Here is a 55,804-nt window from a genome sequence, read left to right on the forward strand (position 1 = left end):
CAGGACTTGACCTCGGGGTCGAGCTTCTTCTCGCTGGCCAGGTCCACCGGCACGTGCAGCAGCGAGCACGATGGGGCGATCCACAGCCGCTCACCCAGGCGCTCTGCCAGCGGCTCCAGCCAGTCGAGGGTGGCGTTCAGGTCGGTCTTCCAGATATTGCGGCCATTGATAACGCCCAGCGACAGCACCTTGTGCGTGGGCAGCAGGTTGATCAGCGGCTGCACGCCCTCCCGGTCGTTGATGGCATCCACGTGCAGGCCTGCCACCGGTAGGTTGGCAGCCAGGTAAGCGTTTTCTTGCAGCTGCCCAAAGTAAGTCGCCAGCAGCAGCTTGACGCGGCACGCTTTGAGCTGGTGATACGCCGTGTTGAAGGCGTGCTGCCAATCGGCATCCAGCTCCGTCACCAGGATGGGTTCGTCGATCTGCACCCACTCCACGCCCTGCCCGGCCAGGGTGTCGAGCAGTTCGGCGTAGACCGGCAACAGGCGCTCCAGCAGCGCCAGCTTGTTCGAGCCGTCCTTGGCCTTGCCGATGGCGAGGTAGGTGACCGGGCCGATGATGACCGGCTTGGCCTTCACGCCCTGGGCCTGGGCCTCGGCCAGCTGCGCCAGCAAGCGTGCGGCGTCGAGCTTGAACGGGGTGGCGGCGTTGAACTCGGGGACGATGTAGTGGTAGTTGGTGTCGAACCACTTGGTCATCTCGCCCGCCGCCACGCCGCCGCAGCAGGCGCTGTGATCCTCGGTGCCCTGGGCCGAGCGGCCACGTGCCACGCGGAAGTAGTTGTCCAGCACGTCGCCGTGAAAGCCCTGGACACGCTCGGGCAGGTTGCCGAGCAAGAAGCTCATGTCCAGCACTTGGTCGTAGAACGAAAAATCGCCCACGGGCACGAGGTCCAGGCCCGCCTGGTCCTGCCAGTGCCGCTGGCGCAACTGGGCGCCCAGGGCCGTGAGTTCGTCGCGCGAGGAGGCGCCCTTCCAGTAGGACTCCAGCGCGAATTTCAGTTCGCGGCGGGCGCCGATGCGGGGAAAGCCGAGGTTATGGATTGTCGTCATGTCGGTGTTGAGCAAAGCAGTGAAGGGAGGGAAACGAAGGAATCGGGCGCATGGTAGGCACTGCTTTCGATGAAGTAAAATGGTCTTATTTCAACAATCAATTACTTTTGTTCATACGTCATGCTGGAACGCATCCATCTCGCCGTGCTGCAGGAGGTCGAGAAGCAAGGCTCGCTCACGGCGGCTGCCGACAAGCTGTGCGTGACCCAGTCGGCCCTGAGCCACAGCATGAAGAAGCTGGAGCAGCAGCTGGGCACGGCCATCTGGCTGCGCGAGGGCCGCAGCCTGCGCCTGACGCAGGCCGGCCAGTACCTTTTGGCGGTGGCCGGCCGCGTGCTGCCGCAGCTCGACCTGGCCGAGGAACGCCTGCGCCAGTTCGCCCAGGGTGAGCGTGGCACCCTGCGCATCGGCATGGAGTGCCACCCGTGCTACCAGTGGCTGCTCAAGGTGGTGTCGCCCTACCTCGCTGCTTGGCCCGACGTGGACGTGGACGTGAAACAGAAATTCCAGTTCGGCGGCATGGGCGCCTTGTACGGCTACGAGATCGACCTGCTGGTCACCCCCGACCCGGTATTCAAGCCGGGCCTGCACTTTGAACCGGTGTTTGATTACGAGCAGGTGCTGGTGGTGGCGCGCGGCCACGCGCTGGCGGGTACCCCGTGCGTCCATCCCCGTCAGTTGGCGCAAGAGGTGCTCATCACCTACCCGGTGGCCACGGACCGGCTGGATATCTACACCCAGTTTCTGCTGCCTGCCGGCGTGCTGCCCAAGCGCCACAAAACCATCGAAACCACGGACATCATGGTGCAGATGGTGGCCAGCGGCCGGGGCGTGGCCGCACTGCCGCGCTGGCTGGTGCAGGAGTACACCAGCAAGATGGATGTGGTGCCCGTGCGGCTGGGGCCGCGTGGTATTGCCAAGCACATCTACCTGGGCGTGCGCGAGGCGGACCGGGCCACTGACTACCTGCAGGCCTTTATCGCGCAGGCCCGCCAGCCCTTACCCGCCTGACGCAGCGCCGTTCAGCGCACGGGCTGGCACCGCGCCCTTTCCGCAGGGTTGGCAACGCCCATCAGGCGTAGCGTTTTTCCAAGGTATCCCACTCGCCCTTGCCCACCAGCCGCTGGCGCTCAGCAAACGGCGTGACCAGGCCGCTGTCTTCGCGCACCTCTTTGGCGTCGCGCAGCGTGGTCAGCGTTTTTTGCATGCCCATCACCGCGCCTTGCAGCGCGGCGTTGGCGTACAGCACGATGCCGTAGCCCAGCGCGCCGAGCTGGTCGGCGTTGAAGATCGGGGTCTTGCCGCCAATCACCATGTTCATTAGCTGGGGCGTGGGCAGGCGCTGGGGCAGCGCGCGCACCTGCTCGGCTTCGGTCACGGCTTCAACGAACAAAATGTCCGCACCCGCCTCGGCAAACCGCTGCGCGCGCTCCACGGCGGCCTCGAAACCGTGGGTGGCGGCGGCGTCGGTGCGCGCCATGATGAGCAAATCACCGTCGCGCCGCGCGTCCACGGCGGCTTTGATCTTGTCCACGGCTTCTTCGGTGCTGATGACCTCTTTGCCGTTGAAATGCCCGCAGCGCTTGGGCGCCACCTGGTCTTCGAGCTGGATGCAGTCGGCCCCGGCGCGCTCCAGCGTGCGCACGGTGTGGATGACGTTGAGCGCGTTGCCAAAGCCGGTGTCGGCATCAACGATCAGCGGCACTTCCACCGCGTCGCGGATGCGCGCGGTGTGCTCGGCGATTTCGTGCAGGCCCATAAAGCCTTGGTCGGGCATGCCAAACCACATGTTCGTCACGCCCGCGCCGGTGACGTAAATGGCCTGAAAGCCCAGGTCGGCCACCACTTTGGCCGAGAGCGCGTTGAAGGCGCCGGGCACGAGCAGGCCGTTGCGGGCCTCGACGAGTTGCTTGAGTTGTTGGCGAGTGGACATGTGAAAAGATGGGTCAAAAGTGCCTCTGGCCCTTGCCTGGCAAGCGCAAGAAGCTATGAAAAAAGGAGTTTTGATGGGGCAGGATGCCGTGCGCCTTAGCCTGGCACGCGCACCCAGCCTTCCATCAGGATGCGGGCGCTGCGGCTCATCACGGCCTTGGTCACCGTCCACTGGCCGTTGACCTGCCGGGCCTCGGCGCCCACGCGCAGCAGGCCCGAGGGGTGGCCAAAGCGCACCACCGGACGTGCGCCCCCGGCGGCCTGGCTGACCAGCGTGCCAGGAATGGCCGCCGCCGTGCCAATGGCCACGGCGCAGGTGCCCATCATGGCGTGGTGCAGCTTGCCCATGGACAGGGCGCGCACCAGCAAGTCCACCTCTGCCGCCGCGATGGCTTTGCCGCTGGACGCGGTGTAGTCCTTGGGCGGGCTGACGAAAGCGATTTTGGGCGTGTGCTGGCGCGTCGCCGCTTGCTCGGGCGTTTGGATCAGGCCCATGCGCAGCGCGCCGGCAACGCGGATTCGCTCAAAGCGCGCCAGCTGCGCCGCGTCGCCGTTGATGTCCTCGCGCAGCTCCGTGCCCTGGTAGCCAAGATCGGCCGCGTTGATGAACACGGTGGGAATGCCCGCGTTGATCAGCGTGGCCGGCAAGCTGCCCACGCCGGGCACCTCCAACGTATCGACCAGGTTGCCGGTCGGGAACATGGCACCGCCCTCCTCGCCATCGTCCGACGGGTCGATGAACTCCAGCACGATTTCCGCCGCCGGAAAAGTCACGCCATCCAGCGCGAAGTCGCCGGTTTCCTGTACCTGCCCGCCCGTCACCGGCACGTGGGCAATGATGGTCTTGCCGATGTTGGCCTGCCAGATGCGCACAGCACAGGTGCCGTTGGCGGGGATGCGGCTGGCATCCACCAAACCCGCGTGAATGGCAAAAGCCCCGGCGGCGGTGGAGAGGTTGCCGCAGTTGCCGCTCCAGTCGACAAAGTCCTGGTCGATGGACACCTGGCCGTAGAGGTAGTCCACATCGTGCCCGGGGCGCGTGCTTTTCGAGAGGATGACGCACTTGCTGGTGCTGGACGTGGCGCCGCCCATGCCGTCAATGTGCGCGCCGTAGGGGTCGGGGCTGCCGATGACGCGCTGCAGCAGCTTGTCGCGCGCCGGGCCGGGCTGCTGCGCGGCTTCGGGCAGGTCTTGCAGGCGAAAAAACACGCCCTTGCTGGTGCCGCCGCGCATATAGGTGGCGGCAATGCGCAGGGGCGGAAGGTGCTGGGTCATATCCATTTTGATAGCTGCTTGCGCTTGTCTGGTAAGGGTTTAAGCCCGATTCGATGCCAAAAAGTCCTGGGCAAAGCGCTGCAGCACGCCGCCCGCTTCGTACACCGAGACTTCCTCGGCCGTGTCCAGGCGGCAGGTCACGGGCACCTGCAGCGTTTCGCCACTGCGCCGGTGAATGCGCAGCGTCAGTTCGGCACGCGGCTGCAGCGCGCCTTGCACATCGTAGGTTTCGGTGCCATCGAGCCCGAGCGTGCGGCGGTTCACACCGGGCGCAAACTCCAGCGGCAGCACACCCATGCCAATCAGGTTGGTGCGGTGGATGCGCTCAAAGCCCTCGGCCACCACGGTTTCCACACCCGCCAGGCGCACGCCCTTGGCGGCCCAGTCGCGACTCGACCCTTGGCCGTAGTCGGCCCCGGCAATGATGATCAGCGGCTGGCGCCGGTTCAGGTAGGCCTCAATCGCTTCCCACATGCGCACCACCTGGCCCTCGGGCTCAATGCGCGCCAGCGAGCCCTTTTGCACCTGGCCATCGACCACGGCCATCTCGTTGACCAGCTGCGGGTTGGCAAAGGTGGCGCGCATGGCGGTGAGGTGGTCGCCGCGGTGCGTGGCGTAGGAGTTGAAGTCCTCCTCGGGCAGGCCCATCTTCGCTAGGTATTCGCCCGCCGCGCTGTCGGCCAAGATGGCGTTGGAGGGCGACAGGTGGTCGGTGGTGATGTTGTCGCCCAAGAGGGCCAGCGGGCGCATATTTTTCAGCGTGCGCGGGTGCGCGGCCAAAGCGCCCACGCCTTCGGTGTCCCAGTACGGCGGGCGGCGAATGTAGGTGGACTGGGCGCGCCAGTCGTACTGCGGCGGCGCCTTGGCACCATCGTCCTGGCGGATGGCGAACATGGGTTCGTACACGGCGCGGAACTGTTCGGGCTTGACGGCATGGGCCACGATGGCGTCAATTTCTTCGTCGCTGGGCCAGATGTCTTTCAGGCGGATTTCCTTGCCATCGACGACCGCGAACACATCCTGCTCGATGTCAAAGCGCACCGTTCCCGCGATGGCATAGGCCACCACCAGCGGCGGCGATGCCAGGAACGCCTGCTTGGCATACGGGTGGATGCGCCCGTCGAAGTTGCGGTTGCCCGAGAGCACGGCCGTGGCGTACAGGTCGCGGTCGATGATCTCCTGCTGGATCTTGGGGTCGAGCGCGCCGCTCATGCCGTTGCAGGTGGTGCAGGCAAAGGCGACGATGCCAAAGCCCAGTGCCTCCAGGTCTTGCAACAGGCCCGCTTCCTTCAAATACAGCTCCACGGCTTTGGAGCCGGGCGCGAGCGACGTTTTCACCCACGGCTTGCGCACCAGCCCCCGGCGGCGGGCGTTGCGCGCCAGCAGCGCGGCGGCAATCACGTTGCGCGGGTTGCTGGTGTTGGTGCAGCTGGTGATGGCAGCAATGATGACGGCGCCATCGGGCAGCCGGCCCTCGGCCTCGTCGTCGCGCGCCATTTGCAGCTTCACGGCGCCGGCAATGCCACGCGCCACCAGCGCACTGGTGGGCAGGCGCCGGTGCGGGTTCGATGGCCCGGCCATGTTGCGCACCACGCTAGCAAGGTCAAACGTCAACGTGCGCTCGTACTGCACCTCGCGCAGCGTGTCGGCCCACAGCCCGGCGGTCTGGGCGTAGGTTTGCACCAGGCGCACCTGTTCGGGGCTGCGGTCGGTCAGGCGCAGGTAGTCGATGGTTTGTTGGTCGATGTAAAACAGCGCCGCGGTGGCGCCGTATTCGGGGCACATGTTCGAGATGGTGGCGCGGTCGCCAATCGACAGGCTGCTGGCACCTTCGCCAAAAAACTCCACATACGCGCCCACCACTTTTTCCTGGCGCAAAAACTCCGTCAGCGCCAATGCAATGTCGGTGGCGGTGATGCCACTTTGGCGCTGGCCCGTGAGCTGCACGCCCACGATGGTGGGCAGGCGCATCCACGAGGCGCGGCCCAGCATCACGTTCTCAGCTTCAAGCCCGCCCACGCCCACGGCAATCACGCCCAGCGCGTCAACGTGGGGCGTGTGGCTGTCGGTGCCCACGCAAGTGTCGGGGAAAGCCACGCCATCTTGCACATAGACCACGGGCGACATTTTTTCCAGATTGATCTGGTGCATGATGCCGTTGCCCGCCGGGATCACATCCACATTGGCAAAGGCTTTTTTTGTCCACTCGATGAAGTGAAAGCGGTCTTCGTTGCGGCGCTCTTCAATGGCGCGGTTTTTGGCAAAGGCGTCAGGCTCAAAACCGCCGCACTCCACAGCCAGCGAATGATCCACGATGAGCTGCACCGGCACCACCGGGTTGACGGCGGCTGGATCGCCGCCTTCTTTGGCAATCGCGTCGCGCAGCCCGGCCAGATCTACCAGCGCGGTCTGGCCCAGGATGTCGTGGCAGACCACGCGCACCGGGTACCACGGAAAGTCAAGGTCGCTTTTGCGCTCGATGAGCTGGCGCAGGTACGCAGGCAGCTGCGCAGGCTCGGCGCGGCGCACCAGGTTTTCGGCGTGTACGCGCGCGGTGTAGGGCAAGGTGGCCCAGGCGCCGGGCTGCAGCGCCTCGACGGCGGCTTGGGCGTCAAAGTAATCCAGGGCGGTGCCGGGCAGGGGTTTGCGGTGGGCGGTGTTCATCATGGGGGCGGGCAGGTTTGCTCTTTTTTTATGAGCTGCTTGCGCTTTCTGGGCGGTACTTTCAGAATGAAAACAGGCTGAAAACCTTACCCATCAAGCGCAAGCAGCTATGGTTTTTTCTTCAACGGCGCTCTTCGATCGGCACAAACTGCTGGTCTTGCGGGCCGGTGTAGTTGGCGCTGGGGCGGATGATTTTGTTGTCCTGGCGCTGCTCGATCACGTGCGCGGCCCATCCGCTGGTGCGGGCGATGACGAACAGCGGCGTGAACATGGCGGTGGGCACCTGCATCATGTGGTAGCTCACGGCGCTGAACCAGTCGAGGTTGGGGAACATGTTTTTCACCTCCCACATCACCTGCTCCAGCCGCTCGGCAATGTCGTACATCTTGGTGCTGCCTGCCGCATCCGACAGGCGCTTGGCCACGCCCTTGATGATGACGTTGCGCGGGTCGCTCACGGTGTAGACCGGGTGGCCAAAGCCAATCACCACCTCCTTGGCCTCCACGCGGCGGCGTATGTCGGCCTCGGCTTCGGCTGGGGTGTCGTAGCGCTTTTGAATTTCAAAGGCCACCTCGTTGGCGCCGCCATGCTTGGGGCCGCGCAGCGCGCCAATCGCGCCCGAGATGCTCGAATACATGTCGCTGCCCGTGCCGGCGATGACGCGCGCGGTGAAGGTGCTGGCGTTGAATTCGTGCTCGGCGTACAGGTTGAGCGAGGTGTGCATGGCACGCACCCAGTGCGCGGGCGGCTTTTCGCCATGCAGCAGGTGCAAAAAGTGGCCGCCAATCGAGTCGTCCTCCGTCTCCACCTCGATGCGGCGGCCCGAATTGCTGAAGTGGTACCAGTACAGCAGCATGCTGCCCAGGCTGGCCATCAGGCGGTCGGCAATGTCGCGCGCGCCGGGCAGGTTGTGGTCGTCCTTCTCGGGCAGCGCGCAGCCCAGCGCCGAAACGCCGGTGCGCATCACATCCATCGGGTGGCTGGCGGCGGGCAGTTGCTCCAGCGCCGCTTTCACGCTGCCGGGCAGGCCGCGCAGGGCCTTGAGCTTGGCCTTGTAGGCCTTGAGTTCGGCGCGCGTGGGCAGCTTGCCGTGCACCAGCAGGTGGGCGATTTCCTCGAACTCGCACACCTCGGCAATGTCGAGGATGTCGTAGCCGCGGTAGTGCAGGTCATTGCCCGTGCGGCCCACGGTACACAGGGCGGTGTTGCCCGCCGTAACGCCCGAGAGGGCGACGGATTTCTTCACGGGCTTGGAGGCGGCGGGCTGGGCCGGTGCGGCCACGGCGTCAACGGTTGCGGTGCTCATGGGAGTGTCTCCTGGTTGCGGTAAGAACATGCGATGGCGACGGGACGGCCGGCGGCATCTACCGCCACCATCTCGAACACCCCTTTCAACACCTCCTCGGGCGGCACGCCCGGCTGGTCGGCCAGCCCCGTCACGCACACGGTCATGGAGCTGCGGCCCACGCGGCTGACCCAGCCGCGCAGGGTGAGCTGGCTGCCGACCGGCACGGGTGCGAGGAAATCCACGCCCGTCACACCGGCCATCACCACCTCACGCTGCACCAGGCCGCGCGCGGCCAGAAAAGCCGCTTGCGCCATCAGCTGCAGGCCCTGCCCGGCAAACAAGGTGCCGTGGTGGTTGGCCCGCACCGGCAGCACCAGTTCGCGCGTCTCTACGGTTCCTGGGGGTGTTGTCATGCTTCGCAATTTACGCAGAATAGAGCCCCAGGAACAGGGCTGAAAAGGCGAAATCTTGCGAAACAAAACCACGCGAATTGCGAATCTTGCGAATACCACCACCATCCCAACCCAAGGGAGCGCTGCATGAAAAAGACCTTCATGGGCGTCAAGCTGCGCAAGCTGCGCGCCGAGCGCGGCCTGTCGCAAATCGCGCTGGCGCAAGCCCTGGGCCTTTCGCCCAGTTACCTGAACCAGATCGAGCAAAACCAGCGCCCGCTCACCGTGCAGGTGCTGCTCAAGCTGCACCGCGCGCTGGGCGTGGATATCCAGCAGTTCTCCGAAGACGAAGAAGCGCGCCTGATCGCCGGCCTGCGCGAAGCCCTGGCCGATGCTGCAGAACCCGTGGCCGTGCCCGAGCTGCAGGAGGTGGCAGCGCAGATGCCGGCGCTGGGCCGCGCCGTCATTGCCCTGCACCGGCGCGCGCTGGAGGCGCAGGAGCGCCTGGAGACCCTGGCGCTGCACCTGGGCGACGGCCGCTCCGACCTCGTGGGCAGCATGGCCCCCGCGCGGGCGATGCCGTTCGAGGTGGTGCGCGATTTCTTCTTCGCGCACCAAAACCACTTTGACGCAGTAGACCGCGCCGCAGAAGCGCTGGCACAAGACGCCCCGCGCGTGCACGGCGGGCGCCTGGGCGAATGGCTGGCGCAGCGCCTGCAGCAGCGCCACGGCGTGCGCGTGGTGTTGACCAGCGACGGCCCGGGCACGGAAGCCGCCGAGGGCAGCAAGCGCCGCTTCGACCCCGGCCAGCGCACCCTGCAGCTGGCAGCCACGCTGGAGCCCGCGCAGCAGGCTTTTCAACTGGCCACGCAGCTGGCGCTGCTGGAGGTGGCCGACACCATCGACCAGCTCACCGACGCCCCGCCCTTCACGCACGACCCCGCTTCGCGCAAGCTCGCCCGCGTGGGCTTGGCCAACTACTTCGCCGGGGCGCTGCTGCTGCCCTACGGCGAGTTCCTGGAAGCGGCCGAGGCCCTGCGCTACGACATCGACCTGCTGGAGCAGCGCTTCGGCGTGGGCTTCGAGACCGTGTGCCACCGCCTGAGCACCCTGCAGCGCCTGGGGGCGCCCGGCGTGCCGTTCTTCTTCATCCGCGTAGACCGCGCGGGCAACATCAGCAAGCGCCAGTCGGCCACGCACTTCCATTTCAGCCGCACGGGCGGCACCTGCCCGCTGTGGAACGTGTACGAAGCCTTCGGCCAGCCCGAGCGGGTGCTACGCCAGCTCGCCAGCATGCCCGACGGGCGTAAATACCTGTGGATCGCGCGCACCGTGAGCGGCGGCCGGCGCGGCTACGGCGCACCGCGCAAGACCTTCTCAGTGGGCCTGGGCTGCGACATCCGCCACGCCCCGCGCCTGGTCTACGCCAAGGGCCTGGACCTGAACGACCCCGGAGCCGCCACCCCCATCGGCATGGGCTGCAAGGTGTGCGAACGCGACGCCTGCCCGCAGCGGGCGTTTCCGTACATCGGGAGGGGGTTGGAAGTGGATGAGAACCAGAGCCGTTTTGCGCCGTATGGGGCGGTGTAGAACGTATTCATGGTCTCTTTCCATCGTGCCCGCAATCCATGCGCGCACCGCAAGCCATGCGGGCGCCGTGGCAAGGTTTTGTGGCCGCCTCGCACATCCGAAGCAGCGTGCCCGGGGCCTTGGCAGGTGGCTCTTGGCGGTCGGGGCGAACCAGGGCGGCCGTCAGGCTTGCATCACGACCGGCCCACCTTTTTCTAGCGCACGCCGGTAAGCGGGGCGGGCCTGAATGCGTTGGCGGTAGGCAGCCAGGTGGGGCCAAGCGGCAGCATCAGCGCCACGCGCAAGCACGGCTTCGACCGCAAAGCTCATCTGGAAGTCGGCCATGGTCAGGTGCTCGCCCGCAAACCAGCGGTGCTGGGCCAGGTGCGTCTCCATAAACGCCAGGGCAGTCTGCACGTTGGGGGCAATGAGCTTGCGCTGCACCGTGGCGCACAGGGTACGGGCGATGGGGCGCACGAGGAAGGGCATGGGCTGGCGCGGGATGGTGTCGAACACCAGCTGCATCACCAGCCAGTTCATCAGCGAGCCCTCTGCGTAGTGCATCCAAAAACGGCACTGGCGGTGCGCCTCTGTGCCGCGCGCAGGCTCCAGTTGGGCCAGCTCCGCCGGGGCCTGGGCGCCGTAGCGCTCAACCAGGTACTCGATGATGGCGCCCGACTCGGCGACGACCACATCGCCGTCAGTGATGACCGGCGACTTACCCAGCGGGTGCACCTTCTTGAGCGCCGCTGGCGCCAGCCGCGTGGCAGGGTCACGCCGATAGAGGCAAATCTCGTAAGGCAAGCCCAGTTCTTCAAGCAGCCACAGGATGCGCTGGGAGCGCGAGGTTTCAAGGTGGTGAAGGGTCAGCATGAGATGGCATGGTAGTTGTTACGCCCGCTTCGCGCAGCCAGTGCATCAGCCCCCTATGACGGAGCGCCGTTCGCAGCGATGTACGTCCTGCTGACGGCTTACGACTACGGCCCATGGCGCGGTTTTGCTCTGCAGTGATGGATCGCTCAGCGCGGCGGAGCTATTCAAACATCGCAATGTACTGGACAAGAAGTTTTTTGTCCTAGACAATAAAGCCATACGCCCTATCGCGAATGAACACCCTCAAGCATCCCATTGCCCTGACGCTGCCTGTTTCTAGCAAGACCGGGCTGGCTCACGCTGCCATCAGCGTACGGGGGTGGGGTTACGATGTGCCCATCCCTCTGGACATCACCTTCACTGAGGGTCGTGATAGCGCAGAGCAAGTCCGGAATATTTTGTCCAGGACAATTTGCAAAAATGCTTGTACCAGCGCGGTGGCCAGCGATCTGCCACGCACCATGGGTTCGCGCGATCTGCGCGCCCCTCGGAGGGTTTTCATCTCTCTGATGCTGCGCGCGTATCTGGCTCACATCGCCGCGCACGGCATGGGCGATGCGGCCGCGACCTACACAGTGCAGGCAAACGCACGCCTGCGTGCAGGCCACTGCGGCCACCCGCCCTCCACTGCCCCTTGGCTTAGCGCCTCTGCGCCCATCTGGGTGACGCACGAGCGTCTGGCCTTGGCACCCTGAGCGGCCTATTGCCATGGACTACACCGTCGTATGGTTCAAGCGCGACCTGCGGGTACATGACCATGCGCCGCTGGCCCATGCGGCGGCCCATGGCCCGGTGCTGTGCCTTTACGTGCTGGAGCCCAGCCTGTGGGCGCAGCCGGACAGTGCGCTGCAGCACTACCAATTCCTGCGCGAGAGCCTGCGCGACTTGGCGCAACAGCTGCGCGACTGCGGTGCACGGTTGGAGCTGGCCGTGGGCGAAGTCCCGGAGGTTCTGGCCCGGCTGCACGCGCTGCAACCCTTTGCCCGCTTGGTGTCGCATGAGGAAACCGGCAACGGAGCCACCTATGCCCGCGACCGGGCCGTGGCCCGTTGGTGCCGCCAGCAGGGCGTGGTCTGGCAGGAATGGCCGCAGCATGGTGTGGTACGCCGGCTGCCCTCACGGGCGCACTGGCACCGCCTATGGCAGGCGCATATGCAGGCTCCCAGCCTGCCGGCGCCGGCCAGCCTGCAGCCGGTTTCTTTGCCGTGGCGTGACACATGGCCGACACCCGAGGCGGTGGGGCTGGGGGACGCTCACGACCCGCCCCTGCGCCAGCGCGGCGGGCGCACCCTGGGCCTGCAGGTGCTGCATGATTTTCTGCACGAGCGTGGGGCTTGGTACCGGGGTGGCATTTCGTCGCCGCTGACTGCGCCCACGGCCTGCTCGCGCCTTTCGCCCTATCTGGCGCTGGGCAGCCTGGGCATGCGCGAAGTGGTGCAGGCCACGCAGCGGCAGCAAGTGCTGCTCCAGTCGCAAAACACCCCCCAGGCAGCACGCCTGCGCCAGGGTTTGGCGGCCTTCATGAGTCGCATGCACTGGCACTGCCATTTCATCCAGAAGCTTGAGTCCGAGCCCGCGCTGGAGTGGCGCAACCTGCACCGGTGCTACGACGGCCTGCGCGAAGGCGCCTGGACCCCCGCCCACTTCAACGCACTGCAAACAGGCCAAACCGGCTGGCCCATGGTGGACGCATGCGTGGCCATGCTGCGCGAGACCGGCTGGGTCAACTTCCGCATGCGCGCCATGCTGGTTTCGGTGGCCGCTTACCCACTGTGGCTGCATTGGCGCCCGGTGGGGCTGTGGTTGGCACAGCAGTTTTTGGACTACGAACCCGGCATCCATTGGAGCCAGATGCAAATGCAGGCCGGCACCACGGGCATCAACACCACCCGCGTCTACAACCCCGTCAAGCAGGCGCAGGACCACGACCCCCGCGGCGTGTTTGTGCGCCGGTGGCTGCCTGCGCTGCGGCGCGTGCCGGATGCCTGGATGTTCGAGCCCTGGCGTATGCCACCGGACGTGCAAGCGCGCTGCGGCGTGCGCGTGGGGCAGGACATTGCGGTGCCACTGGTCGATCTGGCCAGCGCCACAAAAGCCGCCAAGGCGCGCGTGCATGCCCTACGTGCCCAGGAGCCCGTGCGTGCGGCCAAAGCGGCAATTGTGGAAAAGCACGGCTCGCGGCGCGGCACCAATCTGCGCAATCGCAACAGCCGCAAAGCACCAGCGCCATTGCAGCGCTGCCTTGATCTTTAGGCCGTAACCCCTCGGGTCTCACCAACTCCAGCGTGCGAAGGCTGCCATTGACGTCATGCAAGTCTGAACTCCATCCCCTCGCCCATTGCTTGATTTCACTATTTTTCGGAGAACGATCATGCTGCGTTGGTTCACGGGACTCTTGGGTGCTTTGCTGCTCGCCTTCACGGCCGGCTGCGGTGCCCGCACCTTGAGCGGGCCGGCAGTGCAAGGCCAACGCGTCGTGCACTGCGCCATATAGCGAGGCATTGCACCATGACTGCACGGCGAAAAGGCGACCTCCCAACAAAGCTCTGCGCTTGCTGCCAGCGCCCCATGGTCTGGCGAAAGAAGTGGGCCAAGGTGTGGCAGGAGGTCAAGTACTGCTCCGAGCGCTGCCGCCGCCACCGCCTCTCAGTGCCATCCCAAGGACAGCAGCCATGAGCAATGACCTGCGTGGCGAGCAGCGCCTTGATCCCGTTAAACGAGCCGTAACTCTCACCAGCGACGGCACCGACCCAAGGGCTACAGAGCACGGCATGAACGCAACCGCCACACCGGCTCCCGTCCACACCCTGCGCCTGGTGCTAGGCGACCAGTTGCACCGCGGCCACAGCTGGTTCACCCAGGTGGATCGGCAGGTGGTCTATGTGCTGATGGAAGTGCGCCAAGAGACGGACTACGTTCTGCACCACGCGCAGAAAATCCTCGTCATCTTTGCGGCCATGCGCGACTTTGCGCGCCAGCTGCGCGCAGCAGGGCACCGTGTGCGCTATGTGGCGCTCGACGATGCCAGCAACCGCCAATCCATAGGCAACAACCTGAGCGCGCTGGCAGCGCACTACGGCGCCCGGCGGGTCGAGTGGCAGCAACCCGACGAATGGCGCCTGGACGCCCAACTACAGGCTTGGGGCGCGGCCCAGGCACTTGAGTGGGCGGTGGTGGATAGCGAGCATTTTTTGACCGCGCGCGGTGAGCTGGCCGCGCTGATGGGCCAGCGCAAGCAATGGCTGATGGAGCACTTCTACCGGCACATGCGCCGCCGCTGGAGGCTGCTGCTAGACGCCAACGGCGCGCCCGCAGGCGGGCAGTGGAACTTTGACCACGACAACCGCAAACGCTGGCCCGGCACCCCACCCGAGCCCGCCGATTGGCGCCCGCAGCACGACCACAGCGCGCTGTGGCGCACGGTGCAGCGATCTGGCGTGCAGAGCTTCGGCAACCCGCAAGCGGCTGACCTGCGCTGGCCACTGAACCGCAGCGAAGCCTTGGCCTGCCTGGAGGCCTTCATCGCCACGGCGCTGCCGCACTTTGGCGACTACGAGGACGCGCTCGCTGCCCAGGCACCGCGCCTGTTCCATTCGCTGCTGTCGTTTGCACTGAATGTGAAGATGCTGCACCCGCTGGAGGTGGTGCAGCGCGCCGAAGCGGCCTGGCGCGCCGGTCAAGCGCCGCTGGCCGCCGTCGAGGGCTTTGTACGCCAGATCGTCGGCTGGCGCGAATATGTGCGCGGCATCTACTGGGCCCACATGCCGGGCTACGCGTCGCGCAACGCACTCCATCAGCACACCCCGCTGCCGCAATGGTTCTGGAGTGGCGACACGCACATGCGCTGCCTGCACCTGGCCATCACGCAATCGCTGCAAACAGCGCACGCCCACCATATCCAGCGGCTCATGGTGATCGGCAATTTCGCGCTGCTCTCCGGGCTGGAGCCGCAGGCGCTGCACCGCTGGTACTTGGGCATCTACATCGACGCCTTCGAGTGGGTGGAGCTCCCCAACACCCTGGGCATGAGCCAGCGAGCGGACGGCGGCCTGATTGCCACCAAGCCCTACGTCAGCAGCGCCGCCTACCTGCAGCGCATGGGCGACTACTGTCAGGGCTGCGCCTACGACCCCAAGCAAAAGACCGGCACGCGCGCTTGCCCCTTCAACGCCCTGTACTGGGACTTCTTTGAACGCCACGCCCCGGTCCTGCAAGGCAACCCGCGCCTGACGCTGGTGTACCGCCAACTACACAAGATGCCCGAGATGCAGCGCGAGGCCCTGCGCGCGCATGCCGACCAGCTGCGTGACAGGCTCGCCACCCTCTAGCCGATGCCTCCGAAAGGACCTTCCATGCAATCGCTCCCTCCCGGCTACCGTGCGCTGGTCCTGGGCGCCTCGGGTGCCCTTGGCAGCGCCCTGGCCGCCCAGCTGCGCGACGACCCACGCTGTGCCACGGTGCTCGCGCTGGGGCGCTCCAGCACGCCAGCGGTGGACTTCAACGCGCCGGCCACCCTTGACGAGGCGGCGCACTCACTGGCCACCCACGGCCCTTGGAATCTGGTTTTAGTTGCCACAGGCATGCTGCACGGTCCCACCGGCATGCCTGAAAAGCGCCTGGCCGGACTGCGTGCCGAGCACATGGCGGCCAGCTTCGCCGTCAACACGATCGGGCCCGCCCTGGCGTTGGCCCACTTCGCCCCCCAACTGGCGCAAGGTGAGCGCAGCGTGGTCGCGGTACTTTCGGCCAAGGTTGGGAGCATTGGCGACAACCACCTGGGCGGTTGGTACAGCTACCGCGCCTCCAAGGCAGCGCTGAACATGGTGGTAAAGACCGCGGCCATCGAACTGGCCCGCACCCACCCACAGGCGGTGGTCGCAGCACTGCACCCAGGCACGGTGGATTCGGCCCTGTCAGCCCCATTTCGCGGTACAAAGATCTGGCGACCTGCCCGCGACGCTGCGCACGATCTCTTGGCGGTCATCGATGGCCTGCAGCCTCAAGACAGCGGCGGCTTCTGGGCCTACGACGGCCAGCGCTTGCCTTGGTAGCCCACGTAGCAACCTCAGAAAGGAACACCCCATGCGCATTCTGCTTACCGGCGGCACCGGCCTGATCGGCCAGGCTCTGTGCCGGCACTGGCAAAGCCAGGGCCACGAACTGTGGGTCTGGAGCCGCGATCCCCAGAACGTACCCGCCCTCTGTAGCGGCGCCCAAGGCATTGCACAGCTGCAAGCGCTTGATGGAGGCGCGCCGCTGGACGCCGTGGTCAACCTTGCGGGCGCGCCAATTGCCGATCGCCCCTGGACCGAAGCGCGGCGGAGCCTGCTGTGGCGCAGCCGTGTCGATTTGACACGCACCCTCGTCGACTGGATGGGCCGGCAACCCACGCCACCGCGCGTGCTGCTGTCGGGCTCTGCGGTGGGATGGTACGGCGACGGAGGCGAGCAATGGCTGGCCGAAGACAGCGCGCCGGGCAACGCCGATTTCGGCAGCCGCCTGTGCGTGGCCTGGGAGCAAGAGGCCGAGCGCGCGCGCCAGTGGGGCGTGCGCGTAGCGCTGCTGCGCACCGCACCGGTGCTGGCTCCGAAAGGGGGCATGCTGGCGCGGCTGTTGCCGCCCTTCCGGATGGGCTTGGGCGGGCGCCTGGGTAGTGGCCAGCAGTGGATGCCCTGGATTCATCTGGACGACCAAGTGGCCCTCATCGACCACCTGCTGCAGCACGACGCATGCAGCGGGCCCTACAACGCCTGCGCACCTGAAGTGGTACGCAACGCCGACTTCACCCAAACCCTGGCCCGCACGCTGCATCGCCCCGCTGTGTTGCCCGCGCCGACCTGGATCCTGCGCTTGGCACTGGGTGAGATGTCGGTGCTGCTGCTCGGCGGACAGCGGCTGGTGCCGCGCCGCACGCAAGAAACGGGGTTCACCTGGCGCTACCCGCAGCTATCCGTGGCGCTGGCGCATTTGCTGCAAAAACCATAGCTGACGAAGCTATGACGGGTTGGCGGCCAGAAGATCGCCCTGCAAACGAAAACGCGCGCCCAACTGGCAGGTGTAAAGGCAGTCCGCCATTAGCAACGCAGGCCTCTTTCGCTCACTATTTGATAGCTATTTGCACTTTACAGCAAAGGGCCAGGAGCGTTATTTACCAAAACCCCTCTGCCACCCTCAAGGCTGTCGCTGCAGCAACTCCAGTTGCAGCGCCACGCGCGCTTTCACGGGGCTCAGGCCCCCGGCATCGGGAAATCGACTGTCCGAGCGCGGCAGCACCCGGCCCAGCGGGCAGCGCGAGGCCACACGCACGGACACGCCCGCCGCCTGTGCACGCGCGAGCGCGGCCTGCAGCGCACGGTGTAGCGTGCCATTGCCCGTGGCCGCGACCACAATGCCCTGGGTACCGCTTGCGACCAGAGCATCGACGATGGCGCCATCCGCACCGGCATGGCTGAACACAATGTCCACACGTGGCCAGTCGCGCTCCAACGCTACGTTTTCAATAGCTGCTAGCGCATTTTGGGAAAGGGCTGGAGGCATATTTCTTGCCCAGCGCACGGCACCCTCCTCGATCCAGCCCAACGGCCCCGCATCACCCGAGTCGAAAGCGTCCACGCGGTACGGATGCACCTTCTGGACCTCGCGCGCACCGTGTACCGTGCCGGCGGCCACCACCAGCACGCCCTGCAAGCCCGGCTCCGCCGCCACGACCACCGCATCGCGCAAGTTTTGCGGTCCGTCCGGCGCCAGTGCTGTCGCGGGGCGCATGGCGCAGGTCAGCACCACGGGTTTGCACGCGGCCAGCACGCTGTGCAGGAACCAGGCAGTTTCCTCCAGCGTATCCGTGCCGTGGGTGATGACGATGCCACGCACCTGCGCATCCGCCAACAGCACGGCGCAGCGCGCCGCCAGCGCGCGCCATATGCCAACGTCCATGTCCTTGCTGTCGATTTGCGCCACCTGTTCGGCCTGCAGCGGTCCACACGCCGCCTGCGCCAGGCCAGGCACGGCGTCGAGCAGTGCCTGCACGCTGAGCTGGGCCGCCTGGTAGCCCACGTTGTCGCCAGCCTGCGCGGCCGTCCCCGCGATGGTTCCGCCTGTACCCAGCACCACGATGTTGTTGGCCCGCACTTGCCACCCCTAAAAAACTGGTTAAAAATACAGTTACTGGATTTAAATCCATATCCCATTTCATCGTACAGCAAGGGAACCCGCCATGTTTGACCACCCCAAGCTCACCGCCCGCCAGCAACAGATTCTGGATCTGATCCAGACGGCCATCGCCCGCACCGGTGCCCCGCCGACACGGGCCGAGATCGCGGCCGAGCTGGGCTACAAGTCGGCCAACGCCGCCGAGGAACATCTGCAGGCGCTGGCCCGCAAGGGCGTTATTGAGCTGGTTAGCGGTACGTCGCGCGGCATCCGTCTGTGCAGTGACACCGTGCGCAACATCAACGCCGCGCGCGGCACCCAGTTCAGCCTGCCGATTCCGGGCATCACTCAGCTCGTGCTGCCCCTGGTAGGCCGCGTGGCTGCAGGCTCGCCCATCCTGGCGCAAGAGCATGTTGACCAAACCTACTGCGTGGAAGGCAGCCTGTTCCAGCACAAGCCCGACTACCTGCTCAAAGTGCGCGGCATGTCGATGCGCGACGCCGGCATCATGGACGGCGACCTGCTGGCCGTGCAAACCACACGCGAGGCGCGCAACGGCCAGATCATCGTCGCCCGCCTCGGCGACGACGTGACGGTCAAGCGCCTGCGCCGCACAACTGCAGGTATTGAGCTGCTGCCGGAGAACCCCGACTACCCCGTGATCACGGTGCAGCCCGGCGAGCCCTTCGAGATCGAGGGACTTGCCGTCGGCCTGATCCGCAACACCATGCTGATGTAGCCCCCACGCCGCGCGCTATCCAGGTGGCGGGCGTTTGGCGGGCATGGCTCCGCCAACCCTGGGTGGCACGCTCCCCTCGCAATCCTGCCTGTGTTCACCCCTTTTTCCTGATTGGAGTTTTCACATGTCGATTGCCTTGTCCTCGATTCGGGCGGCCGCTGCTCCCACCCTGCCGCCCTGGCGCGCCCCCACCCAGGGTGCACGCACCGTGCGCGTAGTGCGCGTACTCGACAGCAACATGCCAGGCTGCGCGGGGCGCCTCGTCATCTCCGGACGCATGGCCGATGTATGCGCCGAACTCGAACGCATGGTGCGCCGCGAGCAGCGTTGAACTGCGCACGGCCCACAACACGGAGGCCATTCCCGGCATGCCCCACTGACTTACCTGCTGTTGCAACGCCCACGGCGTAGCGCCGAGGCACAATGGCGGGATGAACATCGTGATTCTTGACGACTACCAAGATGCAGTACGGAAACTGCACTGTGCATCCCGGCTCGACGCCTACGCTGCCAAGGTCTACACGAACACGGTGAAGGGTCTCGGACAACTCGCGGTGCGCCTGCGCGATGCTGACATCATCGTACTGATCCGCGAACGCACCCATATCACACGGCAACTCGTCGAAAAGCTGCCACGACTCAAGCTAATCGCCCAAACAGGGCGCATTGGAGCGCACATCGACGTCGCCGCCTGCACTGAACGCGGTATCGCAGTGGCCGAGGGCGTCGGCTCGCCCGTTGCACCGGCGGAGTTGACCTGGGCGCTGATCATGGCTGCCATGCGCCGCCTGCCGCAGTACATCGCCAATCTCAAGCATGGCGCCTGGCAGCAGGCTGGCATGCGTGCGGCCTCCATGCCACCTAACTTCGGCTTGGGCAACGTGCTGCGCGGCAAAACCCTCGGTATCTGGGGCTATGGGCGCATCGGCCAGATCGTGGCCGGGTATGGGCGGGCCTTTGGCATGAATGTGCGCGTCTGGGGCCGAGAGGCTTCACGTGCCCAGGCCCTGACCGATGGCTACCAAGTGGCCAGCACGCGCGAGGACTTTTTTGCCCAGTGCGACGTGCTCTCGCTGCACGTGCGTCTCTCGGAAGAAACCCAGGGAATGGTCACGCTGCAGGATCTGTCGCTGATGAAACCCACAGCGCTCCTGGTCAACACCTCACGCGCCGAGCTGATTGAGCCCGACGCTCTGATCGCAGCCCTCAACCGGGGCCGCCCGGGCATGGCGGCGGTGGATGTGTTCGAAAGCGAGCCCATCCTGCAAGGCCACGCCCTGCTACGGCTGGAAAACTGCATCTGCACGCCGCACATTGGCTACGTGGAGCAGGACAGCTACGAGCTGTATTTCGGCTCGGCCTTCGACAACGTGGTCAACTACATTCGCGGCACACCAACGAACATCGTCAACCCCGGAGCGCTCCAGGTGCGCCGTTGACGCGCTAGGCCGCCGCTCAGCGCGGCGCCTCAAGCTCCTGCGCCACGGCTTCGTACACAGCGTGGCGCACGACAGACTCCACCTCCTCGCGCAGGCGCGGCACCATGGATCGTGTCTGCTCCTGCACCACCGTGGCGATAGCCTCACGCAGGCGCAGGTCGAGCTCCACGTCAACGCGCTGCATCACCCGGTGCACCAGGTGCTCCTCAAAGGCCTCGGGCAGTTGCAAGGCGGCCCCTTGCGCTGACGGACCCGCCTGCACCTTCGGTAAACCAGGCTCTACACCAGGCGCCATAGAGACGGAGGGCAGACAAACCGGCGCGGCAGACATGACCGAAGCGGCGACAGCTTGTACAGGAGCATCCATGCCGACGGCGGGTACCTGCGTACGCTCGAAGAATGCGGAACCCGCCGCACGATGTGCTGTCTCGGGCGACGCAGAAGGGACCACCGCCCCTTCCACCACCTCGGTCAGGGTGGGAACGAAACGCGGTGGAGTCCGAGGTGGCTGTGCCATGGTGTTCAGGAATCTTTGAGAACAAGGTCGTGGCGCACGATAGCGTGTCCCTGGGCCTGGTACTGCCGCCAGCGCTGACGCGCCATCCCCCTGTCGGCTTCGTCGTGCGCGCTGACCACTTCCACGACCCGTGCAAAGCCCTCGAAACCCTCGGGCACCTGGGCACCTAGATTGAGCAGCACGTCCTGGTGTGGCGCACCTTGCGTGCCCTGCGCCAGCACGACCGGCGAGGCGCTCCATAGCTCGGCATCACAGCCCTGCAGTGCATGAGCCACGAAGTCATGGGGGGCCATGTTCCACAGCATCGCGTCCAGCGGCTGGAGCACTTCAGGCGGCCCGACAATCACCAGCCGCGCATCGCTGCGCAGCGCCTTGCGCGCAAAGCGGCAGGCATAGGCCAACTTGTCGGGCGCGTTGAAGTGAAAGGCGACTTCAGGCATTGGTGGGTGTACTAGCTGGCTGCCGGCTTGCGCTGCCTGCTTTTTGCAGGTGTCGCAGTGGCCACTTTGCCCTCACGCTCCAGCAGGTAATGCACCAGCAGGGACACCGGGCGGCCCGTGCCCCCCTTGGCCGCACCACTCTTCCATGCAGTACCAGCGATATCCAGGTGCGCCCATGGCACGTCACCCACGAAACGCTGCAGAAACTTCGCCGCGGTCACCGCACCAGCTGCGCGGCCAGCGACATTGGCTACATCGGCGAAGCTGCTCTTGAGGCCTTCGGCATAGTCATCGTCCAGTGGCATGCGCCAGCATGGGTCAAGCGCCGCTTCGCCCGCTGCATACAAAGCGGCGCCAAGGGCTTCATCATTGGCGAACAAGCCGCTGCGCACGCCGCCCAACGCTATCACGCATGCACCGGTCAGGGTGGCGATGTCAATCAGCGCAGCCGGCTTGAAGCGCGCTGCATAGGCCAGCGCGTCGCACAGCACCAAGCGTCCCTCGGCGTCGGTATTGAGAATTTCAATGGTCTGTCCATGCAGGCTGGTCACCACGTCGCTCGGCTTGAGCGCACGGCCATCGGGCAAGTTCTCGCAGGCCGGGATCAGCCCCACCACGTTGATTGCGGGCTGGAGCTCACCCAGGGCACGGAACACGCCCAACACGCTGGCAGCGCCCCCCATGTCGAACTTCATCTCGTCCATCTCAGCGGCCGGCTTGAGTGAAATGCCGCCAGCGTCAAACGTGATGCCCTTACCCACCAAGACCACGGGTGCATCGGACTTGGCGCCACCCTGGTAGCGCAGCTCAATGAAGCGCAGCGGCTCATGCGAGCCACGTGCCACCGCCATGAAGGCACCCATGCCCAGCTTTTCCACCTCAGCGGGGCCAAGCACTTTGCACTGCACCTTGGGCAGATCGGCAAGCGCCTGCGCCGCCTGCGCCAGCAGCGTGGGGGTAGCATGGTTCGCCGGCCGGTTGGCCCATTCACGCGCCAGCCCTACCCCGGCCGCTAGCGCCTTACCGCGTGCGAAGGCAGCCTGGGCCGCCTGCACGGCCTTTTTGTCGCCAACAGCCAGCGTCACGCGCGCCAGGGCAAACGCCTTGGCTTGGGGCTTGGTGGCGGTGTAAACATACGTAGCCTCGCCTACGGCCTGCACTGCTGCTGCCACGGCATCGATCCGGGCTGCACCAGCAAAGCAGACAACAGCCTCCTGCACACCGGCACCCTTGAACGCACTGGCACATGCCACAACGGCTTTGTGCACCTGCTTGGCCGTGCCGCCGCCCACACCTGCCAGCACCACGCGCCGCGCCGCTACGGCCGGCAATTGGTAGAGCTCCAGGGTCTTACCAGGCTGGGCCTCGAAGTCCTTGGCTTTGAGCGCACGCGCCACCACGGCCGCCAGAGGATCGCTGCCGGCATCGAAACCTTCAGCCACCAGCAGTACGAGCAGGTCGCACTTCTCGGTGGCAGCTTCGGACAGCCCCAGGGCCTTCAATTCAAAGTTCATAATCAGCGTTTTCCTTCAAGAGCCCGCCGGGCAGGCTCTCACCGATGTTATTCGATTCATCCATCCGCAAGGAGTTGGCCCGCAGTTTCGGCGCGACGCTGGTGGTGCTGGTCACCGTGGTCATGACCATGATGCTGATCCGCACCCTGGGCCAGGCCTCGCGCGGCAACGTCAACCCGTCCGACGTGGTGCTCATCATGGGCTTCACGGTAGTCGGTCAGTTGCCCACTATCCTGAGTCTGAGCCTGTTCATCGCCATCGTCGGCTCGCTCTCGCGCATGTACCGTGACAGCGAAATGGTCATCTGGTTCGCCAGTGGGCGCGGCTTGGCCAGCCTGCTGCGCCCTTTGCTGCGCTTTGCCTGGCCGGTGATGCTGGTTATCGGCGTACTGGCACTGGGCGTATGGCCCTGGGCCAACCAGCAGATTCAGGCACTCAAGACGCAATACGAGCAGCGCAGCGACGTGGACCGCATCGCCCCAGGCCAGTTTCAAGAGTCGGCCAACGGCACTCGTGTGTTCTTCATTGACAAGGACAGCCCGGACGAGCGCTCTGCCAGCAACGTGTTCATCGCTGCTTCGGATCCCGGCAAAGAGTCCGTCACCTCAGCGCGCAGTGCCCGCGTGGAAATCCAGGCCGGCGAACGTGTGGCCTACCTGTTCCATGGCGCGCGCATGGAAACCACACAGGACACGCCAGGGCTGCGCCTGAGTGAATTTGAGGAGTACAGCACCCGCGTAGGCAAGGCCTCGCAAGCCACAGAAGGCGAGCTCGCCGCCAAGGCGCGCCCCACGCTGGCATTACTGCAAAGCCCTGACCCGGAACACTTGGCCGAGCTGGGCTGGCGCCTGGGGCTGGCGCTGGGCTCCTTTAACTTCGTGTTGCTTGGCCTGACGGTTGCCAGCGTCAACCCGCGCGCTGGACGCAGTAGTAGCCTGGTTTTCGCGCTCTTCTCCTTCATCGTGTACTATAACTTGATGACTTTGGGCCAAAGCTGGATCGCCATGGGCCGCATTGGTCTGCTGCCCTTCATGGCGCTGCTGCACGGCGGAGTGCTGGTTGGCACGCTGGGCGCTTTGGCCGTGCGCCACAACCGCTGGTCGCCTCGCATGCTGTGGGCACGCCCCGGTATCCGGGAGGCCGAATGAAGATTCTGCGCCGCCTGATCTACCGCGAGGCCTCGCTTGCGGTGGCCTACGTTACGGTGGCCTTCCTGGCGCTCTTCTTTTTCTTCGACATGATCGATGAGCTGCGCTGGGTCAGTCGCGAGCCTGGGGGCTACCAACTCTCGCACGCGCTGCTGACCGTCGTGCTGCGCCTGCCTAATTACTTGTACGAGCTGCTACCCATCACCGTACTGATCGGCACCATCTACGTGATGGCCAGCTTGGCACAAACCTCGGAGTTCACCATCATGCGCACCAGCGGCATGGGGCCAGGACGCGCGCTTCGCACGCTGCTGGTGCTCGGCTGCGCCTTCGTGGCACTGACCTTCGCCATGGGCGACTATGTGGCACCCATGGCTGACCGCGCCGGGCAGATGCTCAAGGCACGCTACCTGGGGCAGCTGACCACAGGCGCCACCGGGGGCTGGCTCAAGGAACGCACGGACGATGGCCATTCCCTGGCCGTGAACGTGCGCGCGCTCGGTCCCGACGGACAGATGATCGGAGTCCGCATCTTCGACTTCGACGAGCAGGGGCGATTGAGCGCTCAGATTCAGGCCGCCTCAGCCCTGGTCGCTGAGGACGGAAACGGCTGGGTTTTAACCGATGCCCAGCAGCGCCGCTTCGTGCTGCATGGGGCAGATCAAGCCCATGTGGAGCAAGCCAACGCCGCTCGCATGCCTTGGCCCACGGGCATCACTGCGGAAATGGTCTCTGCAGCGCTGCTCAAGCCCGAGCGCATGCCCACAATCGAGCTGTTCCAGTACACCCGCCACCTCCAAGCCAACGGCCAGTCCGCGCAAAAGTACGAGATCGAATTCTGGCGCAAGGTTTTCTACCCGCTGAGCTGTCTGGTCATGGTCGTGCTGGCACTGCCATTCGCCTATCTGCACTTCCGCTCAGGCGGCCTCGCCGCCTACGTGTTCGGCGGGGTGATGGCGGGCATCAGCTTCTTCTTGCTCAACATTGTGTTCGGCTATGCCGGCACCCTGCAAAACTGGTCGCCCTGGCTCACGGCCGCTGCCCCGGGGCTTATCTACACCGCAGCTTCGCTGGCCGCTTTTGGCTGGCTGGTACTCAGACGATGACGCGCCCCGGTATTGTCCTATTTGCCCATGGCTCACGCGACCCTTTGTGGCGCGCGCCCATCGAGGCCGTACATGCACATATTGCCGAGCATCAGCCCGAACTGCTTGTGCGCTGCGCGTACTTGGAGCTGTGTACACCCGACCTGCCGCAGGCCTGCGCCGAACTGATGGCGTTGGGCGTCGACCACATCACCGTGGTGCCCATGTTCCTGGGCACTGGCCGCCATGCCCGTACCGACCTGCCCGAGCTCGTGCGGGCGCTGCAGCTTAACCACCCCGGCGTAGTCTTCGTGGTGCAAAGCCCCGTGGGTGAAGACCCGCGCATGACAGCCCTTATGGCCCACATTGCCACAGAAACATCTTTATAAAGCATGCAGCATAATGATGCGACTTTTTAGCCGCATTCAAGCATGAACCTGCATCAGTTCCGTTTCGTTCAGGAAGCTGCGCGCCGTAACCTGAACCTGACCGAAGCCGCCAAAGCGCTGCATACCTCCCAGCCAGGGGTGTCCAAGGCCATCATTGAGCTAGAGGACGAACTTGGCGTGGACATCTTCGCGCGCCACGGCAAGCGGCTCAAGCGGATTACCGAGCCCGGCCAGCACGTGCTGAAAAGCATCGAGCTCATCATGCGCGAGGTTGGCAACCTCAAGCGTATCGGCGAGCAATACAGCGCACAGGATAGCGGCACCCTCTCCATCGCCACCACGCACACGCAAGCACGCTACGTACTGCCCCCCCCCGTGGCCCGGCTGCGCGAGGCGTACCCCAAAGTCACCATCAGCCTGCACCAAGCCACGCCGCACGAGGTGGCACGCATGGTGATCGACGAAGTCGCCGAAATCGGCATGGCCACAGAATCGTTGGCCGAGTACCCCGACCTCGTCACCCTGCCCTGCTACGAATGGCAGCACGTATTGGTGATACCCACCAACCACCCGCTGGCCCAGAAGGAGCGGGTGGGCCTTGAGGACATCGCACACGAGGCCCTGATCACTTACCACCCGACATTCACCGGGCGCAGCAAGATTGACCAAGCCTTCGCCGCGCGCAAATTGCAGCCGCGCATCGTGCTTGAAGCGATCGACTCCGACGTCATCAAGACCTACGTGCGCCTTGGCTTAGGGATAGGCATCGTCGCTGAAATGGCCATGCGCGACGACCCGCTGGGCGACCTTGTGGTGCGTCCCGTGGGCCACCTGTTCGGCCAAAGCGTGGCGCGCGTGGCTTTCAAACGCGGCGCATACCTGCGCAACTTCGTCTACAAGTTCGCCGAGCTGCTGAGCGACCGCCTGAGCCGCGAGCTGATCGCCCGCGCGATGACCGGGCATGTGAACGATTACGAGCTATGAGCACCCCCGTCTTCCCCAGCCGCCTGCCCCAGGTGGGCACCACCATCTTCAGCACCATGTCCGCGCTGGCAACCGAGCATGGCGCCGTTAACCTGGGCCAAGGCTTCCCCGACTTTGACTGTGACCCTGCATTGGTCAATGCCGTGACACGCGCCATGCAGTCCGGCCACAACCAATACCCGCCGATGCCCGGTGTGCCCGCGCTGCGCCAGGCAGTTGCTGCAAAAATAGAAGCATTACACGCACGCCAGTATTGCGCAAACAGCGAAATTACCATCACCGCTGGTGCCACCCAGGCGATCCTGACAGCCATCCTGGCTTGCGTGCAGCCCGGTGACGAGGTCATTGTGCTGGAGCCCTGCTACGACAGTTACGTGCCCAATATCGAGTTGGCGGGCGGCGTGGTCGTCCGCGTACCGCTGACCCCCGGCAGCTTCCGCCCCGACTTCGGCAAGATCGCCGCAGCACTCACGCCGCGCACGCGTCTCATCATCGTCAACACACCGCACAACCCCAGCGCCACCGTGTGGACCGAAGCCGACATGCGCACGCTGGAAGAGCTGCTGGCGCCCACCAATGTGCTGCTGATCTCCGATGAGGTGTACGAGCACATGGTCTTCGACGGCGCCATACACCAGAGCGCTGCACGCTTTCCCGGCCTGGCCGAGCGGGCTTTCATCGTCTCCAGCTTCGGTAAAACCTTCCACGTCACAGGCTGGAAAGTGGGTACCGTGGCTGCGCCTGTGCCGCTCACGGCCGAGTTTCGCAAGGTGCACCAGTTCAACGTGTTCACGGTGAACACCCCTGTGCAGTACGGGCTGGCCGGATACCTGCGCGACCCAGCACCTTACCTGCAACTCCCCGCCTTCTACCAGGCCAAACGCGACCTGTTCCGCCAGGGGCTCGAAGGCTCGCGCCTGAGGCTGCTGCCCAGCACAGGCAGCTACTTCCAGTGCGTGGACATTTCGGCTGTGAGCAACCTCAGTGAATCCGACTTCTGCCAATGGCTAACGCGTGAGATCGGTGTGGCGGCTATTCCACTATCGGCCTTCTACGGCGACAGTTTCGACCAACGCGTGGTGCGCTTTTGCTTCGCCAAGAAGGACGAAACGCTGCGTACGGCGCTGCAGCGGCTGCGCCGGCTGTAGGGCAGGCGGCTCTCAACGCCTCACACACCGCGTTTTCAAAGACCTTCTCTGCCAACGCGGACCGGCGTTGAATCCGGAAAGAAAAACACCCCGGTAACTTACGTCACAGGGGTGCTTGAATCGAAAGCTGGGATGAAGATAAGCATCCCATGCATCACCAATGAAATGACTTGGCGTGGTGCGATTCGGACCAGGCGTCCCTCCCTACGGGTTTACGGGATTGGCCTTGAGCCCTTGCGCATTGCAGCGCGAACGCTGCAAAAAGCTGTCAGTAACGGCTACCGCGGTAGCCGCCACGATCGCCGCCGCCACCGAAACTGGGACGGGCTTCCATGGGACGGGCAATATTCACCGTCATGGCGCGTCCCTCAACGGAACGGCCATTCAGGCCATTGATGGCATCCTGCGCCTCAGTGTCGCTGCCCATTTCCACAAAACCGAAGCCCTTGGAGCGACCTGTTTCGCGCTCCATCATCACCTTGGCGGAAGTCACGGAACCGAATTGGGAGAACTGCTGGATCAGCGATTCATCGCGCATGGAATAGGCCAAATTACCTACGTACAGGCGGTTGTTCATATCAAAATCTTTCTTGAAAAAAGGAAGGAATGGCTACATCAGCGCATTCCTGAGAAGGAATAAAAGTGCGGATCAATGGCGCCGACGCGCGGTAGGCGCGGTGCGCGTGCGGTTTTCGATATGCCTGAATGTCACCCGGCCCTTATTGAGGTCATAGGGGGACATCTCCAGGGTCACCAAATCGCCAGCCAGGATGCGGATGCGGAACTTGCGCATCTTGCCGCCGGTGTAGGCGATAAGCTGGTGGCCGTTGTCAAGCGTCACCCGGTAACGAGCATCAGGCAGGACTTCATCCACCTTGCCCTGCATTTCAATCAATTCTTCTTTGGCCACAGTGCACCTCGGGTCAATGGCGTGAGCAAATCAGCTCAACTGGTTTTGCAGCACCATGCTGCGCCCTTGCGCCAAGGCGTACTGGGCGGCCTGCGCATGGCAGGCGAAGGCGGGGATGAAGCGGAAGATCCGGTCATACACCCCCCGGCGTATGGAAACCGAGGCGGTAACACCCGCATCGGTGGTTCTGGTCAGCGGTGTAACGACGTAGTTGCCCACGCGCTCCGCATTTTGTTTTTCGAGCATTACAAACAGACGGGGATGTGCCAAGGAAGGCGGCCATCCAGGAATCAGAAAAGGGAGAGAAAAACCTGCTGCGCAGTGGCACAGGAGAGGCGGGGCAGATCCCGAAAAAGGGTAAGGATCTGCAATGGGCTTGCCGCATCGAAGGGTGACAGCCGAGGGACTTCGCAAGAAGTGGATCAGCCTGAGTGCCGTCAGACAGGCGCTACCGAAGCAAGCGATGGGCAGCGCGTAATGCGATTATGACCCACAGAAAGAAAAAAAGCAAAATTTATTCTTGAAGTGCATATTCAGGACCATGTTCCGCCTTACGCCAGTAGCAAGGTAGAGAGGCCATACAGCATCGCAGCGAGGCGCAGCAGAGGCGACCTTGCAGGTTTTTTTTGGCAGCCGTTGGCCAGGAATCACCCTAGGCCTGGTAGCCCCTACCGCAGCGCCCTGAGTCCCAACCCACTCTCAAACCACCGCGCTTCGCCCGTCACCGGATCAACAAACTCCAGACGTCGCGCCAGCAATTGCAGGGGATTGGAATAGTCGCCTTCGGGCGGGTCATTCACCTCGGGGTAGAACGCATCCCCGCGCAGGGGCAGGCCCAGCGCGCACATGTGCACGCGCAGCTGGTGGCGCTTGCCAGTGATGGGCTCTAGCCGGTAGCGCGCCCAGGGCGCGGCCACCTCCAGCAGGTCGATGCGCGTATGGGCATTCGGCTCGCCGGGCACTTCATGCATACGGAAGAACTGCGGGCTTTCCTCGATGCGGCTGATGCGCTCGCACGGGAACGCGAGCTCCGGCCGCCACGGCGCGACGGCCTCGTACACCTTGCGCACGCTGCGCTCACGGAACAGCGCCTGGTAGCGCCCGCGCGTGGCGCGCTGCACCGAGAACAGCACCAGCCCGGCGGTGTCGCGGTCGATGCGGTGGATCGGCGACAGCTCGGGCAAGCCAAGCTTGCGCTTGAGCCGCACCAGCAGCGTGTGTTGCAGGTAGGCCCCGGTAGGCACGACAGGCAGAAAGTGCGGCTTGTCCGCGACCACCAGGTGTTCGTCCTGAAACAGCACGGTTTCCTCGAACGGAATAGCGGCCTCGTGCGCTAGCGCACGGTAGTAATACAGGCGCAAGCCAGGCACGGCAGGCCGCTCTGGCGTGACGCGCTGGCCATGCTCGTCCACCACGTCGCCCGCGGCCATGCGGCGCACCCAATCGTCACGAGTCACGGCAGGCAGGCGCTGGGCCAGGAAGTCGAGCATGCTGCCCTGCAGCCGCGAAGGCAGCACCACGCAGCTTGGGCTTACGCCGTCGCGGAGGGGCAAAACGCGGGGATCGTGCGGGTTGTGCATGGCATCAATGGTTTCAAATTTGATAGCTGCCAGCGCTTGACTGGAAAGGGCTTGAGGCTATTTTCATGCACAACGCCCTGCACGCATGTCTCACACGCCCGCCAGCCACTGGCCGCAGGCGTCGCACCAGTCAGCCACGGCGGCGTCGCCCGCGCTGGCGCGCTCGGCCAGCCGGGGCCAGCGCCCCTGCACGGCGTTGACCAGGGCCTGCAGCTGCCACAGGGCCTCGCCCCCGACCAGGGCCAGTTCGGCCAAGCCCTGGCCGTCGCCCTGCAGCAGGGGCAGCATGTCGGCCAATTGGCGCGGGTGCGCGCCGGCCTCGGTCAGGGCTTTTTGCAGTGCCGCCAGGCGGGCGTCGATGAAGGCACCGGCCTCGGGCATGCTGGCCGCCAGGGGCGCACGCAGCTGTGCCCAGCGCGCGAACGCCTGGGCCAGCACGCTGGCGTGCCGCTCGGCCTCATGCTGCATGGTCTGGGGGTCTGCACCTGTGGTGCTGGCATCGGCCAGCAGCGGCAGCACCAGTGCCACCAGCGGGGCCGGAAACTTGCGGTGGTTCAGCCGCAGCGTGAGCGACAGCCGCTGGGCCGGATGGTCCGCATATTTGTCAAAGAAGGCGGCCACCACTTCGGCCAGCAGCAGCACCTGGCCCATGGCGGAGATACGCCCCCCCTCCAGCCCGCGCGGGTAGCCGGTACCGTCCATGCGCTCGTGGTGCTCCAGCACCGCCTGCGCCACGGCGGGGGGGTAGTCTGGCTGGGCACGCACCAGCAGCATGGCCGTGACGGGGTGGGCCACCAGGTGCTTGCGCCCAGCGCCCGCCACCTTGTGCGCTGGGTCGCGCCAGATGGGGTCCATGTGCAGCACACCAATGTCGTGCAGCAGCGCCGCCGCGGCCAGGGACGTACAGCCCGGCACATCCAGGCCGCTTTGCAGGCCCAGGTACAGGGCCACCAGCATCACGCCCACGCTGTGTGCCAGCAGTGCGGGCTGCTGCTCGCGCATCACCGTCAGCTTGAATGCCATGGGCGCAGGCAGCGGCAGCGACTCCAGCGGGGCCAGCAGCCGCGCCTCGCCGCCGACGGCCTGGACCATGCGCTGCATCAGGGGTTCCTGGCAGCGCTGGCGCGCCAGGGCAGCGATAGCGTGCAGATCGACGGCATTCTCGGCGCTCAGATGGCCGTCAATGCCGTCCTGCAGGCGGTGCTGCACCAGCCGGTCGTACAGGCGCGCGTCGATGCGCGCCCCCTTCTCCACCAGCTTGATGCCGCTGTCGTTGTAGATGGCGCTGTGCGCCACCACGGGGCAGCGCTCGGCCATGTCGGTCACGGCCAGCAGGTAGTGCGGGCCGTCGGGCGGCGGCGCGTTCAGGTCGATGGACGGGTTGGTCACCATAGGCAAGAAGCTCTCAAAACCGGCATGGCCCAGGCCCGCCGACGCGGCGCGAAGGTGTATTGCATCTCACACCTCGGGCACGATGGCCTCGGCCCAGTCGTACAGGGCGCTCAGGATGTCGTGGGCACGTTCGTCCTCTCGTTCCTCGGCCTGCTCCATGAGCTGGTCGATGCGGTCGAACAGCGCCTGCACCGTGGGCGCACCACCCTGCCCCTGCAACAGGCAGGCTGCACAGTGCTGCTGCCAGTGCTGCTGCTCCGTGGCCGAGAGGGTTTGCGGAAAGTTGCGTGCACGGTAGCGCAGCAACAGCTCGGCCAGGCGCGGGTCATCAAAGCCGGTGCGTGCATGCGCCAGCTCGGCGCCGGAGAGCTGGCGCAGCTGCGCCAGGCGTCGCCGGTCCTCATTGCCGACGAAGCCGCCGTACAAATCCTGCTCTACATCGGGCGCATCCTCCGGCGCGCGCTCGAACACCGCAGCCCAGGTGGCGCTCAGGTCGGGCAGCGCGCGCGCGGCCTGCGCGTGCTGGGCAGCGCGCTCCACGTCGATGCCCCAGCGCTGCGCCAGCGCGGGCGTCAGGGTGTTGAGGTTCCCCACCACCATGGGGGACTTGTTCAGGTGCACGCTCTTGAGAGGCAGCCGCGTCACGCCCTCGGGCAGCTCTGCCTGCCGGGTGAACAGACGCAGGCGGATTTCCTCGGGGCGCAGCGTGGCCAGTTCGGTGGGGTCGTACGCCAGATTCCAGGCCAGCAGCTCGTTCTTGTTGGTGGGGTGGGTGGCCAGCGGCCACATCAGCGCCATGCAGCCCTGCTGCGCCGGAAACATGCCCGAGATGTGCAGGAAAGGCCGCGCCGTCTGCGCCGTGGCGGGCAGACGCAGCTCGGCCATCACGCGGTCTTTCTTGTGCAGGCCCAGGGCAAAGTCAAACAGCCGGGGGTTGTGCTGGCGCACCAGCCGCGCCAGGGCAATGGTGGCGCGCACATCCGAGAGCGCGTCGTGCGCGGCCTCGTGCGCCAGGCCGTTGGCCTTGGACAGGTCTTCCAGCCGGAAGCTGGGGGAGCCATCTTCCTTGGTGGGCCAGCGGATGCCCTCAGGGCGCAGCGCATAGGCCATGCGCACCACGTCAAGCAAGTCCCAGCGGCCGCACTGGTTCTGCCACTCGCGCGCGTAGGGGTCGATGAGGTTGCGCCAGAACATGAAGCGCGTGATCTCATCGTCGAAGCGGATGGTGTTGTAGCCCACGCCGATGGTGCCGGGGCGCGCCAGCTCGGCCTCGATGCGCGCAGCGAACTCGTGCTCGGGCACGCCGCGCTCCATGCACAGCTGGGGCGTGATGCCGGTGATGAGGCAAGACTCGGGGTCGGGCAGGTAGTCGTTGGCGGGCTGGCAATACAGCATCAGCGGTTCGCCAATCTCGTTGAGCTCGGCATCGGTGCGGATGCCGGCGAACTGTGCCGGCCGGTCACGGCGCGTGTTGGCGCCAAAGGTTTCGTAGTCGTGCCAGAGAAAGGTGTGCATGGAAGGAAAAACGCTGCCCGGCGCCAAGGCGCAAAACGCCAAGTATGCCGGGTGCGGGCCGCCCCCGATGCTCCGGCATTTGCCACACGCCAATACCGGCATGCCGCTCGCCCTTCCAACGCCACCGCGCGGGTAGAGGCACGGCGCACGCGCAGGGCGCGGCCAGGGGACAATCCACGCATGCACTCTGCCCCCCGCCCCTTCTGGCCCCTGGCCGCCCTGGCCCTCGCCCTGACAGCCTGCGCCAGTACGCCGGCACCTCACGCCCCTACCGCCCCCCCGCCTGCACCTGTCGGCACAGCAGCGGCAGCGCCTGACGCGCAGCAGGCGGCCTTCACCGCCTGGCTGGCCGAGGTGGAACGCGAGGCCATCGCCCAGGGCTTGCGCCCCGCCACCGTGCGCCAAGCGCTGGGCGGCGCCCAGTTGCTGCCACGCGTGATCGAACTCGACCGCGCGCAGCCTGAGTTCACACGCACGCCCTGGGCCTACCTGGACACGGCCGTCTCGCCCCAACGCATTGCCCAGGGGCAGGCCCAGCGCGCCGCGCACCACGACGCCCTGGAGGCCGCTGCCGCGCGCTACGGCGTGCCCAGCGCCATCGTCACCGCCATCTGGGGCATGGAAAGCAACTACGGCCAAAACTTCGGCAGCTTCCGCACCGTGGACGCGCTGGCCACGCTGGGCTTCGAGGGCCGGCGGCGCGCCTGGGCGCGGCGCGAACTGCTGGCGGCGCTGCGCATCCTCGACCAGGGCGACATCGCCCCCGAACGCATGCAGGGCTCCTGGGCCGGCGCCATGGGACACACCCAGTTTCTGCCCTCGGTATTCCTGGCTTATGCCGTAGATGCCGATGGCGATGGCCGCCGCGACATCTGGGGCAGCGTGCCCGACGTGGCAGCCTCCACCGCGCACTACCTGGCGCGCTCGGGCTGGCGCAGCGGCGAGCCCTGGGGCGTGGAGGTGCAACTGCCCCCGGGCTTCGACTACGCGCGCGCCGGACTGGCCGGGGTGCGCCAGGCCAGCGCCGCCTGGGCGGCAGAGGGCGTGCGCAGCCTGGACGGCACCGCACTGCCCCCACTGGAAAACGCCGCACTGCTCACCCCGGCGGGTGCACGCGGCCCGGCCGTGTTGGTCGGCGCAAACTTCCGGGCGCTGCTGCGCTACAACAATTCCGAGAACTACGCGCTGGCCGTGGGCCTGCTGGCGCGCCAGATCGACGGCGGCACCGGCCTGCAGACGCCTTGGCCGCGCGAGGAGGCGGCACTGTCGCGCGCCGAGGTAAAGGCATTGCAGCAGGCACTAAACGAACAAGGCTACGACGCCGGCACACCCGACGGCGTGATCGGCCCGGCCACGCGCGCGGCGCTGCGCCGCTACCAGCAAAGCCAGGGCCTGGTGGCCGACGGCTTCGCCACCCAGGCGCTACTGCGGCGCATCGCGCCACCTCCGCAGGAATCAGAGCAAAAATAGGCTCCAGCGCTTGACTGGAAAGCGCTAGCAGCTCTTCTTTCAGTAGCAAAGCCCCGGATCGCCGGGGCGCCTGCAAAGTGCTGGGGTTTGCTCTCTTTTCAATAGCTTCCAGCGCTTTATCGGCAAGGTGAAAAGCCACTTTCCATAAAAAAACCGCAGCGGGTGCTGCGGTTTTCTGGAGCGCGGGAGAAGGGTCAATCCGCCGTTGCCTCCTCGGGCTCGGCAGGTTCCGACTTAGCGCCTCGCTCCTTCTTCGGCAGCGGCTGAATGTCCAGCAGAACCTCGGAGGTTTCCACGCCCTTGTCGTCGGTCTTGTGCGCAATATCCACCGACAGGCGGCCCCCCTCGGTCAGGCGGCCGAACAGCAGCTCGTCCGCCAGCGCCTTGCGGATGGTGTCCTGAATCAGGCGCTGCATGGGGCGGGCCCCCATGAGCGGATCGAACCCCTTCTTGGCCAGATGCTTGCGCAGGTCGTCGGAGAAGGTGACTTCCACCTTCTTCTCGGCGAGCTGGGTTTCGAGCTGCAGCAGGAACTTGTCCACCACACGCAGGATGATCTGCTCATCCAGCGGCTTGAAGCTGACGATGGCGTCCAGCCGGTTGCGGAATTCGGGCGTGAACAGGCGCTTGATGTCGCCCATTTCATCGCCCGCCTGGCGCGGGTTGGTGAAGCCGATGGTGGCCTTGTTCATGGTCTCGGCGCCCGCGTTCGTCGTCATGATGATGATGACGTTGCGGAAGTCGGCCTTGCGCCCGTTGTTGTCCGTCAGCGTGCCGTGGTCCATGACCTGCAGCAGCACGTTGAAGATGTCCGGGTGCGCCTTCTCGATTTCGTCGAGCAGCAGCACGGCGTGCGGCTTCTTGGTGATGGCCTCGGTCAGCAAACCACCCTGGTCGAAGCCCACGTAGCCGGGGGGCGCGCCAATCAGGCGGCTCACGGCGTGGCGCTCCATGTACTCCGACATGTCGAAGCGGATCAGGTCCACGCCCATGATGTAGGCCAGCTGTTTGGCGGCCTCGGTCTTGCCCACGCCCGTGGGGCCGCTGAACAGGAACGAGCCGATGGGCTTGTCGCCCTTGCCCAGGCCCGAGCGTGCCATCTTGACGCTGGACGCCAGCACTTCCAGGGCCTTGTCCTGGCCGAACACCACGCTCTTGAGGTCGCGCTCCAGCGTCTGCAGCTTGCTGCGGTCGTCGTTGCTCACGTTCGCGGGCGGGATGCGCGCGATCTTCGCGACGATTTCCTCGATCTCGGTCTTGCCGATGGTCTTCTTGCGCTTGGACGGCGTGAGGATGCGCTGCGCCGCACCCGCTTCGTCGATCACGTCGATGGCCTTGTCGGGCAGGTGGCGGTCGTTGATGTACTTGGCGCTCAGCTCGGCAGCGGCCTGCAGCGCGGCGGCGGCGTACTTCACGCTGTGGTGCTCCTCAAAGCGCGACTTCAGCCCCTTGAGAATCTCGATGGTTTCGGCCACCGTGGGCTCGACCACGTCCACCTTCTGGAAGCGGCGCGACAGCGCAGCGTCTTTCTCGAAGATGCCGCGGTACTCGGTGAACGTGGTGGCACCGATGCACTTGAGCTGACCCGACGACAGCGCAGGCTTAAGCAGGTTGCTCGCGTCCAGCGTGCCGCCCGATGCGGCGCCCGCACCGATCAGGGTGTGGATCTCGTCGATGAACAAGATGGCGTGCGGCTTGTCCTTGAGGCTCTTGAGGACGCCCTTGAGGCGCTGCTCGAAGTCGCCGCGGTACTTGGTGCCGGCCAGCAGCGCCCCCATGTCAAGCGCGTAGACGTTGGCCTCCAGCAGCACCTCGGGCACGGTGCCCTCGGTAATGCGCCAGGCCAGGCCCTCGGCGATGGCTGTCTTGCCCACACCGGCCTCGCCCACCAGCAGCGGGTTGTTCTTGCGGCGGCGGCACAGAATCTGGATGGTGCGCTCAACCTCGTAGTCGCGCCCGATCAGCGGATCGATCTTGCCGTCCTTGGCGGCCTGGTTGAGGTTTTGCGTGTACTGCTCCAGCGGCGACGCCTTCTCGCTGCCGCGCTCGCCCTGCGGGCCGCCGTCCTCGCCATCGCCCTGGCTCTCGGGTTTGGGCGGCTCGGAGGACTCGCCCTTCTTGATGCCGTGGGCGATGAAATTGACCACGTCCAGGCGCGTAACGCCCTGCTGGTGCAGGTAGTACACGGCGTGCGAGTCTTTCTCGCCGAAGATGGCCACGAGCACGTTGGCGCCCGTGACTTCCTTCTTGCCGTTGCCGGTGGACTGCACGTGCATGATGGCGCGCTGGATGACGCGCTGGAAGCCCAGCGTGGGCTGGGTGTCGACCTCGTCGGTACCCGCCACCTGGGGCGTGTTGTCCTTGATGAAGTTGGACAGCGATGCGCGCAGGTCGTCGATCTGCGCGGCGCAGGCGCGCAGCACCTCGGCTGCGCTAGGGTTATCGAGCAATGCAAGCAACAGATGCTCCACGGTAATGAACTCGTGGCGCTGCTGACGGGCCTCAACAAAGGCCATGTGCAAGCTGACTTCCAGTTCCTGGGCAATCATGTGAGAACTCCTTTGTGCTTGCGTTGGGATGACTTTATTTCAGGGCCAAAGGCCTTTTATTCAACAGGCTCACTCACGGCCTGCAGCGGGTGCCCGGCCTGGTGGGCGGCGGCCAGCACCTGCTCCACCTTGGTGGCAGCCACATCGCGCGAGTACACGCCGCAGACGCCTCTGCCGTCGAGGTGAATCTTGAGCATGATCTGCGTGGCGGTCTCTCGGTCCTTGCCAAAGAACTCCTGCAGCACGACGACCACGAATTCCATGGGCGTGTAGTCGTCGTTGAGCATGAGCACCTGGTACATCCGGGGCGGCTCGGTGCGCTGGGTGCGCCGCTCCAGCACCACCGAGTCGCTGTCGTCCACGGCAGGGCTGCGCACGGGGGGCGTCGGTGGGAGAGACGGTGGGGTCGTTGCCATGAAATTCATTCTAGCGAGCGCCGCACGGCGCATGAGCGGGTAAGAGTGGTGCCATTCCAGCGCATTTCAAGGCATGCGGGCCATTTTGTGGCCTGGCCGCTTTCATTTTGAATGAAATCGAGCTCAAACGCTTACCCAGATTGCGCTAGAAGCTATTAAAAAATGAGTAATTCTAGTCATACACCACGCTGGCGCCGCCCCCGCCGGTCTGGGCCGTCCACGCGGCGAGCGCGGCATCGCTGGGGTACAGGCGGCTGCCCTCGCCCAGTTGCAGTTCGGCCTCGGCCGCGCCCTCGGGGGCGGTGCAGCGCAGGGCCAGGCGGATGCGCAGGCCGTGCTGCAGCTCGCCGTGCTCCGTGGCCTCGCTCTGCGGCGGGAACTCGCGCAGCAGCCGTGCCACGTCAAGCACTTTATCGCCCATGCGCACGTGCAGGTAGCGACCAAACTTGCAGCGTGCGTCTGCCAGGCTCCACACCTGCTGCCCCTTCACGCGCAGGCCGCCACTGAAGTGGTCAAGCTGCAAGCGGCCACTGATGACCACGAATTCGTCGTCCTTGAGCAGGTCGCGGTGCTGGTTCAGTAGCGCTTCGTCCACCGACGCCTCGATGGCGCGCGACTTGTCGTCGAGCTTGAACAGCGCCAAGCGCCCACGCTGGCCGTTGATGACGCGCAGGTCGCTGATGATGCCCGAGAGCAGCTGCGGCTCACGGCTGTCCTGCAACTCGCTGATGCGTGTACGCACGAAGCGCCGCACCTCGCCCTCGACCTCGTCGAACAGGTGGCCCGAGAGGTAGAAGCCGATGGCCGTTTTTTCCTGCATCAGCCGTTCCTTGATGCCCCAGGGCAGCGCTTCCACCAGGCTGGGCTCCTGGGTGCTGGAGCCGTGCGCGTCTTCGCCCATCATGTCGAACAGGCCGCCCTGGTTGGCATTGGCAATCTGGGCCGCGGCAAAGTCGAAGGCGCGGTCAATCGACGCCACCAGCTCGGCGCGGTTCAGGTGCAGGGCGTCGAAGGCACCCGCCTTGATCAGTGCCTCTACCGTGCGCTTGTTGATGCGCTGGCGGTCCACGCGCACGCAGAAGTCGAACAGGCTCTTGAACGGGCCGCGCGTGCCGCCCTGCGGCCCCACGCCCTGCCCTTCGCGCGCCGCGACGATGGCCTCGATGGCCTGCTGCCCCGTGCCCTTGACGGCGCCCAGGCCGTAGCGGATGACCTTGTCAGTCACCGGCTCGAAGCGGTACACACCGCGGTTCACGTCGGGCGGTTCGAACGACAGGCCCTCACGCAGCGCATCCTCGTACAGCACCTTGAGCTTGTCGGTGTCGTCCATTTCCACGGTCATGTTGGCGCAGAAGAACTCGGCCGTGTAGTGCACCTTGAGCCAGCCGGTGTGGTACGCCAGCAGCGAGTAGGCAGCGGCGTGCGACTTGTTGAAGCCGTAGCCCGCGAACTTTTCCATCAGGTCGAAAACTTCGTCGGCCTTGTCCTGGTCGATGCCCTTCTCGGCCGCACCCTTGCGGAAAATGGCGCGATGCTCGGCCATTTCCTCGGCCTTTTTCTTGCCCATGGCGCGGCGCAGCATGTCGGCGCCGCCGAGCGAGTAGCCGCCCAGCACCTGGGCCGTCTGCATCACCTGCTCCTGGTAGACCATGATGCCGTAGGTCTCGGCCAGCACCGGCTCAACCAGCGGGTGCGGGTACTCCACCACTTCCTTGCCGTGCTTGCGGTTCACGAAGCTGGGGATCAGATCCATCGGCCCCGGGCGGTACAGCGCGTTCAGGGCAATCAGGTCTTCCAGGCGGCTGGGCTTGGCCTCTTTCAGCATGCCCTGCATGCCACGGCTTTCAAACTGGAACACGGCCTCGGTACGGCCCTCGGAGAACAGGCGGTAGGTCGGCCCGTCGTCCAGCGGAATGTTCTCGTAGGCGAAGTTCTCCTGGCCTTTGTGGCGCTTCATGATGAATTCGCGCGCGATCTCCAGGATGGTCAGCGTGGCCAGGCCCAAGAAGTCGAACTTGACGAGGCCAATGGCCTCCACGTCGTCCTTGTCGTACTGGCTCACGGCCGATTCGCTGCCGGGCTGCTGGTACAGCGGGCAGAAGTCGGTGAGCTTGCCCGGCGCAATCAGCACGCCCCCGGCGTGCATACCGATGTTGCGCGTCATGCCTTCGAGCTTTTGCGCCATCTCGATGATGGTGCGCACGTCCTCTTCCTTGCGCACACGCTCGTAGAGCATGGGCTCCAGCTCCAGCGCGTAGTTGTTCTTGTCCCCCTCCTTCTTCGGCTCGGGCGGGTAGGCCAGCGTGTAGGTCTGGCCAGGCTTGCCGGGCACCAGCTTGGAAATGCCGTCGCAGAAGGTGTAGCTCATGTCCATCACGCGGCCCACGTCGCGGATGGCGGCCTTGGCGGCCATGGTGCCAAAGGTGGCGATCTGGCTCACGGCGTCCTTGCCGTACTTTTCCTTCACATAGTCGATCACCCGGTCGCGGTTGGCCTGGCAGAAGTCGATGTCGAAGTCGGGCATCGAAACGCGCTCGGGGTTCAGAAAGCGCTCGAACAGCAGGTTGTATTGCAGCGGATCGAGGTCGGTGATCTTGAGCGCGTAGGCCACCAGCGAGCCGGCACCCGAGCCGCGCCCCGGCCCGACGGGGCAGCCGTGCGTCTTCGCCCACTGGATGAAGTCCCCCACGATGAGGAAGTAGCCCGGAAAGCCCATTTTGAGGATGGTGCCCAGCTCGAACTCGAGCCGCTCCTCGTAGCGCGGGCGCTGCTTTTCACGTTCCGCCTCGTTCGGGTACAGGTGCAGCAAGCGCTCCTTCAGGCCCTCGTACGAGGCGTAGCGGAAATACTCGTCAATGGGCATGCCACCCGGAGTGGGAAAGTCCGGCAGCTGTGGCTTGCCCAGCACCAGCGTGAGACTGCAGCGCCGCGCAATCTCCACGGTGTTTTCAAGTGCCGACGGCAGGTCGGCGAACAGCGCCTGCATCTGCGCCGTGGTTTTGAAGTACTGCTCGCGCGTGAAGCGGCGCACGCGGCGCGGGTTGGCCAGGATCTCGCCTTCAGCAATGCACACGCGCGCCTCGTGGGCTTCGTATTCGTCCTCGGTCTGGAACTGGATCGGATGCGTGGCCACCACCGGCAACTGCAGGCGCGCTGCCAGCGGCACGGCCGCCGCCACGTGGGCTTCGTCGTCGGGCCGGCCGGCACGCTGCAGCTCGATGTAGAAGCGGTGCGGAAACAGCCCCGCCAGACGCAGCGCCAGCGCCGCTGCGCCAGCCTCGTCGCCGCGCAGCAGCGCCTGGCCCACCGGGCCTGCCTGCGCACCAGACAGGGCAATCAGGCCCTCGCCCAGCTCCTCCAGCCAGGCCCAGGTGCACACGGCCAGGTTTTTGACCACGTTGCGCGTCCAGGCGCGGGCCAGCAACTCGGAGAGGTTCAGGTAGCCCTGCTTGCCCTGCACCAGCAGCAGCAGCCGCGAGGGTGCAGCGCCTGCCCCGGCCGGGTCTTCGAGGTAAATCTCTGCCCCCAGCACGGGCTTGACGCCCTTGCCGCGGTTTTCCTTGTAAAACTTGATGGCGCCGAAAAGGTTGTTGAGGTCGGTGATCGCCATGGCAGGCTGGCGGTCAGCGATGGCGGCCTTGGCCAGTTGGTCGATGCGGGTGGTGCCGTCAACGACGGAAAACTCGGTGTGCAGGCGCAGATGAACAAACATCCCGCCATTGTAGAAACCCCCCCTCCTCCACCGGCCCGGGCCAGGGGCAAGCCCCCGTGGCAGGCCAGTACAATGGCCGCTTCGCCTGCCCGCAGGCCGCCTCGTTCATCCACCGGAAAGCCCTCCTGCCATGCTGCGTGCTCCTCTGCCCCTTCTTTCGGTCCTGCTGGCCGCTGGCCTGATTGCCGGCTGCTCCAGCACCAACGAGGACAAGACGGCGAACTGGAGCCCCGACAGGATTTACTCCGAAGCCCGCGAGGAGATGACTGGCGGCGCCTACGACAAGGCCGTGCCGCTGCTGGAAAAGCTTGAAGGCCGCGCCGCCGGCACGCCGCTGGCGCAACAGGCGCAGCTCGACAAGGCATACGCGCAGTTCAAGGCTGGCGAAAAGGCCCAGGCCATCGCCACGCTGGACCGCTTTCTGAAGCTGCACCCCGCCAGCCCCGCCGCCGACTATGCGCTGTACCTGCGTGGTCTGGTCAACTTCAACGACAACCTGGGCATGTTCTCGTGGCTGTCGCGCCAGGATTTGTCCGAGCGCGACCAGAAGGCCGCCAAGGACTCGTTCGAGTCGTTCCGCGAGTTGACCACGCGCTTCCCCGATTCGCGCTACGCGCCCGACGCGCGCCAGCGCATGACCTACATCGTGAACGCGCTGGCCCAGTACGAGGTGCATGTGGCGCGCTACTACTACGAGCGCGGCGCCTATGTGGCGGCCGTGGGCCGTGCGCAGCAGGCCATCGCCGACTACCAGAACGTGCCCGCCACGGAAGAAGCGCTGTACATCCTCATCCGCTCTTACGACGCGCTGGGCATGGCCCAGTTGCGCGACGACGCCCAGCGTGTGATGAACGCCTCGTACCCCGATAGCAGCTACCTCAAGGGCGGCTTCAAGGCGCGCGAGAACCCATGGTGGAAGTTCTGGTAACCCTCGGCGCCCCTTGCTGCAGCGCTACAAGCGCTTCACGCGCCTGCGGTAATCGCCCACGTTGTTGCCACTGATCGCGGTGGCCTGCGTGCCGCGCACCTCGCCCGCCTTTGCGTCCTTGCCCGACACTGGCTGGGCGGTGATCGCGGTTTCACGCTCAAAGGCGTGGGACTTGTCGGTATTGCGGTAGTACCGGTACAGCATCCAGTACAGCCCGGCGGCGCTGGCCGGCCCCAAGGCCAGCAGGAAAAGAAGGCTGTCGTCGTCCATGCTCAACGTCCTATAAACCAGAGGGCCAGGCCCTCGACCAGGGTGCCCACGGTAAGTGCGGCGGTGATGAGCTTCCACTGCTGCACCGGCACGCTGCCCATGGTCTTGCCCGTGCGGCCGTTCACGGCGATGTAGTGCAGCATGCCACCGTCGCTGCCCGGCTGGTGGTAGGAGTAGAGCCACACCGGCAGGTACATGGCCACCCAGCGCGTGCCGTGCACGTCAAGGTGCTCCTGCTCCCAGCGCACGCCCCGGTCGTAGCGGCGCACCGAGGAGTGCACCTGCGCCCGCGCGATGGAGAGCAACTGGTCCTCCAGCCGTGGCTGCAGGTGCTCAACGTCACGGTCGCGCTTTTCCGAGCTGTAGCCGGCGAGGTAAGAGGCGTTCCACTTCACTGCGTTCTTGGTGTCGAAGGGCAGGATGGCGTTGATGACGTTGTTGGTGTTGGCCCGGGTGTCGAGGTTGCCACGCCGCGCGCTGGACTCGATCGTCAGGTCGTCCACCGTGAAGTCCACGTGGCGCTGCACCTGGTACACATCGGCGTCGTAGTAGGTCTTCTGGTCCTTGCCCTCGCCGCGCGTGTAGCGGCGCGTTTCGACCTCGCCAAAGCCGGTCACGTCGGCACTGGCGTTGGCGTCCACCACCATGTACGGCAAGTACACGCCGAGCACGTTCTCGGGCGTGAACTCCTCCTTGAACGCCTTGAGCGCAAACATCTGGCGCTTGCCCACGAACTGGCGGATGCGCGCCACCGCCTCGTCTTTCTTGATGTGAAAGGGCAGCACCGCGTCGGGCACGGCGCCGTTGTCGATCTGCTCGTTCACACCCAGCACGTGACGGCACCAATGGCAGCGAGCGGTCATGGCGTTCTCGGTGTTGACCACCACCTCGGCGCCGCAGCCCGTGCACTTGAAACTGCGCAGGCTGGCCGTGTCGGCATTGATACCCTGGGCGCCCGAGGCGATCTGCGTGCCCTTAAGCTGGTCGATGCCCTCGCCCAGGCCAAATTCCTCTTCGACGCGCGCGGCCGTCCATTCGTAGCGGCAAAACAGGCAGATCAGCTTGTCAGAGCCCGCGCGGTGGCGAATCTCGGTCGCACCGCACTTGGGGCAGTGGTTGAGGCCGTCGCGCAACTCTTTCGATCCGGTGTCGATGGACACCGGGTCAGGCGCCTGCAGTTCATCACGAATGGGCCCGGGCAGCGTGGCCGGGTCAATCGGAAACTCGCCCGAAGACGCGCCCGGCACAGGCGGCACGTCTTGCGGCGAGCCCGGGCCGCTGGGGCGCTGGGTGCTCACAGGCCAAGCGCCTTGGCCTTGACCGCGTCGTAGTCGGCCTGCGTAATCAGCCCGGCGTCCAGCATTTGCTTGGCCTTGGTGAGCTTGGCAATGGGGTCGTCCGCCGCTGGCGCTGCGGGCGCAGGCGCGGCCACCGGCTGCTGCAGGCCCGCGAGCCCGCCCAGGCCGCCCGTGGCGATGCCCATGCCCATGAGGCCACCAACGCCGGCGTTCTGCCCCGCCGACTGGATGCCCGCCGCCACCGAGGCCTGCAGGTTGGAATTGCCACGCGCACCCGACAGCGCGTCGGCGCGCTGCACGGTCTTGAGCAGCTCGCGGGTGCTGGCGTCGTACTCGATGGAGACGATGGCGGTCTTGGCGATGACCAGGCCGCGGTCGGACTTCCACTGGTAGGCGTTCTCCACCACGGCGGACAGGCTCTGCGCGAAGCCCACGGAGTCCTGCTGGATCCGGGTGATGCGGTTGCCCTTGGCCGGGTCGTTGGTGTAAAGGCTGAACGCCGGGGCGAGCGAGCCCACCACCTCGTTGAAGAGCTGGCTGGCCGCCGCGTTGTCGAGGTCGGTGAAGTCAAACACCTGGCCGGGCTGCAGGTACGTGGCGGGCACGAAGTTTTTCACGAACAGGATGGGATCGACGATCTTGAGCGTGTAGCTGCCACGCGTGATGGCGCCCACCTGTGCGTTCAGGTAGCCGTCGTCCCAGTAGATCTCGGACTGCGTGCCGAAGCGGTTGTCCGGCAGCTCCTTGAGCGACACGAAATACGCCGCCTGCTGCGCGCCCGGCTGGCCGCCGAACTTGAAGCGCTCCCAGCTCTGGCGCACCAGCGCATCCATGAGGCCACCACCGGTGAAGATGGACAGGGAGTTGAGGTCGTCCGACTTCCACTCGTAGGCGCCTGGCTCGCTGGCAAAGCCGGTAATGGCCCCGTCTTGGAACAGCAGCAGGCCGTAGCCCTCGGGTACGACGATCCTGGAGCCGTTGGTGATGATGTTCGACGACCCCTTGGTGTTGGCGCCCCGCCCCGCGTTGGTGCCGCGCGGCACGGCGGCGAACAGCGCGGCCGTGGGCGGCAGGCCGTCCGGCACGGTGTAGAAATCCTTCCACTGGTCGGCCAGCGTTCCGCCGATTGCACCCACTGCTGCCTGGATGAGACCCATGATGATGTATTCCCTTGTGTCGGTACCGCCCGGGTGGGCCGTTGCGGCAAAAGCATAAACGAAACCAGGGAAGCGCCTGCACCAGCCAGGCTATCAAAAAAGTGAGCTGCCAGCGCTTTTCCACTAAAGGTTTCAGATGGTTTTCATTCTGAAACTCTTTAATATCAAGCGCTGGCAGCTCCTATTTTTGAAGCGCCATAAGCGGGCGATCCGCCCACCGGCGTGGGCGCGCCGCACTCGGCCTTACTGCAGCAGCGGTACGCCCGTCTTGGACTGGATTTCCTCGAACGTCACGCCCGGCGCAAGCTCCACCAGTTTCAGGCCCTGGGGCGTCACGTCCATCACGCCCAGGTCGGTGATGATGCGGTTGACCACGCCCACGCCCGTGAGCGGCAGCGTGCAGGCGGGCAGGATCTTCAGGTCGGTGGTGCCGTCCTTCTTCTTGGCCACGTGTTCCATCAACACGATCACGCGCTTGACGCCCGCCACCAAGTCCATGGCGCCGCCCATGCCCTTGACCATCTTGCCGGGGATCATCCAGTTGGCCAGGTCGCCCTTCTCGCTCACCTGCATGGCGCCGAGGATGGACAGATTGATCTTGCCGCCGCGGATCATGGCGAACGACTGGTCGCTGCCGAAGATGGCCGAGCCGGGAATGGTGGTCACGGTCTGCTTGCCCGCGTTGATCAGGTCAGCATTCACCTGGTCCTCGGTGGGAAACGGGCCAATGCCCAGCATGCCGTTCTCGGACTGCAGCCACACCTCCTTGTCGCCGGTGTGATTGGCCACCAGCGTGGGGATGCCGATGCCCAGGTTCACGTAGAAGCCGTCTTCCAGCTCTTGCGCCGCGCGCGCGGCCATTTGGTCTTGCGTCCAGGGCATGGTTCAGGCTCCTTGCTTTTCAGTGATCGTGCGCTTCTCGATGCGCTTCTCGGGGTTCGGGTTGTGCACGATGCGGTGCACGTAGATGCCGGGCAGGTGGATGTCGTCAGGGGCCAGCTCGCCCACTTCGACGATGCGCTCCACTTCCACGATGCAGATCTTGCCTGCCGTCGCAGCGGCCGGGTTGAAATTGCGTGCCGTCAGGTTGAAGCGCAGGTTGCCGGACTTGTCGGCCACGTCCGCCTTCACCAGGGACACCTCGGGTACCAGCGAGCGCTCCATCACGTAGGTCTCGCCGTCGAACTCGCGCAGCTCCTTGCCCTCGGCGACGATGGTGCCCACACCGGTTTTGGTGAAGAACGCCGGGATGCCCGCGCCACCGGCGCGCAGCTTCTCGGCCAGCGTGCCCTGGGGGGTGAACTCCAGCTCCAGCTCGCCCGCCAGGTACTGGCGCTCGAACTCCTTGTTCTCCCCCACGTAGGAGCTGATCATTTTCTTGATCTGGCGCGTCTCCAGCAGCTTGCCCAGGCCGAAGCCGTCCACGCCGGCGTTGTTCGACACCACGGTCAGATCTTTCACACCGCTGTCGCGCAGGGCGTCGATCAGCGCCTCGGGAATGCCGCACAGGCCAAAGCCGCCGACGGCCAGCAACTGGCCATCGGCGACCACGCCCTCGAGCGCAGCAGCTGCACTGGGATAGAGCTTGTTCACGAATGTCTCCTCATAGGGGCGGATAAAAGGTATGCGCTACGATACTACGTATGTATATAAGTAGTTTCTCGTAAATATTTACACTATGGAGACCGATTACCAACTGGCCTTTGAACTGGCCCCGGTGGGGCTGGTGCTGTCACGCAACCGTGCCATGGTGGACTGCAATCGCCATGTCTGCGACATGTTCGGCGCCTCGCGCGAACTCATGGTGGGCCAGTCATTCCAGATCCTGTACCCCAGCGCCGACGAATACGAGCGCCTGGGCGCGCACATGGCCCCCATCCTCAACGCCAAGGGCTACTACAGCGACAACCGCATCATGAAGCGCGCCAACGGCGAGCTCTTCTGGTGCCACGTCACCGGGCGCTCCCTGCACCGCGAGGATCCGCACGCCGCCGGCATCTGGAGCTTCGAAGACCTGAGCGCCCAGCGCCCCGTGAAGGCGGATCTCACGGGCCGCGAACGCGAGGTCGCGGCGCGGCTGCTGGAAGGCCTGACCTCCAAGGAGATCGGCAAGATCCTCAACATCAGCCACCGCACGGTGGAGATTTACCGCGCGCGGCTCATGCGCAAATACGGCGCCTCCACGGCGGCGGACCTGGTGCACAAGCTCGTGGCCTGAAAAAAATGTGAGCGGCTGGCGCTTGCCTGGCAATGGTTTAGGGCCGAAATGCATCTGCTTTCACCCGGGCGGCCGATTTTCTTGCGCGCTACCGCCGCTTCCCGCGCAGGCCAGCAAACCGCGCCACAATTCCCGCCCTATGCAAGCCAATACCCTACTCAACGAACGCCGCCTGGCTGACGCCTGGGAAGAACTGCACACCCAGGCCCACAACGGCAACCCCTTGCAACCCGACTCCAACCGCCTGGCCTTTGCCGACCCGGAGTTCCTGTTCCGCCGCGAAACGCGTGGCATCCGCTTTCAGCTGGAGATGCTCAAGCCCGACCTGGAGCAGTCCGCCCAGGGCGTTGAAAACACCGTGGTGGTGTATGGCAGCGCGCGCTTCGTCTCGCATGAAGAAGCGACGCAAAAAATGGCCGAGGCCGAAGCCAGCGGCGACGCCCAGCGCATCGCGCTGGCCCAGCGCGCGCTGCGCAATGCGGTGTACTACGAGCAGGCGCGCACGTTTGCGCGCCTGGTGGCCGAGCACAGCCAGCACCAGCCGCCCGAGGACCGCATCTACGTTTGCACCGGCGGTGGCCCGGGCATCATGGAAGCGGCTAACCGGGGCGCTTATGACGCGGGCCAGCCCACCATTGGGCTGAATATCGTGCTGCCGCACGAGCAGCGCGGCAACCCGTACATCACGCCGTCGCTGAGCTTCAAGTTCCACTACTTCGCGCTGCGCAAAATGCATTTCATGATCCGCGCCAAGGCACTCGTGGCCTTCCCCGGTGGATTCGGTACGCTGGACGAGCTGTTTGAGGTGCTGACCCTGGTGCAGACGCGCAAAGCCAAGCCGTTGCCCATCGTGCTGTTCGGCAAGGCGTTCTGGAGCCGCTTTCTCAACTTCGACGTGCTGGTGGAAGAAGGCACCATTGCCCCCGAGGATCTGGGGCTGTTCCACCTCACCGACGACCCGCAGGACGCCTGGGCGACCATCCAGAAGTTCTACGCGCTGTAGGCGCGTATTGACGGACTGAGCGGCCTCAGTCCTCCGGCCCCTCGCCACGCGCGGCCTCCACCAGGGCCGGTGGCAGCGCCTTGGCGGGCTTGATGCCCAGCTCCTTGAGCATCTCGGCGCGGCGGATGACGTTGCCGCGGTTCTTGCTGAGCTTGTTGAAGGCCTTTTGGTAGGCGTCCTGCGCCTGCCCCAGGTTCTTGCCCACCTTTTCCAGTTCCTCGACAAACGCCGTGAGGTGGTCGTACAGGTCGGCGCCGCGCTGGGCGATTTCCTGGGCGTTGCGCGTCTGCGCCTCCTGGCGCCAAAGATGTGCCACGGTGCGCAGCACGAACAGCAGCGTGGACGGACTGACAAGCAGCACGTTGCGGTTCCAGGCGTCGCTGTAGAGCTGGTTGTCGGCCGTGACGGCAAGCATGAAGGCCGGCTCGATGGGAACGAACATGAGCACGAAGTCGAGCGACTGCAGCGCGTAGAGCTGCTGGTAGTTGCGCTCGGCCAAGCCCTTGATGTGCTGGCGTACCGAGTCGAGGTGGCGGCGCTGCGCACCGGCGCGCACCGCCTCGTCGTCGGCATGGGCCCATTCCTCGTAGGCCAGCAGCGAGGCCTTGGCGTCGATGACGAGGTGGCGGTTTTCAGGCAGGTGGATCACCACGTCGGGCTGGGCACGTGAGCCATCGGCACGCAGGTGGTTTTCCTGCACGTCGTATTCGAAGCCCTTGCGCAAGCCGGCCGACTCGAGCACCCGCTCCAGGATGAGCTCGCCCCAATTGCCCTGGGCTTTGGTGGAGCCCTTAAGGGCCTGGGTCAGGTTCTTGGCGTCCTCGCTCAAGGTCTGGTTGAGCTGCATCAGCTGGTGCACCTGCTGGGCAAGCGCCGAACGCTGCTTGCCCTCGGCGTCGTAGAACTGCTCCACGCGCCCCTGAAAGTCGGCCAGACGCGAGCGCAGCGGGTCGAGCAACTGGCCCAGGCTCAGCTGGTTCTGCTCGGCAAAGCGGCGGCTTTTTTCTTCCAGGATGTCGTTGGCCAGGCTCTTGAACTGGTGCGACAGGGCCTCGCGCGCCTCGGCCAGCAGCGCCAGCTTGTCGTGCGCCGCGCGGCGCTCGGCCTCCAGTTGCGTGGCCTGGGCGGCCAGCTGGGTCTGCAACTGGCTGGTGTGCTCCTGCGCCATCTGCAATTCACCCCGGCCCTGCTGCAACTCGGCCAGCAACGCCAGGCGCTCGGCCTCCAGCCCACGCACGCGCTCCTGGGCCGCTGCCAATTGGGCGCCGGCCTGTGCCAGCTGGGCCAGGCTGGCCTCGCGCTGCGCCTGCGCCTGCACTGCAGCAGCCTGCGCCGCGCCACGTGCACGGGCCGCGCCGGCCAGCCAGCCCAGCAGCAGCGCCACGGCCGCGCACAGCGCCGCCGCCCCGAAAGCCATGGAAAACGGCATCATGGCAAATTCACTCTCATTTCAATAGCTTCCAGCGCTTGCTGGAGAAGGACTACAGCCCGTTTTGGTACAAAAATTCATCCGCGCCCGGTAGTTGGTTCACCGGGGTCAGCGGGCCGCGTCCATCGAAGAAGGCGATCAGGTTGTCGGCCGCCAGGTTGGCCATGGCCCGGCGCGTGGCCACGGTGGCGCTGGCAATGTGGGGCGTCAGCACCACGTTGGGCAAAGTGAGCAAGTCGGGGTGCACGGCGGGCTCGCCCTCGAACACATCCAGCCCCGCGGCGGCAAGGCGCCCTTCCCGCAGCGCCGCGGCCAGCGCCGCCTCGTCCACGATGCCGCCACGCGCGATGTTGACCAGCGTGGCGGTGGGCTTCATGCGCGCCAGCTCTTGTGCGCCGATGGTGTGGTGGTTGTCCGGGGTATAGGGCAGCACCAGCACCACGTGGTCAGCGTTGGCCAGCAGCACATCCTTGCCCACGTGGCGCGCCTTGCACTCGGCCTCCAGCGCGGGCGGCAGGCGCGTGCGGTTGTGGTACAGCACCTCCATGCCGAAGCCGTGGGCGGCGCGGCGCGCGATGCCCTGGCCGATGCGCCCCATGCCGATGATGCCCAGCGTGCTGCCATGCACCTCGGAGCCGGCCAGCAGGTCGTAGCGCCAGTCCTTCCACTGGCCCGCGCGCAGGTAGCGCTCGCCCTCGGTGATGCGGCGCGCCGCCGCCATGAGCAGTGCGAAGCCAAAGTCGGCCGTGGTGTCGGTCAGCACGTCGGGGGTGTTGGTGCCCTGCACCCCCGCTGCGGTCATCGCAGCCACGTCGAAGTTGTTGTACCCCACTGCCATGTTGGCCACCACACGCAGGCGCGGGCAGGCGGCGAGCAGGGCCGCGTCGATGCGCTGCGCCCCGGTGGTCAGGGCGCCGTCCTTGTCAGCCAGCTGCCGGGCCAGCTCGGCGGGACTCCAGCGCACATCGTCCTGGTTGGCCTGCACCTCGAAATGCTGCGCCAATCGCTCGACAGTCTCGGGAAAGATGGCCTGCGCCACCAGGATGCGGGGTTTGGCCATATCGCCCTCCTCGTGCAGTCAGCGGAAAAAGATCAACGTCATGACGATGAACAACGGCACCAGAATGGCGCCAGACCACAGCATGTAGCCAAAGAAGCTGGGCATCTTCACGCCGCGGTCCTCGGCAATGGCCTTGACCATCAGGTTCGGTGCGTTGCCGATGTATGTGTTGGCGCCCATGAACACGGCCCCGGCCGAGATGGCGGCCAGCGTGGGCGCCATCTGCACCATCAGCGTGGCGGCATCGCCTCCGGCCGTGTTGAAGAACACCAGGTAGGTGGGCGCATTGTCGAGGAAGGAGGAGAGCACGCCCGTGGCCCAGAAGTACATGGCGGGGTCGGGCGAGCCATCGGGGCGCGTCACGGCATGGATGATGGCGCCAAACGGCCCCTGGGTACCCGCTTTGAGCATGGCGATCACCGGGATGATGGTCAGGAAAATGCCCGCGAACAGCTTGGCGACCTCCTGCATCGGCGCCCAATTGAACTGGTTGGCCGCATGCACCGCCTTGGGGGTGAGTGCCAGGGATGCCAGGGTCACCAGGATCAGCCCCACGTCGCGCACCAGGCCGGGCAGGCCAACTTCGGTGCCCGCCACGTCGAACGCGATACCCGGCTTCCAGAAGCCGCTGAGCAGCACCAGTGCCACCACCACGCCCAGCAGTACGAAGTTGACCTTGCCGTCGAAGCCAAAGCCATCGGTATCGGGCGTGGGATCGATGCGGCGCAGCTCGTCGCGCTGGCGGAAGAACCAGCTGTCCAGGGCATAGAACAGGGCCAGCAACACCCCGACCAGGAACAGCGTCTCCGGGAAAACATGCTGCAGGGTCCAGAAAAAGTCCACGCCCTTGAGGAAGCCCAGGAACAGCGGCGGATCGCCCAGCGGCGTGAGCGAGCCCCCGGCGTTGGAGACAATGAAGATGAAAAACACCACCACGTGGGCGATGTGCTTGCGGTGGTCGTTGGCGCGTATCAGCGGCCGGATCAGCAGCATGGATGCGCCCGTGGTGCCCATGAAGCTGGCCAGCACCGCCCCAAAGGCCAGAATGCCCGTGTTCAGCGCGGGGGAGCCATGCAGGTTGCCGCGGATGTAGATGCCACCCGCCACAGTGAAAAGCGCAGCCAGCAGAATGACGAACGGCACGTACTCCGCCAGCAGCGCATGCACCAGGTTCACGCCCGCTACGCCGGGCCCGAACACCAGCGCGAACGGCAGCAGAAAAGCCAACGCCCAGGCAGCCGCCACCTTGCCGAAATGGTGGTGCCAGAACACTGGCGCCAGCAGCGGCATGAGCGCGATCGACAGCAGAATGCCGGCGAAGGGGACGCCCCACAGCAGCGACAGCGCTCCGCCATCCAGCTCAGCAGCCCCCGCCCAAGCCGGGGCCATGCAGCAGGCGGCCGCAGCCAGCCAGCGCCAATACGTCATAAAAATCTCCTTGAGGTTGTCAGGCCGGGCTGGGGATGTCGAACACCTGGCGCAGGTAGGCCAGGTATTTTTCATCGTCGCACATGCCCTTGCCTGGGGTGTCCGACAGCTTGGCCACGGGCTGGCCGTTGCAGCGCGTCATCTTGATGACAACCTGCAGCGGCTCGTAGCCAAGGTCGTTGGTCAGGTTGGTGCCAATGCCAAAAGCCAGTTGGCACCGGCCATGGAAGCGCTGGAACAACTCAATGGTGCGCGGCACCGTGAGCGCGTCGCTGAAGATCAGCGTCTTGGTCAGCGGATCGACACGATTGTCGCGGTAGTGCTGCAGCAGGCGCTCGCCCCAGGCGAACGGGTCGCCGCTGTCATGGCGCGCGCCGTCAAATAGCTTGCAAAAATACAGGTCAAAGTCGCGCAGGAAAGCGCTCATGCCATACACATCGGACAGGGCGATACCCAGGTCGCCCCGGTACTCTTTAGCCCAGACCTCGAAGCCAAAGACCTGGCTGTCGCGCAGCCGGGGGCCCAGCGCCTGGCAGGCCTGCAGGTATTCATGCGCCATGGTGCCCAGCGGCGTCACGCCCAGCTTCATGGCATACAGCACGTTGCTGGTACCCGCGAACTGCCCGTGCATGCCCGTGCCCAGGCGCGCGCACAGCACGCGCAGCACCTCTTCATGCCAGGCACGCGAAAAGCGCCGGCGCGTGCCGTAGTCGGCAATCTTCAGTTCCGCCAAGCCGGGCGCCTGGAGTTGGCCAATCTTCGCGTCGAGCCGGCGCCGGCCCTCAGGGAAATCAGGCACTTTCTGCGTATTGCGGAAATACACCTCGTTGACGATGGCCAGCACCGGGATCTCGAACAGGATGGTGTGCAGCCAAGGCCCCTGGATGGTGATATCGATCTCGCCGGAAGGCAAAGGCGTGACCTGGACATATTTCTCGCCGAGCTTAAACAGTCCGAGAAAATCAACAAAATCGCTTTTGATGAAACGCAGCGAACGCAGATAGGCCAGCTCGGCATCCTGGAAACGCAGGCTGCACAGGGCACGAATTTCCTCGCGGATTTCATTCACCAAGGGCGCCAATGCAACGCCTGCATTGCGGCAGCGAAAGCGGTATTCGACCTGCGCGCCCGGAAACTGGTGCAGCACCACCTGCATCATCGTGAATTTGTACAGGTCGGTGTCAAGCAGGCTGGTAATGATCATGGCGGCAAAAAGGGGCTCTGCGCACGGCCCCGCGCAGGCGAAGGGACAGTGTAGGCCATCCCCCGGAGCGGCGCGCCCGGGGGGGAAATGCTCAGGGCTGGAGCGCCTGCAGCACTTCGCGCAAACGCTGCGGCAGTGGCACGGGCCGGCGCGTGGCACGGTCCACGTACACATGCACAAAATGCCCAGACGCGGCGCTGAGCGGCTCGCCGGCGGCGAACAGGCCCAGCTCGTAGCGCACGCTGGAGGAGCCGATATGCGCCACGCGAATGCCCGCATCCACGACCTGCGGGAACGCCAGAGGCGCAAAGTAATTGCATTGCGTCTCGATCACGAGCCCAATGGTCTGCCCGCCATGAATGTCGAGCGCGCCCTGCTCGATCAGGTGGGCGTTCACCGCGGTGTCGAACCAGCTGTAATAAACGACGTTGTTCACGTGGCCGTAGACGTCGTTATCCATCCAGCGGGTGGCAATGGCCCTGAAGGTCCGAAAGGCGCTACGTGGCTCGGGTGAGCGGCGCGGGGCTGCAGTAGGGGTTGCTGTGGTCATGGCAAACGATTGTGCCAGCGCAGGCCCGCGCCACCACGCCGGAGCGGTGTGCCATGACGCCACGGCGACAAATACTGATTTTTGGTATGTGCATCTAATATTTGCTGCACCGCAACATGGATATTGCATTTCCCCGGTGCACCGCTACAATTCAAACCATGCTGCACTGCAACATAGGTCAAAGGCCTCATGTCAGCGCAGATCTCTTGAAACCACCCGGGCTTAGCCCCTTTCTTTGGAGATATCTTATGTCGCTGACCGCAGAACAAATCCTGGCCTCCCACAAAGCCAACGTCGAAACCCTGTTTGGCCTGACCAGCAAGGCCTTTGAAGGCGTCGAGAAGCTCGTCGAGCTGAACGTCACCGCCTCGCGCGCTGCCCTGAACGAAGCCGCCAACCACGCCCAGGCTGTGCTGAGCGTGAAGGACGTGCAAGAGCTGCTGGCACTGCAAGCCAACATGTTCCAACCCCTGGCCGAGAAGACCGCTGCCTATAGCCGCCACCTGTACGACATCGCCGCAGGCACGGGCGCCGAATTCGGCAAGGCCCTGGAATCCAAGACGGCCGAAGCCCAGCAAAGCTTCGCAACCCTGGTCGACAACGCAGCCAAGAATGCTCCCGCTGGCTCTGAAACCGCCGTCGCCGTGATGAAGAGCGCCGTGTCCGCCGCCACCAACGCCTTCGAATCGGTGCAAAAGGCCGTGAAGCAGGCTTCTGACGTGGCCGAAGCCAACTTCAATGCCGTGGCCAACACCGCTGCCAAGGCAGCTACGCCCCGCAAGCGTTAATTACGCGTGTTGTCTGGAGTACACACTCTAGGCAACCTTCAGGGATTACCCTGATAATTCAACCATTGCCCTGAGCCTCTTGTTTCAGGGCCCCAGTTGTCTCCTTGGATCCTCTCGAAACCCCCGTTTCAAGGATCCCTTCCAAGCCCAGTGCTCGCACTGGGCTTTTTTTTGGCCGGCCGGGTCTGCCAGGTACACAGCGGGCCTGCGCGACAATCGTGCTTTGCCCTTGTCCACAGCTTGCCCCATGCCGACCACCTTGCCCTGGCTCGAGCCTCACGACGCCTTTCCGGACCCCGCGCAGGCGTGGGGTTCCAAGGATCCGGCACCCGGGCTGCTCGCCGCAGGGGGTGCGCTCGACACGGCACACCTGCGCACCGCCTACGCACATGGCATCTTCCCCTGGTTCAACGAGGGACAGCCCATCCTGTGGTGGTCGCCTGACCCGCGCATGGTGCTGCCCCCTGCGCAATTCCGGCTGCACCACTCGCTGCGCCGCACGCTGCGCAAATTCCGCGCCAATCCGCGCTGCGAGGTACGCGTAGACCACGACTTCAGCGCCGTGATCCATGCCTGCGCCTCCACCCCCCGCGAAGGGCAGAACGGCACCTGGATCCTGCCGCGCATGGTCGCCGCGTACGAGGAATTCCACACTGCCGGTCATGCGCACAGCGTCGAGACCTGGGTCGATGGCCAGCTCGTAGGCGGGCTGTACTTCATCGCGCTGGGACGCGCGGTGTTCGGTGAATCGATGTTCGCCCACGCGACCGATGCTTCAAAAATCGCCCTGTCGGCCTTGGTGTGCCTGTGCCTGCGCAACGGCGTCGAACTGATCGACTGCCAACAAAACACCCGCCACCTGGCTTCGCTGGGTGCACGCGAGATTCCGCGCACGCAATTCCTGTGCACCATTGCGCACGCACAGCAAGCGCTCTGCCCCGGCTGGGCCTTCGACCCCCTATACTGGAACGCGCTTTTGCCCCCCGCCCAAGCCTTGGCATCGCCGGCATGACGCAACTCAACGATCTTCCGCTACAAGCCCTGCAGTTCTACGCCACCGCGGCCTACCCCTGCAGTTATTTGCCGGATCGCCAGGCACGCTCGCAGGTCGCCACGCCGAGTCACCTGATCCAATCCAGCGTCTACTCCGATCTGGTAGCCCAGGGCTTCCGGCGCAGCGGTATGTTCACCTACCGCCCCTACTGCGACGGCTGCAAGGCCTGCACCCCGCTGCGGGTGCTGACGCACGAATTCACCCCAGACCGCAGCCAGCGCCGTGCCTGGACACGCCATGCGCACCTGCAAGCGCGCGTGCTGCGCCTGTGCTACC

The 55,804-nt window shown here is 65.3% G+C and carries 52 protein-coding genes and 1 pseudogene (2 of these 53 running past the window's edge); 23 read left to right on the forward strand and 30 right to left on the reverse strand.

The genetic code is table 11. From position 1 onward, the window contains the following. Nucleotides 1–1,052 carry the 5' portion of a 5-methyltetrahydropteroyltriglutamate--homocysteine S-methyltransferase gene (gene metE, locus BN2503_RS02425; RefSeq protein WP_054255107.1) on the reverse strand. Its footprint begins 1,243 nt before the window's first position, so only the first 1,052 of its 2,295 coding nucleotides appear in the window; its start codon is at nt 1,050–1,052; its stop codon lies off the left edge, out of view. Nucleotides 1,053–1,172: 120 nt separating this feature from the next. Between metE and BN2503_RS02430 the strand changes: the two genes are divergently transcribed. Next, nucleotides 1,173–2,063, forward strand: coding sequence for a LysR family transcriptional regulator (locus BN2503_RS02430; protein WP_054255050.1), 891 nt, complete (start codon nt 1,173–1,175; stop codon nt 2,061–2,063). A 61-nt stretch (nt 2,064–2,124) separates the two neighbouring features. On the opposite strand, the gene BN2503_RS02435 is transcribed toward BN2503_RS02430, so the two are convergent. The 5 genes from BN2503_RS02435 to BN2503_RS02455 form a co-directional block, all read right to left on the reverse strand. Beyond that, the gene (locus BN2503_RS02435; RefSeq protein WP_054255051.1) at nt 2,125–2,985 is read right to left on the reverse strand and encodes an isocitrate lyase/PEP mutase family protein; all 861 of its coding nucleotides are present in this window, start codon (nt 2,983–2,985) and stop codon (nt 2,125–2,127) included. 95 nt (nt 2,986–3,080) lie between these two features. Then, nucleotides 3,081–4,265, reverse strand: coding sequence for a 2-methylaconitate cis-trans isomerase PrpF (gene prpF, locus BN2503_RS02440; RefSeq protein ID WP_082366474.1), 1,185 nt, complete (start codon nt 4,263–4,265; stop codon nt 3,081–3,083). 33 nt (nt 4,266–4,298) lie between these two features. Then, a complete protein-coding gene (acnD, locus tag BN2503_RS02445; RefSeq protein ID WP_054255108.1) occupies nt 4,299–6,923 on the reverse strand; it encodes a Fe/S-dependent 2-methylisocitrate dehydratase AcnD in 2,625 nt (874 codons plus the stop codon). A gap of 121 nt (nt 6,924–7,044) precedes the next feature. Further along, nucleotides 7,045–8,229 carry a bifunctional 2-methylcitrate synthase/citrate synthase gene (prpC, locus tag BN2503_RS02450; RefSeq protein ID WP_054255053.1) on the reverse strand — a complete coding sequence of 395 codons (1,185 nt, stop codon included), beginning with the start codon at nt 8,227–8,229 and terminating at the stop codon, nt 7,045–7,047. Next, nucleotides 8,226–8,624 (reverse strand): acyl-CoA thioesterase, encoded by a 399-nt coding sequence (locus tag BN2503_RS02455; protein WP_054255054.1) that lies wholly within the window; start codon nt 8,622–8,624, stop codon nt 8,226–8,228. Before BN2503_RS02455 ends, prpC begins: the two co-directional genes overlap by 4 nt. A gap of 126 nt (nt 8,625–8,750) precedes the next feature. On the opposite strand from BN2503_RS02455, the gene BN2503_RS02460 reads away from it, so the two are divergent. Further along, nucleotides 8,751–10,193 carry a short-chain fatty acyl-CoA regulator family protein gene (locus BN2503_RS02460; RefSeq protein ID WP_054255055.1) on the forward strand — a complete coding sequence of 481 codons (1,443 nt, stop codon included), beginning with the start codon at nt 8,751–8,753 and terminating at the stop codon, nt 10,191–10,193. Nucleotides 10,194–10,355: 162 nt separating this feature from the next. Here BN2503_RS02460 and BN2503_RS02465 read toward each other — a convergent pair whose 3' ends face one another. Beyond that, the gene (locus tag BN2503_RS02465) at nt 10,356–11,045 is read right to left on the reverse strand and encodes a glutathione S-transferase family protein (RefSeq protein ID WP_054255056.1); all 690 of its coding nucleotides are present in this window, start codon (nt 11,043–11,045) and stop codon (nt 10,356–10,358) included. Nucleotides 11,046–11,278: 233 nt separating this feature from the next. On the opposite strand from BN2503_RS02465, the gene BN2503_RS19905 reads away from it, so the two are divergent. The 6 genes from BN2503_RS19905 to BN2503_RS02490 all read left to right on the forward strand — a co-directional run bounded on the left by BN2503_RS19905 (nt 11,279) and on the right by BN2503_RS02490 (nt 17,030). Further along, nucleotides 11,279–11,740, forward strand: a complete 462-nt coding sequence (locus BN2503_RS19905; RefSeq protein WP_139235374.1) for a hypothetical protein — start codon at nt 11,279–11,281, stop codon at nt 11,738–11,740. A 13-nt stretch (nt 11,741–11,753) separates the two neighbouring features. Next, nucleotides 11,754–13,298 carry a cryptochrome/deoxyribodipyrimidine photo-lyase family protein gene (locus BN2503_RS02475; RefSeq protein ID WP_054255058.1) on the forward strand — a complete coding sequence of 515 codons (1,545 nt, stop codon included), beginning with the start codon at nt 11,754–11,756 and terminating at the stop codon, nt 13,296–13,298. 255 nt (nt 13,299–13,553) lie between these two features. Continuing rightward, a complete protein-coding gene (locus BN2503_RS19230) occupies nt 13,554–13,721 on the forward strand; it encodes a DUF2256 domain-containing protein (RefSeq protein WP_074930143.1) in 168 nt (55 codons plus the stop codon). Nucleotides 13,722–13,816: 95 nt separating this feature from the next. Continuing rightward, a complete protein-coding gene (locus BN2503_RS02480; RefSeq protein ID WP_054255059.1) occupies nt 13,817–15,373 on the forward strand; it encodes a cryptochrome/photolyase family protein in 1,557 nt (518 codons plus the stop codon). 24 nt (nt 15,374–15,397) lie between these two features. After that, nucleotides 15,398–16,096 (forward strand): SDR family NAD(P)-dependent oxidoreductase, encoded by a 699-nt coding sequence (locus tag BN2503_RS02485; protein WP_054255060.1) that lies wholly within the window; start codon nt 15,398–15,400, stop codon nt 16,094–16,096. 31 nt (nt 16,097–16,127) lie between these two features. Next, a complete protein-coding gene (locus BN2503_RS02490; RefSeq protein ID WP_054255061.1) occupies nt 16,128–17,030 on the forward strand; it encodes a TIGR01777 family oxidoreductase in 903 nt (300 codons plus the stop codon). Nucleotides 17,031–17,216: 186 nt separating this feature from the next. Here BN2503_RS02490 and BN2503_RS02495 read toward each other — a convergent pair whose 3' ends face one another. Further along, complete coding sequence (locus tag BN2503_RS02495; protein WP_054255062.1) at nt 17,217–18,173, reverse strand: asparaginase; 957 nt, start codon at nt 18,171–18,173, stop codon at nt 17,217–17,219. Between the two features lie 85 nt (nt 18,174–18,258). Here BN2503_RS02495 and lexA point away from each other — a divergent pair, with 85 nt between their 5' ends. From lexA to BN2503_RS02510, 3 genes are all read left to right on the forward strand, one after another. Then, nucleotides 18,259–18,933, forward strand: coding sequence for a transcriptional repressor LexA (lexA, locus tag BN2503_RS02500; RefSeq protein WP_054255063.1), 675 nt, complete (start codon nt 18,259–18,261; stop codon nt 18,931–18,933). Nucleotides 18,934–19,057: 124 nt separating this feature from the next. Further along, complete coding sequence (locus BN2503_RS02505; RefSeq protein ID WP_054255064.1) at nt 19,058–19,264, forward strand: hypothetical protein; 207 nt, start codon at nt 19,058–19,060, stop codon at nt 19,262–19,264. 100 nt (nt 19,265–19,364) lie between these two features. Continuing rightward, a complete protein-coding gene (locus BN2503_RS02510) occupies nt 19,365–20,372 on the forward strand; it encodes a D-2-hydroxyacid dehydrogenase family protein (RefSeq protein WP_054255065.1) in 1,008 nt (335 codons plus the stop codon). Nucleotides 20,373–20,388: 16 nt separating this feature from the next. Here BN2503_RS02510 and BN2503_RS20810 read toward each other — a convergent pair whose 3' ends face one another. The 3 genes from BN2503_RS20810 to BN2503_RS02525 form a co-directional block, all read right to left on the reverse strand. After that, nucleotides 20,389–20,601, reverse strand: coding sequence for a hypothetical protein (locus BN2503_RS20810; RefSeq protein ID WP_233494990.1), 213 nt, complete (start codon nt 20,599–20,601; stop codon nt 20,389–20,391). Between the two features lie 293 nt (nt 20,602–20,894). Continuing rightward, nucleotides 20,895–21,329 (reverse strand): DNA polymerase III subunit chi, encoded by a 435-nt coding sequence (locus BN2503_RS02520; protein WP_054255067.1) that lies wholly within the window; start codon nt 21,327–21,329, stop codon nt 20,895–20,897. Nucleotides 21,330–21,340: 11 nt separating this feature from the next. Further along, the gene (locus tag BN2503_RS02525; RefSeq protein ID WP_054255068.1) at nt 21,341–22,843 is read right to left on the reverse strand and encodes a leucyl aminopeptidase; all 1,503 of its coding nucleotides are present in this window, start codon (nt 22,841–22,843) and stop codon (nt 21,341–21,343) included. Nucleotides 22,844–22,887: 44 nt separating this feature from the next. Between BN2503_RS02525 and lptF the strand changes: the two genes are divergently transcribed. Genes lptF through BN2503_RS02550 form a run of 5 tightly spaced genes read left to right on the forward strand, consistent with a single transcriptional unit; the run spans nt 22,888 to nt 27,597 of the window. Continuing rightward, nucleotides 22,888–23,991: an LPS export ABC transporter permease LptF gene (gene lptF / locus BN2503_RS02530; RefSeq protein WP_054255069.1), complete on the forward strand. Its 1,104-nt coding sequence runs from the start codon at nt 22,888–22,890 to the stop codon at nt 23,989–23,991. Further along, the gene (gene lptG, locus BN2503_RS02535) at nt 23,988–25,097 is read left to right on the forward strand and encodes an LPS export ABC transporter permease LptG (RefSeq protein ID WP_054255070.1); all 1,110 of its coding nucleotides are present in this window, start codon (nt 23,988–23,990) and stop codon (nt 25,095–25,097) included. Before lptF ends, lptG begins: the two co-directional genes overlap by 4 nt. Beyond that, the gene (locus tag BN2503_RS02540) at nt 25,094–25,465 is read left to right on the forward strand and encodes a sirohydrochlorin chelatase (RefSeq protein ID WP_054255071.1); all 372 of its coding nucleotides are present in this window, start codon (nt 25,094–25,096) and stop codon (nt 25,463–25,465) included. The genes lptG and BN2503_RS02540 overlap by 4 nt, the downstream gene beginning before the upstream one ends. A gap of 42 nt (nt 25,466–25,507) precedes the next feature. Further along, the gene (locus BN2503_RS02545) at nt 25,508–26,449 is read left to right on the forward strand and encodes a CysB family HTH-type transcriptional regulator (RefSeq protein WP_054255072.1); all 942 of its coding nucleotides are present in this window, start codon (nt 25,508–25,510) and stop codon (nt 26,447–26,449) included. Continuing rightward, nucleotides 26,446–27,597 carry a pyridoxal phosphate-dependent aminotransferase gene (locus BN2503_RS02550; RefSeq protein ID WP_054255073.1) on the forward strand — a complete coding sequence of 384 codons (1,152 nt, stop codon included), beginning with the start codon at nt 26,446–26,448 and terminating at the stop codon, nt 27,595–27,597. The genes BN2503_RS02545 and BN2503_RS02550 overlap by 4 nt, the downstream gene beginning before the upstream one ends. 274 nt (nt 27,598–27,871) lie before the next feature. Here the strand turns inward: BN2503_RS02550 and rbp are convergent. From rbp to sbcB, 6 genes and pseudogenes are all read right to left on the reverse strand, one after another. After that, nucleotides 27,872–28,174 (reverse strand): annotated as a pseudogene (gene rbp, locus BN2503_RS02555) (RNA-binding regulator); the annotation flags it as partial. A gap of 72 nt (nt 28,175–28,246) precedes the next feature. Next, nucleotides 28,247–28,507, reverse strand: coding sequence for a translation initiation factor IF-1 (gene infA / locus BN2503_RS02560; protein WP_054255075.1), 261 nt, complete (start codon nt 28,505–28,507; stop codon nt 28,247–28,249). 30 nt (nt 28,508–28,537) lie between these two features. Then, entirely contained in the window at nt 28,538–28,753 is a 216-nt protein-coding gene (locus BN2503_RS02565) for a hypothetical protein (RefSeq protein ID WP_054255076.1), read from the reverse strand. 422 nt (nt 28,754–29,175) lie between these two features. Further along, complete coding sequence (locus BN2503_RS02570) at nt 29,176–30,087, reverse strand: pseudouridine synthase (RefSeq protein ID WP_054255077.1); 912 nt, start codon at nt 30,085–30,087, stop codon at nt 29,176–29,178. Nucleotides 30,088–30,177: 90 nt separating this feature from the next. Next, nucleotides 30,178–31,479, reverse strand: coding sequence for an HD-GYP domain-containing protein (locus BN2503_RS02575; protein ID WP_054255078.1), 1,302 nt, complete (start codon nt 31,477–31,479; stop codon nt 30,178–30,180). A gap of 66 nt (nt 31,480–31,545) precedes the next feature. After that, on the reverse strand, nt 31,546–32,994 hold the full coding sequence (gene sbcB, locus BN2503_RS02580; RefSeq protein ID WP_054255079.1) for an exodeoxyribonuclease I: 1,449 nt from the start codon (nt 32,992–32,994) through the stop codon (nt 31,546–31,548). A gap of 180 nt (nt 32,995–33,174) precedes the next feature. Between sbcB and BN2503_RS02585 the strand changes: the two genes are divergently transcribed. Further along, complete coding sequence (locus BN2503_RS02585) at nt 33,175–34,464, forward strand: lytic murein transglycosylase (RefSeq protein ID WP_054255080.1); 1,290 nt, start codon at nt 33,175–33,177, stop codon at nt 34,462–34,464. Between the two features lie 194 nt (nt 34,465–34,658). On the opposite strand, the gene clpA is transcribed toward BN2503_RS02585, so the two are convergent. From clpA to dnaE, 3 genes are all read right to left on the reverse strand, one after another. Beyond that, nucleotides 34,659–37,013: an ATP-dependent Clp protease ATP-binding subunit ClpA gene (clpA, locus tag BN2503_RS02590; protein WP_054255081.1), complete on the reverse strand. Its 2,355-nt coding sequence runs from the start codon at nt 37,011–37,013 to the stop codon at nt 34,659–34,661. A 56-nt stretch (nt 37,014–37,069) separates the two neighbouring features. Continuing rightward, nucleotides 37,070–37,429: an ATP-dependent Clp protease adapter ClpS gene (gene clpS / locus BN2503_RS02595; RefSeq protein WP_074930147.1), complete on the reverse strand. Its 360-nt coding sequence runs from the start codon at nt 37,427–37,429 to the stop codon at nt 37,070–37,072. Between the two features lie 172 nt (nt 37,430–37,601). Next, nucleotides 37,602–41,141, reverse strand: coding sequence for a DNA polymerase III subunit alpha (gene dnaE, locus BN2503_RS02600; RefSeq protein ID WP_054255083.1), 3,540 nt, complete (start codon nt 41,139–41,141; stop codon nt 37,602–37,604). A gap of 130 nt (nt 41,142–41,271) precedes the next feature. Between dnaE and BN2503_RS02605 the strand changes: the two genes are divergently transcribed. Continuing rightward, on the forward strand, nt 41,272–42,069 hold the full coding sequence (locus BN2503_RS02605) for an outer membrane protein assembly factor BamD (protein WP_054255084.1): 798 nt from the start codon (nt 41,272–41,274) through the stop codon (nt 42,067–42,069). Nucleotides 42,070–42,093: 24 nt separating this feature from the next. Here the strand turns inward: BN2503_RS02605 and BN2503_RS02610 are convergent, their stop codons facing one another. From BN2503_RS02610 to BN2503_RS02630, 5 genes are all read right to left on the reverse strand, one after another. Next, complete coding sequence (locus tag BN2503_RS02610; protein WP_054255085.1) at nt 42,094–42,339, reverse strand: hypothetical protein; 246 nt, start codon at nt 42,337–42,339, stop codon at nt 42,094–42,096. Nucleotides 42,340–42,341: 2 nt separating this feature from the next. Continuing rightward, complete coding sequence (locus tag BN2503_RS02615) at nt 42,342–43,637, reverse strand: hypothetical protein (RefSeq protein WP_054255086.1); 1,296 nt, start codon at nt 43,635–43,637, stop codon at nt 42,342–42,344. After that, nucleotides 43,634–44,794, reverse strand: coding sequence for an SPFH domain-containing protein (locus BN2503_RS02620; RefSeq protein WP_054255087.1), 1,161 nt, complete (start codon nt 44,792–44,794; stop codon nt 43,634–43,636). Before BN2503_RS02620 ends, BN2503_RS02615 begins: the two co-directional genes overlap by 4 nt. Before the next feature lie 243 nt (nt 44,795–45,037). Next, on the reverse strand, nt 45,038–45,676 hold the full coding sequence (locus BN2503_RS02625) for a 3-oxoacid CoA-transferase subunit B (protein WP_054255088.1): 639 nt from the start codon (nt 45,674–45,676) through the stop codon (nt 45,038–45,040). 3 nt (nt 45,677–45,679) lie between these two features. Further along, on the reverse strand, nt 45,680–46,387 hold the full coding sequence (locus tag BN2503_RS02630) for a CoA transferase subunit A (RefSeq protein ID WP_054255089.1): 708 nt from the start codon (nt 46,385–46,387) through the stop codon (nt 45,680–45,682). An 85-nt stretch (nt 46,388–46,472) separates the two neighbouring features. On the opposite strand from BN2503_RS02630, the gene BN2503_RS02635 reads away from it, so the two are divergent. Together BN2503_RS02635 and BN2503_RS02640 are read left to right on the forward strand one after the other, a co-directional pair. Beyond that, nucleotides 46,473–47,012 carry a PAS and helix-turn-helix domain-containing protein gene (locus tag BN2503_RS02635; protein ID WP_054255090.1) on the forward strand — a complete coding sequence of 180 codons (540 nt, stop codon included), beginning with the start codon at nt 46,473–46,475 and terminating at the stop codon, nt 47,010–47,012. A 139-nt stretch (nt 47,013–47,151) separates the two neighbouring features. Next, nucleotides 47,152–48,015, forward strand: coding sequence for an LOG family protein (locus BN2503_RS02640; RefSeq protein WP_054255091.1), 864 nt, complete (start codon nt 47,152–47,154; stop codon nt 48,013–48,015). A 25-nt stretch (nt 48,016–48,040) separates the two neighbouring features. Here the strand turns inward: BN2503_RS02640 and BN2503_RS02645 are convergent, their stop codons facing one another. The 5 genes from BN2503_RS02645 to BN2503_RS02665 form a co-directional block, all read right to left on the reverse strand. Next, nucleotides 48,041–49,447 carry a DNA recombination protein RmuC gene (locus BN2503_RS02645; protein WP_082366475.1) on the reverse strand — a complete coding sequence of 469 codons (1,407 nt, stop codon included), beginning with the start codon at nt 49,445–49,447 and terminating at the stop codon, nt 48,041–48,043. Between the two features lie 49 nt (nt 49,448–49,496). Further along, entirely contained in the window at nt 49,497–50,504 is a 1,008-nt protein-coding gene (locus tag BN2503_RS02650; protein WP_054255092.1) for a 2-hydroxyacid dehydrogenase, read from the reverse strand. A gap of 18 nt (nt 50,505–50,522) precedes the next feature. Then, on the reverse strand, nt 50,523–51,932 hold the full coding sequence (locus BN2503_RS02655) for a sodium:proton antiporter (RefSeq protein ID WP_054255093.1): 1,410 nt from the start codon (nt 51,930–51,932) through the stop codon (nt 50,523–50,525). Nucleotides 51,933–51,951: 19 nt separating this feature from the next. Then, nucleotides 51,952–53,136, reverse strand: coding sequence for a nicotinate phosphoribosyltransferase (gene pncB, locus BN2503_RS02660; RefSeq protein ID WP_054255094.1), 1,185 nt, complete (start codon nt 53,134–53,136; stop codon nt 51,952–51,954). A 91-nt stretch (nt 53,137–53,227) separates the two neighbouring features. After that, complete coding sequence (locus tag BN2503_RS02665) at nt 53,228–53,686, reverse strand: acyl-CoA thioesterase (protein WP_054255095.1); 459 nt, start codon at nt 53,684–53,686, stop codon at nt 53,228–53,230. A 248-nt stretch (nt 53,687–53,934) separates the two neighbouring features. On the opposite strand from BN2503_RS02665, the gene BN2503_RS02670 reads away from it, so the two are divergent. The 3 genes from BN2503_RS02670 to BN2503_RS02680 all read left to right on the forward strand — a co-directional run. Further along, nucleotides 53,935–54,474: a phasin family protein gene (locus tag BN2503_RS02670; protein WP_054255096.1), complete on the forward strand. Its 540-nt coding sequence runs from the start codon at nt 53,935–53,937 to the stop codon at nt 54,472–54,474. A 247-nt stretch (nt 54,475–54,721) separates the two neighbouring features. Then, nucleotides 54,722–55,486, forward strand: a complete 765-nt coding sequence (gene aat, locus BN2503_RS02675; protein ID WP_054255097.1) for a leucyl/phenylalanyl-tRNA--protein transferase — start codon at nt 54,722–54,724, stop codon at nt 55,484–55,486. After that, nucleotides 55,483–55,804 carry the start of an arginyltransferase gene (locus BN2503_RS02680; RefSeq protein ID WP_054255098.1) on the forward strand. It continues 443 nt past the right edge of the window, so only the first 322 of its 765 coding nucleotides appear in the window; the start codon lies at nt 55,483–55,485; its stop codon lies off the right edge, out of view. The genes aat and BN2503_RS02680 overlap by 4 nt, the downstream gene beginning before the upstream one ends.

This window comes from Paenacidovorax caeni (assembly GCF_001298675.1).
GTDB lineage: Bacteria > Pseudomonadota > Gammaproteobacteria > Burkholderiales > Burkholderiaceae_C > Paenacidovorax > Paenacidovorax caeni.

Bases quoted from the DNA above. Each gene is read 5' to 3' on its own strand.
- BN2503_RS02575 (WP_054255078.1), bottom strand. From the start codon at position 31,479: ATGGTGACCAACCCGTCCATCGACCTGAACGCGCCGCCGCCCGACGGC.
- lexA (WP_054255063.1), top strand. From the start codon at position 18,259: ATGTTTGACCACCCCAAGCTCACCGCCCGCCAGCAACAGATTCTGGAT.
- BN2503_RS19905 (WP_139235374.1), top strand. From the start codon at position 11,279: ATGAACACCCTCAAGCATCCCATTGCCCTGACGCTGCCTGTTTCTAGC.
- BN2503_RS02430 (WP_054255050.1), top strand. From the start codon at position 1,173: ATGCTGGAACGCATCCATCTCGCCGTGCTGCAGGAGGTCGAGAAGCAA.
- sbcB (WP_054255079.1), bottom strand. From the start codon at position 32,994: ATGCACACCTTTCTCTGGCACGACTACGAAACCTTTGGCGCCAACACG.
- BN2503_RS02520 (WP_054255067.1), bottom strand. From the start codon at position 21,329: ATGCCTGAAGTCGCCTTTCACTTCAACGCGCCCGACAAGTTGGCCTAT.
- BN2503_RS02510 (WP_054255065.1), top strand. From the start codon at position 19,365: ATGAACATCGTGATTCTTGACGACTACCAAGATGCAGTACGGAAACTG.
- BN2503_RS02570 (WP_054255077.1), bottom strand. From the start codon at position 30,087: ATGCACAACCCGCACGATCCCCGCGTTTTGCCCCTCCGCGACGGCGTA.
- BN2503_RS02490 (WP_054255061.1), top strand. From the start codon at position 16,128: ATGCGCATTCTGCTTACCGGCGGCACCGGCCTGATCGGCCAGGCTCTG.
- BN2503_RS02655 (WP_054255093.1), bottom strand. From the start codon at position 51,932: ATGACGTATTGGCGCTGGCTGGCTGCGGCCGCCTGCTGCATGGCCCCG.
- pncB (WP_054255094.1), bottom strand. From the start codon at position 53,136: ATGATCATTACCAGCCTGCTTGACACCGACCTGTACAAATTCACGATG.
- BN2503_RS02610 (WP_054255085.1), bottom strand. From the start codon at position 42,339: ATGGACGACGACAGCCTTCTTTTCCTGCTGGCCTTGGGGCCGGCCAGC.
- BN2503_RS02640 (WP_054255091.1), top strand. From the start codon at position 47,152: ATGCAAGCCAATACCCTACTCAACGAACGCCGCCTGGCTGACGCCTGG.
- BN2503_RS02525 (WP_054255068.1), bottom strand. From the start codon at position 22,843: ATGAACTTTGAATTGAAGGCCCTGGGGCTGTCCGAAGCTGCCACCGAG.
- BN2503_RS02550 (WP_054255073.1), top strand. From the start codon at position 26,446: ATGAGCACCCCCGTCTTCCCCAGCCGCCTGCCCCAGGTGGGCACCACC.
- BN2503_RS02505 (WP_054255064.1), top strand. From the start codon at position 19,058: ATGTCGATTGCCTTGTCCTCGATTCGGGCGGCCGCTGCTCCCACCCTG.
- BN2503_RS02645 (WP_082366475.1), bottom strand. From the start codon at position 49,447: ATGATGCCGTTTTCCATGGCTTTCGGGGCGGCGGCGCTGTGCGCGGCC.
- BN2503_RS02670 (WP_054255096.1), top strand. From the start codon at position 53,935: ATGTCGCTGACCGCAGAACAAATCCTGGCCTCCCACAAAGCCAACGTC.
- dnaE (WP_054255083.1), bottom strand. From the start codon at position 41,141: ATGTTTGTTCATCTGCGCCTGCACACCGAGTTTTCCGTCGTTGACGGC.
- BN2503_RS02605 (WP_054255084.1), top strand. From the start codon at position 41,272: ATGCTGCGTGCTCCTCTGCCCCTTCTTTCGGTCCTGCTGGCCGCTGGC.
- BN2503_RS02565 (WP_054255076.1), bottom strand. From the start codon at position 28,753: ATGCTCGAAAAACAAAATGCGGAGCGCGTGGGCAACTACGTCGTTACA.
- BN2503_RS02665 (WP_054255095.1), bottom strand. From the start codon at position 53,686: ATGACCACAGCAACCCCTACTGCAGCCCCGCGCCGCTCACCCGAGCCA.
- BN2503_RS02465 (WP_054255056.1), bottom strand. From the start codon at position 11,045: ATGCTGACCCTTCACCACCTTGAAACCTCGCGCTCCCAGCGCATCCTG.
- BN2503_RS02485 (WP_054255060.1), top strand. From the start codon at position 15,398: ATGCAATCGCTCCCTCCCGGCTACCGTGCGCTGGTCCTGGGCGCCTCG.
- BN2503_RS02650 (WP_054255092.1), bottom strand. From the start codon at position 50,504: ATGGCCAAACCCCGCATCCTGGTGGCGCAGGCCATCTTTCCCGAGACT.
- BN2503_RS02540 (WP_054255071.1), top strand. From the start codon at position 25,094: ATGACGCGCCCCGGTATTGTCCTATTTGCCCATGGCTCACGCGACCCT.
- clpS (WP_074930147.1), bottom strand. From the start codon at position 37,429: ATGGCAACGACCCCACCGTCTCTCCCACCGACGCCCCCCGTGCGCAGC.
- BN2503_RS02435 (WP_054255051.1), bottom strand. From the start codon at position 2,985: ATGTCCACTCGCCAACAACTCAAGCAACTCGTCGAGGCCCGCAACGGC.
- BN2503_RS02545 (WP_054255072.1), top strand. From the start codon at position 25,508: ATGAACCTGCATCAGTTCCGTTTCGTTCAGGAAGCTGCGCGCCGTAAC.
- lptF (WP_054255069.1), top strand. From the start codon at position 22,888: ATGTTATTCGATTCATCCATCCGCAAGGAGTTGGCCCGCAGTTTCGGC.
- BN2503_RS02480 (WP_054255059.1), top strand. From the start codon at position 13,817: ATGAACGCAACCGCCACACCGGCTCCCGTCCACACCCTGCGCCTGGTG.
- BN2503_RS02620 (WP_054255087.1), bottom strand. From the start codon at position 44,794: ATGGGTCTCATCCAGGCAGCAGTGGGTGCAATCGGCGGAACGCTGGCC.
- BN2503_RS02635 (WP_054255090.1), top strand. From the start codon at position 46,473: ATGGAGACCGATTACCAACTGGCCTTTGAACTGGCCCCGGTGGGGCTG.
- BN2503_RS02455 (WP_054255054.1), bottom strand. From the start codon at position 8,624: ATGACAACACCCCCAGGAACCGTAGAGACGCGCGAACTGGTGCTGCCG.
- clpA (WP_054255081.1), bottom strand. From the start codon at position 37,013: ATGATTGCCCAGGAACTGGAAGTCAGCTTGCACATGGCCTTTGTTGAG.
- BN2503_RS19230 (WP_074930143.1), top strand. From the start codon at position 13,554: ATGACTGCACGGCGAAAAGGCGACCTCCCAACAAAGCTCTGCGCTTGC.
- lptG (WP_054255070.1), top strand. From the start codon at position 23,988: ATGAAGATTCTGCGCCGCCTGATCTACCGCGAGGCCTCGCTTGCGGTG.
- acnD (WP_054255108.1), bottom strand. From the start codon at position 6,923: ATGAACACCGCCCACCGCAAACCCCTGCCCGGCACCGCCCTGGATTAC.
- BN2503_RS02585 (WP_054255080.1), top strand. From the start codon at position 33,175: ATGCACTCTGCCCCCCGCCCCTTCTGGCCCCTGGCCGCCCTGGCCCTC.
- BN2503_RS02625 (WP_054255088.1), bottom strand. From the start codon at position 45,676: ATGCCCTGGACGCAAGACCAAATGGCCGCGCGCGCGGCGCAAGAGCTG.
- BN2503_RS02460 (WP_054255055.1), top strand. From the start codon at position 8,751: ATGAAAAAGACCTTCATGGGCGTCAAGCTGCGCAAGCTGCGCGCCGAG.
- prpF (WP_082366474.1), bottom strand. From the start codon at position 4,265: ATGGATATGACCCAGCACCTTCCGCCCCTGCGCATTGCCGCCACCTAT.
- BN2503_RS02475 (WP_054255058.1), top strand. From the start codon at position 11,754: ATGGACTACACCGTCGTATGGTTCAAGCGCGACCTGCGGGTACATGAC.
- prpC (WP_054255053.1), bottom strand. From the start codon at position 8,229: ATGAGCACCGCAACCGTTGACGCCGTGGCCGCACCGGCCCAGCCCGCC.
- aat (WP_054255097.1), top strand. From the start codon at position 54,722: ATGCCGACCACCTTGCCCTGGCTCGAGCCTCACGACGCCTTTCCGGAC.